The sequence below is a fragment of the Methylomonas sp. MED-D genome (assembly GCF_050276835.1).
GTDB classification, from domain to species: Bacteria; Pseudomonadota; Gammaproteobacteria; order Methylococcales; family Methylomonadaceae; genus Methylomonas; species Methylomonas koyamae_A.
In genome coordinates, this window is the sequence record NZ_CP189965.1 from 5,050,919 (window position 1) to 5,108,141 (window position 57,223).

57 protein-coding genes and 1 other RNA gene (1 of these 58 only partly in view) are annotated in these 57,223 nt (G+C 55.6%); 15 read left to right on the forward strand and 43 right to left on the reverse strand.

Annotated features, from left to right (window positions below; all coding sequences use genetic code 11):
* Positions 1–140 precede the first annotated feature (140 nt).
* A complete protein-coding gene (locus tag ACQE3E_RS22510) occupies positions 141–1,373 on the forward strand; it encodes a sialidase family protein (RefSeq protein WP_313731003.1) in 1,233 nt (410 codons plus the stop codon).
* Positions 1,374–1,383: 10 nt separating this feature from the next.
* Here ACQE3E_RS22510 and rimK read toward each other — a convergent pair whose 3' ends face one another.
* The 24 genes from rimK to mnmG form a co-directional block, all read right to left on the reverse strand.
* Complete coding sequence (gene rimK / locus ACQE3E_RS22515) at positions 1,384–2,271, reverse strand: 30S ribosomal protein S6--L-glutamate ligase (protein ID WP_064028416.1); 888 nt, start codon at positions 2,269–2,271, stop codon at positions 1,384–1,386.
* 15 nt (positions 2,272–2,286) lie between these two features.
* Positions 2,287–2,961 carry an acireductone synthase gene (gene mtnC, locus ACQE3E_RS22520; RefSeq protein ID WP_313731002.1) on the reverse strand — a complete coding sequence of 225 codons (675 nt, stop codon included), beginning with the start codon at positions 2,959–2,961 and terminating at the stop codon, positions 2,287–2,289.
* The gene (locus ACQE3E_RS22525) at positions 2,958–3,515 is read right to left on the reverse strand and encodes a 1,2-dihydroxy-3-keto-5-methylthiopentene dioxygenase (RefSeq protein ID WP_313731001.1); all 558 of its coding nucleotides are present in this window, start codon (positions 3,513–3,515) and stop codon (positions 2,958–2,960) included. Before ACQE3E_RS22525 ends, mtnC begins: the two co-directional genes overlap by 4 nt.
* Positions 3,512–4,135, reverse strand: coding sequence for a methylthioribulose 1-phosphate dehydratase (locus tag ACQE3E_RS22530; RefSeq protein ID WP_083386211.1), 624 nt, complete (start codon positions 4,133–4,135; stop codon positions 3,512–3,514). Before ACQE3E_RS22530 ends, ACQE3E_RS22525 begins: the two co-directional genes overlap by 4 nt.
* 27 nt (positions 4,136–4,162) lie before the next feature.
* Positions 4,163–4,513, reverse strand: an RNA gene (gene rnpB / locus ACQE3E_RS22535) — RNase P RNA component class A.
* A gap of 658 nt (positions 4,514–5,171) precedes the next feature.
* Complete coding sequence (locus ACQE3E_RS22540; protein WP_071160750.1) at positions 5,172–5,666, reverse strand: aspartate carbamoyltransferase; 495 nt, start codon at positions 5,664–5,666, stop codon at positions 5,172–5,174.
* A 789-nt stretch (positions 5,667–6,455) separates the two neighbouring features.
* Positions 6,456–6,926, reverse strand: coding sequence for a hypothetical protein (locus tag ACQE3E_RS22545; RefSeq protein WP_313730999.1), 471 nt, complete (start codon positions 6,924–6,926; stop codon positions 6,456–6,458).
* A 366-nt stretch (positions 6,927–7,292) separates the two neighbouring features.
* Entirely contained in the window at positions 7,293–7,889 is a 597-nt protein-coding gene (locus ACQE3E_RS22550; protein WP_427501098.1) for a DUF4276 family protein, read from the reverse strand.
* Positions 7,886–9,088 (reverse strand): AAA family ATPase, encoded by a 1,203-nt coding sequence (locus ACQE3E_RS22555; protein WP_313730997.1) that lies wholly within the window; start codon positions 9,086–9,088, stop codon positions 7,886–7,888. Before ACQE3E_RS22555 ends, ACQE3E_RS22550 begins: the two co-directional genes overlap by 4 nt.
* Before the next feature lie 360 nt (positions 9,089–9,448).
* Positions 9,449–11,284, reverse strand: a complete 1,836-nt coding sequence (gene glmS / locus ACQE3E_RS22560; protein ID WP_313730995.1) for a glutamine--fructose-6-phosphate transaminase (isomerizing) — start codon at positions 11,282–11,284, stop codon at positions 9,449–9,451.
* 1 nt (position 11,285) lies between these two features.
* A complete protein-coding gene (gene glmU, locus ACQE3E_RS22565) occupies positions 11,286–12,707 on the reverse strand; it encodes a bifunctional UDP-N-acetylglucosamine diphosphorylase/glucosamine-1-phosphate N-acetyltransferase GlmU (protein WP_313730993.1) in 1,422 nt (473 codons plus the stop codon).
* Between the two features lie 71 nt (positions 12,708–12,778).
* Positions 12,779–13,201 (reverse strand): F0F1 ATP synthase subunit epsilon, encoded by a 423-nt coding sequence (locus ACQE3E_RS22570; RefSeq protein WP_064028288.1) that lies wholly within the window; start codon positions 13,199–13,201, stop codon positions 12,779–12,781.
* A gap of 22 nt (positions 13,202–13,223) precedes the next feature.
* Positions 13,224–14,597 carry a F0F1 ATP synthase subunit beta gene (atpD, locus tag ACQE3E_RS22575; RefSeq protein WP_064028291.1) on the reverse strand — a complete coding sequence of 458 codons (1,374 nt, stop codon included), beginning with the start codon at positions 14,595–14,597 and terminating at the stop codon, positions 13,224–13,226.
* Between the two features lie 45 nt (positions 14,598–14,642).
* Complete coding sequence (gene atpG / locus ACQE3E_RS22580) at positions 14,643–15,506, reverse strand: F0F1 ATP synthase subunit gamma (protein ID WP_427501099.1); 864 nt, start codon at positions 15,504–15,506, stop codon at positions 14,643–14,645.
* Between the two features lie 11 nt (positions 15,507–15,517).
* On the reverse strand, positions 15,518–17,059 hold the full coding sequence (atpA, locus tag ACQE3E_RS22585) for a F0F1 ATP synthase subunit alpha (RefSeq protein ID WP_064028295.1): 1,542 nt from the start codon (positions 17,057–17,059) through the stop codon (positions 15,518–15,520).
* 21 nt (positions 17,060–17,080) lie between these two features.
* Positions 17,081–17,611, reverse strand: a complete 531-nt coding sequence (locus tag ACQE3E_RS22590) for a F0F1 ATP synthase subunit delta (protein ID WP_064028297.1) — start codon at positions 17,609–17,611, stop codon at positions 17,081–17,083.
* A 3-nt stretch (positions 17,612–17,614) separates the two neighbouring features.
* The gene (locus tag ACQE3E_RS22595; protein ID WP_064028299.1) at positions 17,615–18,088 is read right to left on the reverse strand and encodes a F0F1 ATP synthase subunit B; all 474 of its coding nucleotides are present in this window, start codon (positions 18,086–18,088) and stop codon (positions 17,615–17,617) included.
* 78 nt (positions 18,089–18,166) lie between these two features.
* Entirely contained in the window at positions 18,167–18,451 is a 285-nt protein-coding gene (gene atpE, locus ACQE3E_RS22600; RefSeq protein ID WP_064028301.1) for a F0F1 ATP synthase subunit C, read from the reverse strand.
* Between the two features lie 42 nt (positions 18,452–18,493).
* Positions 18,494–19,261: a F0F1 ATP synthase subunit A gene (atpB, locus tag ACQE3E_RS22605; RefSeq protein ID WP_064028303.1), complete on the reverse strand. Its 768-nt coding sequence runs from the start codon at positions 19,259–19,261 to the stop codon at positions 18,494–18,496.
* Between the two features lie 16 nt (positions 19,262–19,277).
* Positions 19,278–19,646 (reverse strand): ATP synthase subunit I, encoded by a 369-nt coding sequence (locus ACQE3E_RS22610; RefSeq protein ID WP_071160758.1) that lies wholly within the window; start codon positions 19,644–19,646, stop codon positions 19,278–19,280.
* Positions 19,647–20,018: 372 nt separating this feature from the next.
* Positions 20,019–20,873, reverse strand: a complete 855-nt coding sequence (locus ACQE3E_RS22615) for a ParB/RepB/Spo0J family partition protein (protein ID WP_168028551.1) — start codon at positions 20,871–20,873, stop codon at positions 20,019–20,021.
* A complete protein-coding gene (locus tag ACQE3E_RS22620) occupies positions 20,870–21,646 on the reverse strand; it encodes a ParA family protein (RefSeq protein ID WP_168028552.1) in 777 nt (258 codons plus the stop codon). The genes ACQE3E_RS22615 and ACQE3E_RS22620 overlap by 4 nt, the downstream gene beginning before the upstream one ends.
* On the reverse strand, positions 21,639–22,265 hold the full coding sequence (gene rsmG, locus ACQE3E_RS22625) for a 16S rRNA (guanine(527)-N(7))-methyltransferase RsmG (RefSeq protein WP_064028311.1): 627 nt from the start codon (positions 22,263–22,265) through the stop codon (positions 21,639–21,641). The genes ACQE3E_RS22620 and rsmG overlap by 8 nt, the downstream gene beginning before the upstream one ends.
* Complete coding sequence (gene mnmG, locus ACQE3E_RS22630) at positions 22,265–24,133, reverse strand: tRNA uridine-5-carboxymethylaminomethyl(34) synthesis enzyme MnmG (protein ID WP_427501661.1); 1,869 nt, start codon at positions 24,131–24,133, stop codon at positions 22,265–22,267. Before mnmG ends, rsmG begins: the two co-directional genes overlap by 1 nt.
* Positions 24,134–24,198: 65 nt before the next feature.
* Between mnmG and ACQE3E_RS22635 the strand changes: the two genes are divergently transcribed.
* From ACQE3E_RS22635 to ACQE3E_RS22660, 6 genes are all read left to right on the forward strand, one after another.
* A complete protein-coding gene (locus ACQE3E_RS22635) occupies positions 24,199–24,447 on the forward strand; it encodes a DUF7230 family protein (RefSeq protein ID WP_427501100.1) in 249 nt (82 codons plus the stop codon).
* Between the two features lie 58 nt (positions 24,448–24,505).
* Positions 24,506–25,114 carry a GTP cyclohydrolase II gene (gene ribA, locus ACQE3E_RS22640; protein ID WP_064028315.1) on the forward strand — a complete coding sequence of 203 codons (609 nt, stop codon included), beginning with the start codon at positions 24,506–24,508 and terminating at the stop codon, positions 25,112–25,114.
* Positions 25,115–25,118: 4 nt separating this feature from the next.
* Complete coding sequence (locus tag ACQE3E_RS22645) at positions 25,119–27,503, forward strand: Lon protease family protein (protein ID WP_071160764.1); 2,385 nt, start codon at positions 25,119–25,121, stop codon at positions 27,501–27,503.
* 33 nt (positions 27,504–27,536) lie between these two features.
* Entirely contained in the window at positions 27,537–30,944 is a 3,408-nt protein-coding gene (gene hsdR / locus ACQE3E_RS22650) for a type I restriction-modification system endonuclease (RefSeq protein WP_427501101.1), read from the forward strand.
* A gap of 136 nt (positions 30,945–31,080) precedes the next feature.
* Complete coding sequence (locus tag ACQE3E_RS22655; RefSeq protein ID WP_427501102.1) at positions 31,081–32,583, forward strand: N-6 DNA methylase; 1,503 nt, start codon at positions 31,081–31,083, stop codon at positions 32,581–32,583.
* Positions 32,580–34,091 (forward strand): restriction endonuclease subunit S, encoded by a 1,512-nt coding sequence (locus tag ACQE3E_RS22660; protein ID WP_427501103.1) that lies wholly within the window; start codon positions 32,580–32,582, stop codon positions 34,089–34,091. Before ACQE3E_RS22655 ends, ACQE3E_RS22660 begins: the two co-directional genes overlap by 4 nt.
* A 132-nt stretch (positions 34,092–34,223) precedes the next feature.
* Here ACQE3E_RS22660 and ACQE3E_RS22665 read toward each other — a convergent pair whose 3' ends face one another.
* Both ACQE3E_RS22665 and ACQE3E_RS22670 read right to left on the reverse strand, forming a co-directional pair.
* A complete protein-coding gene (locus ACQE3E_RS22665; RefSeq protein ID WP_427501104.1) occupies positions 34,224–34,907 on the reverse strand; it encodes a hypothetical protein in 684 nt (227 codons plus the stop codon).
* A gap of 295 nt (positions 34,908–35,202) precedes the next feature.
* On the reverse strand, positions 35,203–36,039 hold the full coding sequence (locus tag ACQE3E_RS22670; RefSeq protein WP_082885510.1) for a matrixin family metalloprotease: 837 nt from the start codon (positions 36,037–36,039) through the stop codon (positions 35,203–35,205).
* Positions 36,040–36,065: 26 nt separating this feature from the next.
* Between ACQE3E_RS22670 and ACQE3E_RS22675 the strand changes: the two genes are divergently transcribed.
* Positions 36,066–36,251: a hypothetical protein gene (locus ACQE3E_RS22675; RefSeq protein ID WP_071160771.1), complete on the forward strand. Its 186-nt coding sequence runs from the start codon at positions 36,066–36,068 to the stop codon at positions 36,249–36,251.
* Positions 36,252–36,270: 19 nt separating this feature from the next.
* Here the strand turns inward: ACQE3E_RS22675 and ACQE3E_RS22680 are convergent, their stop codons facing one another.
* A complete protein-coding gene (locus ACQE3E_RS22680; RefSeq protein WP_313730980.1) occupies positions 36,271–36,792 on the reverse strand; it encodes a GNAT family N-acetyltransferase in 522 nt (173 codons plus the stop codon).
* A 232-nt stretch (positions 36,793–37,024) separates the two neighbouring features.
* On the opposite strand from ACQE3E_RS22680, the gene ACQE3E_RS22685 reads away from it, so the two are divergent.
* Positions 37,025–37,645, forward strand: a complete 621-nt coding sequence (locus ACQE3E_RS22685; protein WP_427501105.1) for a zinc ribbon domain-containing protein — start codon at positions 37,025–37,027, stop codon at positions 37,643–37,645.
* A 13-nt stretch (positions 37,646–37,658) separates the two neighbouring features.
* On the opposite strand, the gene ACQE3E_RS22690 is transcribed toward ACQE3E_RS22685, so the two are convergent.
* Complete coding sequence (locus tag ACQE3E_RS22690) at positions 37,659–38,132, reverse strand: hypothetical protein (RefSeq protein ID WP_175463773.1); 474 nt, start codon at positions 38,130–38,132, stop codon at positions 37,659–37,661.
* Between the two features lie 142 nt (positions 38,133–38,274).
* Between ACQE3E_RS22690 and ACQE3E_RS22695 the strand changes: the two genes are divergently transcribed.
* The 3 genes from ACQE3E_RS22695 (at position 38,275) to ACQE3E_RS22705 (ending at position 41,737) form a co-directional block, all read left to right on the forward strand.
* On the forward strand, positions 38,275–39,126 hold the full coding sequence (locus tag ACQE3E_RS22695; RefSeq protein ID WP_427501106.1) for an aldo/keto reductase family protein: 852 nt from the start codon (positions 38,275–38,277) through the stop codon (positions 39,124–39,126).
* Positions 39,127–39,290: 164 nt separating this feature from the next.
* On the forward strand, positions 39,291–39,803 hold the full coding sequence (locus tag ACQE3E_RS22700; RefSeq protein WP_082885511.1) for a YfiR family protein: 513 nt from the start codon (positions 39,291–39,293) through the stop codon (positions 39,801–39,803).
* Positions 39,800–41,737: an ATP-binding protein gene (locus ACQE3E_RS22705; RefSeq protein ID WP_071160775.1), complete on the forward strand. Its 1,938-nt coding sequence runs from the start codon at positions 39,800–39,802 to the stop codon at positions 41,735–41,737. Before ACQE3E_RS22700 ends, ACQE3E_RS22705 begins: the two co-directional genes overlap by 4 nt.
* A 7-nt stretch (positions 41,738–41,744) precedes the next feature.
* On the opposite strand, the gene ACQE3E_RS22710 is transcribed toward ACQE3E_RS22705, so the two are convergent.
* Positions 41,745–42,215 (reverse strand): CreA family protein, encoded by a 471-nt coding sequence (locus tag ACQE3E_RS22710; protein ID WP_168028570.1) that lies wholly within the window; start codon positions 42,213–42,215, stop codon positions 41,745–41,747.
* An 83-nt stretch (positions 42,216–42,298) separates the two neighbouring features.
* Positions 42,299–44,173 (reverse strand): alpha-amylase family glycosyl hydrolase, encoded by a 1,875-nt coding sequence (locus ACQE3E_RS22715; RefSeq protein WP_427501107.1) that lies wholly within the window; start codon positions 44,171–44,173, stop codon positions 42,299–42,301.
* A gap of 335 nt (positions 44,174–44,508) precedes the next feature.
* On the opposite strand from ACQE3E_RS22715, the gene ACQE3E_RS22720 reads away from it, so the two are divergent.
* The 3 genes from ACQE3E_RS22720 to ACQE3E_RS22730 all read left to right on the forward strand — a co-directional run bounded on the left by ACQE3E_RS22720 (position 44,509) and on the right by ACQE3E_RS22730 (position 45,982).
* Positions 44,509–45,069 carry a Uma2 family endonuclease gene (locus ACQE3E_RS22720; protein ID WP_313730975.1) on the forward strand — a complete coding sequence of 187 codons (561 nt, stop codon included), beginning with the start codon at positions 44,509–44,511 and terminating at the stop codon, positions 45,067–45,069.
* Between the two features lie 66 nt (positions 45,070–45,135).
* Entirely contained in the window at positions 45,136–45,588 is a 453-nt protein-coding gene (locus ACQE3E_RS22725) for a TerB family tellurite resistance protein (RefSeq protein ID WP_168028576.1), read from the forward strand.
* A 37-nt stretch (positions 45,589–45,625) separates the two neighbouring features.
* A complete protein-coding gene (locus ACQE3E_RS22730; protein ID WP_427501108.1) occupies positions 45,626–45,982 on the forward strand; it encodes a hypothetical protein in 357 nt (118 codons plus the stop codon).
* Positions 45,983–46,575: 593 nt separating this feature from the next.
* Here ACQE3E_RS22730 and ACQE3E_RS22735 read toward each other — a convergent pair.
* The 13 genes from ACQE3E_RS22735 to ACQE3E_RS22795 all read right to left on the reverse strand — a co-directional run.
* The gene (locus ACQE3E_RS22735; RefSeq protein ID WP_427501109.1) at positions 46,576–48,741 is read right to left on the reverse strand and encodes a zeta toxin family protein; all 2,166 of its coding nucleotides are present in this window, start codon (positions 48,739–48,741) and stop codon (positions 46,576–46,578) included.
* Between the two features lie 179 nt (positions 48,742–48,920).
* A complete protein-coding gene (locus ACQE3E_RS22740) occupies positions 48,921–49,739 on the reverse strand; it encodes a hypothetical protein (protein WP_426991813.1) in 819 nt (272 codons plus the stop codon).
* Between the two features lie 506 nt (positions 49,740–50,245).
* Entirely contained in the window at positions 50,246–50,497 is a 252-nt protein-coding gene (locus tag ACQE3E_RS22745) for a Sec-independent protein translocase subunit TatA (protein WP_427501111.1), read from the reverse strand.
* A gap of 17 nt (positions 50,498–50,514) precedes the next feature.
* Positions 50,515–51,411, reverse strand: a complete 897-nt coding sequence (locus ACQE3E_RS22750) for a hypothetical protein (RefSeq protein WP_427501112.1) — start codon at positions 51,409–51,411, stop codon at positions 50,515–50,517.
* A gap of 14 nt (positions 51,412–51,425) precedes the next feature.
* On the reverse strand, positions 51,426–52,046 hold the full coding sequence (locus tag ACQE3E_RS22755; protein WP_427501113.1) for a choice-of-anchor R domain-containing protein: 621 nt from the start codon (positions 52,044–52,046) through the stop codon (positions 51,426–51,428).
* A 168-nt stretch (positions 52,047–52,214) separates the two neighbouring features.
* A complete protein-coding gene (locus ACQE3E_RS22760; protein WP_427501114.1) occupies positions 52,215–52,688 on the reverse strand; it encodes an MEKHLA domain-containing protein in 474 nt (157 codons plus the stop codon).
* 2 nt (positions 52,689–52,690) lie between these two features.
* Positions 52,691–53,416, reverse strand: coding sequence for an RES family NAD+ phosphorylase (locus ACQE3E_RS22765; protein WP_427501115.1), 726 nt, complete (start codon positions 53,414–53,416; stop codon positions 52,691–52,693).
* A gap of 2 nt (positions 53,417–53,418) precedes the next feature.
* Complete coding sequence (locus ACQE3E_RS22770; RefSeq protein WP_427501116.1) at positions 53,419–53,817, reverse strand: MbcA/ParS/Xre antitoxin family protein; 399 nt, start codon at positions 53,815–53,817, stop codon at positions 53,419–53,421.
* A gap of 344 nt (positions 53,818–54,161) precedes the next feature.
* On the reverse strand, positions 54,162–54,431 hold the full coding sequence (locus tag ACQE3E_RS22775; protein ID WP_427501117.1) for a DUF2442 domain-containing protein: 270 nt from the start codon (positions 54,429–54,431) through the stop codon (positions 54,162–54,164).
* Positions 54,391–54,630, reverse strand: a complete 240-nt coding sequence (locus ACQE3E_RS22780; protein ID WP_427501118.1) for a DUF4160 domain-containing protein — start codon at positions 54,628–54,630, stop codon at positions 54,391–54,393. Before ACQE3E_RS22780 ends, ACQE3E_RS22775 begins: the two co-directional genes overlap by 41 nt.
* A gap of 66 nt (positions 54,631–54,696) precedes the next feature.
* Positions 54,697–54,927, reverse strand: a complete 231-nt coding sequence (locus ACQE3E_RS22785; RefSeq protein ID WP_427501119.1) for a hypothetical protein — start codon at positions 54,925–54,927, stop codon at positions 54,697–54,699.
* A 135-nt stretch (positions 54,928–55,062) separates the two neighbouring features.
* Positions 55,063–56,349: a hypothetical protein gene (locus ACQE3E_RS22790; RefSeq protein ID WP_427501120.1), complete on the reverse strand. Its 1,287-nt coding sequence runs from the start codon at positions 56,347–56,349 to the stop codon at positions 55,063–55,065.
* A 520-nt stretch (positions 56,350–56,869) separates the two neighbouring features.
* On the reverse strand, positions 56,870–57,223 hold the end of the coding sequence (locus ACQE3E_RS22795) for an L-serine ammonia-lyase (RefSeq protein WP_427501121.1). Its footprint extends 1,026 nt past the window's final position; 354 of the gene's 1,380 nt are visible here — the last part of the coding sequence; its start codon lies off the right edge, out of view; the stop codon is at positions 56,870–56,872.

Here is a 57,223-nt window from a genome sequence, read left to right on the forward strand (position 1 = left end):
CAAACCCGCCACCGAACAGCCGATGTCCGCTACCCAGCGGCCCGGACCCGAAACAGCGGGGCTATTGGAAACAGCCCCGCCCGACAACCGCCGCCGACTTCCGGAAGCACGACCGGAGCGCCGGCTAAACACTTCACCTCATGAAAAAAACCTTTGTTTTTGCAATCGCGGCGCTTTGGCTATTTAATGGCTGCGCCGAACAACCGCTGTCGACCGAATCGCCAACCTTGGCCGAAGCATCGCCCGCCGATCAGGCGCCGGCTTGCCCGGCACCGACACCCCATCGCGCTTGCTCGGATACCGTCACACCGACCTTCGACGCCGACGGCACGCTTTGGATCGTCTGGGCCAACGACAAGCACGTTTATTTACAATCCTCGACCGACAAAGGCCAGCACTTCTCCGAGCCATCGCGGGTCAATGCCGAACCGGAAGCCGTCGCCTCGCACGGCGAATATCGGCCTAAAATCAAAGCCGATCGACAAGGCAATTTATTCGTGACTTGGACTCAAAATCTGGAAAAACGCCATAGCGGGCACATTCGATTTTCTCGTTCCAACGATGGCGGGCGAAGTTTTAGCAAACCGGTCACGATCAACGACGATCCCAATATCACCGGCCACCGCTTCGACAGCCTTGCGGTTGGACAAAATGGCGAAGTCTTCATCGCATGGCTGGACGCTCGCGATAAGGACAAGGCCAAAGCCGAAAATCGGCCCTTCGACGGCTCGGCGGTCTATTTCACGTGGTCGCGGGACGGCGGACAAAGCTTTCAACCCAACCGGATACTGGCCCCTCACAGTTGCGAATGCTGCCGTCTGGGTACCGAGATCGACAGCGACAATCTGCCGGTAGTCCTTTGGCGGCATGTTTTCGACGGCGGCATCCGCGATCACGCCATCGACAAATTCGTAGACTGGGACACGCCTGGCCCCGTCAAGCGCGTCGAAAACGCAAACTGGAAAATCGACGCCTGTCCTCACCACGGCCCGGCGCTGTCCATCGACGACGGCGCCTATCATGTGGTCTGGTTTAGCGGCACCGAATCCCGGCCGGGCCTGTTTTATACCCGCTCGATCAATCAGGGCCGAGACTTTTCCCCGCCGTATCCATTTGGCGGCGCCGGCGCCAAACACCCCCACGTGCTAGCCAAAGACCGACAAGTTTGGGTGGTTTGGTCCGAATTCGACGGCAATCGGAATATAGTGAGGCACCTGCACTCGGGCGATTCCGGCGAAAGCTGGTCGCCGGCAGAAACCTTGGCAACCACGACAGGCAAGGCCGATGACGCCTTTCTGATCGGAGACGACCGGGACGTGTATTTGTCCTGGCAAACGGATCGCGGCTACCGCTTCGTTCCGCTGACCCAGTAAACAGCCGAACTTATGCCGGCTTTTTTTTGGCGTTTTTTTCGATATATTCGATCATCAAGCCGGCGATGTCCTTACCACAGGTTTTTTCGATACCTTCCAGCCCCGGCGAGGAATTGACTTCCATCACCAACGGTCCGCGCTTGGAACGCAGCAAATCCACGCCGCAGACATCCAAACCCATCACTTTCGCGGCGCCGACTGCGGTGGCGCGTTCTTGCGGCGTCAGCCGGACCACGCTGGCGCTGCCGCCGCGATGCAGATTGGAGCGGAACTCGCCTTCGCGGCCTTGGCGTTTCATCGCCGCCACCACCTTTTCGCCGATGACAAAACAGCGAATGTCGCTGCCGGCCGCTTCCTGGATAAATTCCTGCACCATTATGTTGGCGTTCAAACCCATAAAGGCCTGAATCACGCTATGCGCGGCGTTATGCGTTTCGGCCAGCACCACGCCGATGCCTTGCGAGCCTTCCACCAATTTAATCACCAGCGGCGCGCCGCCGACTTCGGCGATCAGGTCTTCGATGTTGTCGGGATTGTGCGCGAACGCGGTAATCGGCAGATCGATACCTTTGCGGGCCAATAATTGGCTGGATGCCAGTTTGTCGCGGGAACGGCTGATCGCCGCCGAGTTATTCAACGTGAACGTGTTCATCACCTCGAACTGGCGCAATACCGCCGTGCCGTAAAAGGTGATCGACGCGCCGATGCGCGGAATCACCGCATCGTAACTCAACAAATCCTCACCCATATAATGGATAGACGGCTTCATCGAGGTGATGTTCATATAGCAATGGGTCGGGTCGAACACCCTGGCCTGATGTCCGCGCGCCGTGGCGGCCTCGACCAGACGCACACTGGAATACAGAGTGGCGTCGCGGGACAGAATCGCAATTTTCATGGCCGCCGGCCGTGGTTAGGGTTGAACCGCGTCGAAATCGGCGACTTGCGGATGCTCCGCATCGAGATTGGGTACTTGCTCGCGCACCAGCCAGCGCGTCGCCATGCCGGCTTCGCGAGCCGCATCCAGTTCTTCGCGTATGTCCGACAGGAATAAAATCCGATCGGCCGGGAAACCCAGCGCGGCGGCGATACGCCGGTAGGAATCGGCTTCGCGCTTGCCGCCGATATGAGTGTCGAAGTAGCCGGAAAACAGCGGCGTCAAATCGCCGAAATCGCTATGGCCGAACAACAATTTTTGCGCCTGCACCGAGCCGGACGAGTACACGTACAGCTGATAGCCCTGGGCATGCCAAGCCTTAAGATTGCGTACCGCATCCTCATAAATGTGACCGGTGAAATCGCCGTTGCGGTAGCCGTCCAGCCAGATCAGGCCCTGCAAGGATTTCAAAGGCGTAATCTTTTGATCGGCGTCTATCCAGGCTCTCAATTGTTCGACAATCGCGGCCCGATCCGCCGTCCCGCCCATCAATTGAGCGGCATCGTCCAACAACGTCCGGACTTGCGGCTCGTCGGCGTGGCTGGCGACATAATCGGCCAAATGCGTCCGCGCGTAAGGAAACAACACCTCCTTGACGAAGGACAGTGACGACGTAGTGCCTTCGATGTCGGTGACGATGGCTTCGATCATAGCGTCGCCAGGTATTGATCCAGAGTCGGAAAGCGCTCGGCAATCTTGTCGCCGGTAAACTCGGCCACCCAGCCGTCCTCGGTCGTGAACAGGCGGATGCATTTGAAATGGGGATGCTCGCCCATATCGAACCAATGCCGGGTGTTGGCCGGTACGCTGATCAAATCGCCTTGCTCGCACAACACCGCGTGGACTTGGTCCTCGACATGCAGATAAAACAAACCCTTACCCTCGACGAAAAACCGCACCTCGAAATCGCTGTGGGTGTGCTCGGATAAAAACTTCTGCCGCAAAGCCTCCTTGTTCGGATGCTCGGCGTTCAGACTGATCACGTCCACCGACTGAAAACCGTATTGCCGTTTCAGTTGGTTGATCGAAGCTTGGTAAGCGCTTAAAACCGTGTCGCTATCGGCATCGGCGCCGAACGCTTGCTCGGCTTGCCAGCGCTCGAATTGCACGCCTAAATCGCGCAAACGATCGGCGATGTCGGCAAACTCGCGGAAGGTGCGGCCTTGATCGGGTTGGCCGGCGGGAAAAATCGTTAAAGCGCTCATAAGCGTGTTACTCCATGTAGGCGAATTTCAATATCGAATAAAAACTCCAGGGCTTCCAAATGGCGCAAGGCATCGTCCACCGACGCGCCCCACGTGTAAAACCCGTGGCCGGCGATGATGTAGCCGTGGACATCGCCGTGGGCATCCATATAGGCCTCGACCCTGGCCGCCAAGCGCGGAATATCCTGATCGTTGGCGAAAATCGGCACGACGATCCGGGTTTCGTGGGTGGCGATGCCGGGCAAGGCCTTCAACAATTCGTAGTCTTCCAGCACGATTTCGTGTTGAAACAGGCGCGCCGTCAGCGTGGCGTTGACCGAATGCGGATGCAACACCGCTTGCACTTGCGGAAAACGTTGGTAAATCGAGGTATGCAGCAAGGTCTCCGCTGACGGCTTCTTACCGTCCAGCGACTGGCCGCGACTGTCGATCAACATAATGTCGTCCGGTTCCAGCCGGCCCTTGTGGCGGCCGGAGACGGTAATCGCGATATTGCCGTCGGAAAGTCTGGCCGAAAAATTGCCGCTGGTCGCCGGCACCCAGCCCTTGCTGTCGATGAAACGGCCGGCGGCAATCAATTGCTCCGCCTTCCGGAAAAATTCGTCGGTCTTGGATGTCATGGAATATTTTGCGGATTGCAAAAGAAGGGAAAGAGTTGGCCTGTAAGCCGGGTTCTGTCGTGAACAGCCATTCATCTAGGCGCTTGATCACCCAAGCGCTCAAGCAATCTACCCAGGAACAGCGCGGGCCACGCCAATGCTCCTCTATTTGATCTTGCTCCGGGTGGGGTTTACCCTGCCACACCTGTTACCAGTTGCGCGGTGCGCTCTTACCGCACCATTTCACCCTTACCGGGTTCGATTCGAACCAGGCGGTATATTTTCTGCGGCACTTTCCGTAGGCTCGCGCCTCCCAGGCATTACCTGGCACCCTGCCCTATGGAGCCCGGACTTTCCTCCCTCCCGCTTGCGCGGAACGGCGACTGTTCGGCCAACTCTGGCGGCGATTATACAGACAAAGCCAAAAAATTGGGCGGGACGAACGCGAAAGGCCGCCAAAACTCAAGCGACCCACTCGGCAATCCGCACGGCGGCGGCGCTGTCGCCCTTTAGATTCGAACGGACGCCGGCTTCCGAGCACCCACGACGGAGAAACTTGCACGCATGGCTTTTTGCGTTACTGGCAAAACGATCAGAATCTAGCGCTTGCCACTCGAATCCCTTCGGCTCCGCTCAGGGAACGCGGGGCGTGTTCCTGGAGCACCTCAGCGCCGCACGTGCCCGAAAGCCGGAGTCCAGCAGAGCCGAAGGGAACAACGGCTAATTTCCCCCGAGCAGCTCACGCGTTCCCAACCATCCGAAACATTCCCCGCTCAGCTGGAGTGCGCTCCCTGAGCGGAGCCGAAGGGAACAACGGCTAATTTCCCCCCGAGCAGCTCACGCGTTCCCAACCATCCGAAACATTCCTCGCGCAGCCGGAGCCCGTTCCCTGAGCAGAGCCGAAGGGAACAACGGCTAATTTCCCCCCAAGCGGCTCACGCGTTCCCAATCACCCGGAACATTCCCCGCTCAGCTGGAGTCCGCTCCCTGAGCGGAGCCGAAGGGAACATCAGTAACGAGCCCCCAAGCGCCAGCAACAAAGCCGGCAAATCGCGGTCTATTCGGTCGGTGTGGCGTGGTGCTGGCTGTGCTCCGGCAACGCCGCGCTACCGTGCTCGGCGATCTGCGCGTCGAACCAATGGTGTAGGGCCGTCAGCAGCGGCGCGTATTCGGTCGAGAAATGGATTTGGCCGCCGTCGGGCAATCGCTTAAAGTCGTAACGAATCTCGCCGGGCTGGGCCGCTTTCATCTGCGCCAAACCGGGCATGTCCGGGCCGTGATAGCGTTCCGTCGACGAAAAGTCGCCTTTCTGGAATTCGGCGGCGGTTTGCCGCAAATAGTCTTGTATCCGCCGAACCTGCTCGGCGTTGCTCGCCGATTTCGCCACGATATGCAGGATGCCGCCGTGGACGGTTTTCGAGAAGGACTCCAAGGCCTGAGCCCTGTCATAAGGCACCGATGGACTATGCGCCGCCGACGGCGGCTCGGCCGTTGGTTTCGCTGCCGCCCCGCCCGCGAACAGGGCAACGATCAATAATAGGATGGTTTTCATGGCCTCCCCCTTGTCGATTCGACATTGCGAACGTTTAAAACAAGAAGACCCGGACTGGCGGCGGTAGTTCAGCCGAACACCAGGGTATCGCCGGCATCCTCGCTTTCATCGAGACTTACGCTTAAAGCCATTTGCTGGCGGCGAGGACCGTTTCGGTTCAATCGAGCAGCACACAGGTCCAAGCTTGCGGCGACTTGGCTTGACCGAGTAGCAAATCGGCCCAAGCACGCGCTTATCCAGCCCTACTTTTGAACCACGTTGGTGCAACGGATGCCCTATTTGGCTTGCGCGAGAACCGCTATCGGTTGACGATTAAAGCGATGTGCCGCAATCGAGCACCGGATTGGCCGGCGCCTCGGCCGATTCGGCTTGGCCTTGCAGCTATTTGGCTTAAGCGACCGCCGATTCGGTCATCGAGCTGGCTTTTCCGCCGGGACATTTGCGCCAATAGGTTGACCGGGATCGCGAATGACAGAGCGCGACCGGCGCTTAGGTTTAGCGGGTTTCCGGAAAGCGGGGCGGTTACGCTAAACAGGCCGACGCTTGCTGCCAAACGCCCACCCCGAATAGCGTTTATTATCGGCGGCTGAAAATGGCGGCCAGCCCGTCACCCGTGGCTCAATACCGTTAAGTTAATCCGGTCGCAGAGCAAAGCCGAAACGAAATGACGGGCTTCGACTCCGTTCGCTGGCTGAGCGGAGTCGAAGCCCCTCGAGCGGCTTACATGGGCTGTCACCGCTTCACTTAACGGCATGGTCCCGAGTCCGGCCGCGGATTCCACCGCGATCCTTAGCGGGCGGGTGGTTCGACTTTAGCCTTGGCGCCGCGATTGATGCGCGCCGCCATTGCCTGGCGCAGCGTTTCCAATGCCGCACCCTTACCGGCAATTTTCAGCGAGGCATAGGCATCCAGACAAAATCTGTAGATGTCGCTGCCCAAGGCCATATCGGTATCGTCGCCCCGCGCCAGCAAATCCCGCAGCCGATGCAAGCGGGGCCGGATTTGATCCAGGCAGTTGAAATCGGCTTGGGCTTCGGACATATTCAGACTGGGCGGCAACGCCTGACTATTCTGCGCGGCCAGCAGCATGGTCTGCCGACAAAAGGCTTCGGTCTTATCGCCCATTTTCAAAATATTGCGGCGCTGCTCGGGCGACAACGACGATAAGTCGGCGAAGTGGCGCTCCAAGGTACTCAAAGCCGCGTCGATCTCCGCCAACGCCACGTCGCTGAAAGTTAACGAAACCAAATTTTGATTCATCTCGATCTCCTACAAAGTTGCCGAATACGCGCACCGACCGCGCCGGTCCGCACAGCAAAAGCGCAGGCTATTTTTCTAAAAGCAAATGGTTTTATATGTTAGATATTGGCGTTTTTTGGGTAAGTCGCGTGGGCTAAGCGAACCTAACCCAATATTGGGAATTAAACTCCCAATGATTACCTTATGGCTTAAAGCGGACATTTGCCGATCACCGCGCTTCGGCTTTAGTAACCGCTATCGAATGGAGAACCGGCTGGTAGCGTATAGGATTGCAATCGGGGCGTGTCTTGTGCGTCGATAAAGAGTTAGCGGAACGAGGAGGTTGGCCCTTGCTGAATCTGAAATTGACGATCTACTGAAGACAAGCTACCCGCTAGCAGCCTGCGCCCGTTTGCTCCATTCGCTACAAAGCTTTCTAAACGAGCGACTACGGTCAAACGCTAGCTGCAAGTCTATTTGCGCGGAAAATGCCGGTTGATCGGTAGTTTCGCCATACGAACGTTTGGTCATGCAAGCCTTAATCCACCCCTTGGCATCGCGCGGCTGTTCAGGATCGACAAGCTTTGCCGAATCATAAGTAAAGCCTCGATATCCCTGCAGCGATTCGGCGGCTGCGATAAACCAGGCCTCGTACTCTCTGTTTGCCAACACCACGGAAATTTTCCGGTGCGGGACGATACTTTCAGCGCGGTGTAAAATCTCTTGACCCAGTTCTGCGGGGCAGTCATCATCCGCGTCGAAAAGAATCAATATCCAGCCCTCGTCCCCGCATTTGTTAGCGGCAAGACTTAAGTGGCGGCGAAATTCGTCCTCTCTGTTTAAAAAGCGGTCGCGACGAACTCGAATCGGATACCCCACATTGACGTATATGTCCGGGGTTAACCACTGGTTGAGTCGCCGTAACAGAATGGGTAAAGCGATGACTTCGCCATCGCCTTCCACAATCGTGGTTACATTGATCACGGCCGACTATCTCCAAATAAATCAGTTTGCTTTTGTTCTTCCAATTCCAGTTGTTTGCGGTCGGGAACCAGTTGATTGAGGCGCAGCAATTCGCCGGCAGAGAACAGCGAGTCTCGAATCATTTGCCGAGAGGCTTCGTCGATGGGACCTATCCGGGTTTCGCCTTTTTCGGAAACCACCGACAATACTGAATCGGCGCTTAACTGCAAATCGTCGAGCAGGTCTGGACTATGGCTGGTAACAATGATCTGAGTTTCTTGCGACGCCCGATTCAGCGCTTCTCGCAAAGCCGAACTTGCCGCCGGATGCAAAGCCGTTTCCGGCTCTTCGATACCAATCAAGGTGGGGGCATAATCCCGGTTACCCTGAAATAGCGCAGCCAATATTCCCAGTGCCCTTAACGTGCCGTCCGACATGTTTTGCGCCAGGAAACGCCAGGGATGCTTAGCGCCGGCCATGTCCTGCCGAAATTCCAAAGTCTCCATCGGGCCAATGGACTTACGCTCCACGCCATGAACCATAGGTACGACGGTTTGCAAATAGTCCTGGATGATGGTCATGCGTTCCGGAGAAACTCTTTCTAAATGACCTATGACACTAGCGATGTTTTCTCCAACCGGCTTTAATAACCTGCCCTCTTGCGGTTTTTGCAGCTCGCGCATTAGCTTGGGATTCAAATTGTAAAATCCCATGGTGGAGAGCAAATCGAAAACCGGACGAAATTCGGTCAAGCCGGAAGCAGCGACCAAGGCCAAGCGGTCGGAGGTCACAGAGGGGAACGTCGACTCGCTAGTGTTGCGCAGTTTACCTTTATCGATCTGGAAAAAAGGGCCTCTACCGATACTTTCCAATACGCATTCCTCGGTCTGCACTTTGTAGCCTTGGCCGGAAAGCGCGCCAACATTGAATGCATAATGTCCTTTTTGCCCGTTAGCAAGCGAGAATTCCAGACGAATGCCGAAATGGTTTGGGTGGCCGCTCGAATATCTGCGCACTTCCGACAGGCCGCCGCGTTCGTTTAAGGCGTTGTCCAACGAACTGGTTAAGGCATCTCGCACCAAGTGTAAGGCGTCGAGGAAATTGCTTTTACCGGAACCGTTTGCCCCAACCAAATAAGTCAGCTGGTCCAATTTTACGTTGCAATAACCGATGCTTTTGTAGTTCCGTAATACGACGCGAGTGATATGGGCATGGGCCATGGGGCTAGGCTCTCTAGAGTGGATATACAACAACAGCGGTCAAACAATTCCGTCATTACGCATATAGCTTTTGGTTGCCGCACAATTGGAGTAACGTTGATTTCAACCTGAAATGCGCAATCTAATCTCAACACTTATTCGAATAACAACTAAATTGTTCTTTCTTGTCCTTGGAAATTATTATACGGACGGGAATTGGATGTGCATCAAGCTTCACTTGATCCCATAAACACACACGATTACGAGTCTGCACATAAATAACAGGCCGAGAATCAATGCAAAGGGCTTGCCGAACATTGATTCGACAAGCCCTTAACTTACAATCGCAACCCCTCGGAATCCGTTCCGTCTAAATCGCCGCTATTCCACCGTCACCGACTTGGCCAGGTTTCTGGGTTGATCGACGTCGGTGCCTTTCAGCACGGCGACGTGGTAGGACAGCAGTTGCAGCGGTATCGTGTAGATGATCGGCGAGATGGCGTTGGCGACGCTGGGCATTTTGACGATTTGCACGTTCTCGTCGGCGGCGTCGCTTTCGGCCAAGTCCTCGTCCATGAACACGATCAACTGCCCGCCGCGAGCGCTGACTTCCTGGATGTTGGATTTGAGCTTTTCCAGCAGGTTGTTGTTGGGCGCGACCGTGACCACCGGCATTTCGGCGTCGATCAAGGCCAGCGGGCCGTGCTTCAATTCGCCGGCCGGATAGGCCTCGGCATGGATGTAGGAAATCTCCTTCAGCTTCAACGCGCCTTCCATCGCGATCGGGTAATGGGTACCGCGACCGAGGAATAGCGCGTTGTGCTTGTCGGCGAAACGCTGCGACAACAGTTCGATGGCGTTATCCAGCTTCAGCACTTTTTCGATGTTGCCGGGCAGGGCGAACAGTTGCGAGACGATGTGTTCCTCTTTCTCGGCACTGAGTTCGAAACGGCGGCCGACCGCGATAATCAGCATCAACAAGGCCACCAACTGGGTGGTGAAGGCCTTGGTCGAAGCGACGCCGATTTCCGGGCCGGCGCGGGTCATCAACACCAATTCGGATTCGCGCACCAGCGAGCTTTCCGGCGCGTTGCAGATCACCAGCGAGTGCTTGACGCCGAGCTTTTTGGCTTCCTGTAACGCGGCCAGCGTGTCGGCGGTTTCGCCGGACTGGGAAATGGTCACGACCAAGGTATCCGGCGCCACGACCGGATTGCGGTAGCGGAATTCGCTGGCGATTTCAATAGCGCAGGGCACGCGGGCGTATTTTTCGAACCAGTAGCGGGCAACCAAGCCGGAATGGTAGCTTGTGCCGCACGCCAGAATCAGCACCGATTTAATTTGGTCGAACACGTCGGCGGCATTGTGGCCGAAAGCGTTATCCTGCAGGCGGTTGTCGATAAAGCGGCCTTCCAGGGTTTCGGAAACCGCCCAAGCTTGCTCGTAGATTTCCTTGAGCATGTAGTGGCGGTATTTGCCTTTGTCGACCGAGTCGGCTTTCAGCTGGCTTTCGATGACCGGACGGACCACACGGCGGCCGGCTTCGTCGAATATCGTGACGCCGTTGATGGTCAATTCGGCCACGTCACCGTCTTCCAGAAAGATGAAGCGCTGAGTGACCGGCAGTAAGGCGGCGATGTCGGAGGCGATGAAGTATTCGCCGATGCCGATGCCGATCACCAATGGGCTGCCTTTGCGGCAGGCGACTAGCACGTCCGGTTGCTCGCAGTCGATCACGCCCAGCGCATAGGCGCCGCGCAGGCTTTTGACGGTTTTACCGACCGCGTCGAGCAAATTGCCGGCAGCTTTCAGCTCTTCGGCAACCTTGTGGACGATGACTTCGGTATCGGTCTCGGAAGTGAATACGTAGCCGTTTTCCTGCAACGCGGCGCGCAGGTGGTCGTGATTTTCGATGATGCCGTTATGTACCACCGCCACTCTGTCCTTGCTGACGTGCGGGTGAGCGTTGCGGGTACTCGGCTTGCCGTGGGTGGCCCAGCGAGTGTGAGCGATGCCGATTCGGCCTTCGATCGGGTCGGCGCCGATTAGCGCTTCCAGGCCCTTAACCTTGCCCAGTTCGCGCTTGCGGAAGATTTCGCCACCGTTAATGACGGCCAGGCCGGCCGAATCATAACCCCGGTACTCCAGACGCTTTAAACCTTCAATCAAAATCGGAACCACGTTGCGTTGGGCAACGCCCGCGACTATGCCGCACATATTATTTCTCCGGCCGACTGCTTTGTTGGGAGTGCGGAGCACTGTCTGTTTCAGGGCCCGCTTGTTTAACCGGTCTTTGCCAACCGGCGATACTGACTTGCTTGACGCGGCTTAGGGTCAATTGCTCGGCGGGGGTGTCCTTGGTAATCGTCGAACCCGCGCCTATCGTGGCGTTTTTGCCGATCCTGACCGGTGCCACCAATTGCGAGTCGGAGCCGATGAAGGCGCCGTCTTCGATGACGGTTTTGAATTTATTCACCCCGTCGTAATTACAGGTAATGGTGCCGGCGCCGACGTTGACCTTGCTGCCGATTTCGCTGTCGCCAATATAGCTCAAATGGTTAATCTTGCTGCCGACGCCGACGTCGGCTTTCTTGATTTCGACGAAATTGCCGATGTGGACCTGCTCGGCCAAGCGGGTTTGCGGTCGCAGACGGGCGAACGGGCCGATCCGGCTGCCGGCGCCGATTTCGGCATCCTCGATGACGCTGTTAGGCAGAATTTCCACGCCTTCGCCGATAGTGGCGTTCTTGATCATGCAATGGGCGCCGATCTTGACGTTGGAGGCGATGCGGTTCACGCCTTCGAAGATCACGTTGATGTCGATGTCGATGTCTTGACCAAGCTCGGCGAAAACGCCGCGCACGTCTAGGCGGGCCGGATCCCGCAAGGTCACACCCTTCTCCATCAGCGCCTGGGCTTGTTCGCGTTGGTAAACCCTTTCCAAATGGGCCAATTGCGCGCGATTATTGACACCCAGCACTTCGTCGGCACTGGCGGCCTGACTGGTTTCTATCGTCAAACCGTCGTCTACCGCCATTTCGATAATGTCGGTCAGATAGTATTCGTTCTGGGCGTTGTTGTTGGACAGCCGTGCCAGCCACTGCTTGAGCTGGCTGCCCTTGCAAGCCAGGATGCCGGTATTGCCTTCGTTGATTTGCGCCTCTGCCTCGTTGGCGTCTTTTTGTTCGACGATCTTGATGACCGCATGATCCTTGTCGCGGACGATGCGGCCGTAGCCGGTAGGATCGTCCAAAGTCACGGTCAGCAACGCCAATGAAGTCAGACTGGCTTTGCGCAACAGGGTTTGTATCGTCTGCGTTTTCAGCAACGGTACGTCGCCGTATAGGATCAAGACGGTATCGCCGTCTTCGACATGGTCGATGGCTTGCTGTACCGCGTGACCGGTGCCAAGTTGCTGCTTTTGCTCTATCCAGGTGGCGTCCAACGCACTCAGGGTTTGTTTAACCGCCTCGCCACCGTGGCCGTAGACGATAAAGATTTGATTGTCCTCTAGCCCGCGGCTAGTTTGGTATACGTGCTCCAGCAATGCCCGGTTGGCGATTTCATGTAGCACTTTGGGCCGAGCCGAACGCATCCGCGTACCTTGGCCGGCGGCGAGTATTATGGTTTTTATCGACATCGTGATTCCTAAAACAAAAAAGCCCGATGACGTCTAGCGCCATCGGGCTGTATTTTTACGCGATTCCGAGCTTACGCGCCACGTTTTCTTAATCTATCCAGAGTCCGTAGCTTCATAACCGCGTCGGCCAATTCGGCCTGCGCGAGGGCGTAGTCGATTTTACCGCTCTTGTCGGACAGCATTTCCTCGGCTTTGGCCTTGGCTTGCAAGGCGGCGGCTTCGTCAATGTCCTTGGCCCTAATCGCGGTGTCGGCCAATACCGTGGCGACATGCGGCTGCACTTCCAGGAAGCCGCCGGTAATGTAAAACGCGTGCTGCTCCTTGTCGCTGATCTTGACCCTGACTTCGCCAGGTTTCAATTTAGTGATCAGCGGTGCGTGCCGCGCCGCGATACCGACATCGCCCATTTCGGCCGGCGCGAACAACATTTCCGCCAAACCGGAATAGATTTCCTGCTCGGCGCTGACTATGTCAACATGGATGGTCATTACCATGATCGAACCCTCCTATGCCGAGTTACATGTTTTTGGCTTTTTCGATGGCTTCGTCGATTGTTCCCACCATATAAAAAGCTTGTTCGGGCAAGCTGTCGTACTCGCCGCTGATAATGCCTTTGAAGCCGGCGATGGTGTCTTTCAAGGACACGTATTTGCCGGGCGAACCGGTAAATACCTCGGCTACGAAGAACGGTTGCGACAAGAAGCGTTGCACTTTACGCGCGCGAGCCACCGTCAGTTTATCTTCTTCGGACAATTCGTCCATGCCCAAGATGGCGATGATATCGCGCAACTCTTTATAGCGTTGCAGGATACCTTGCACGGTTCGGGCGGTTTCGTAATGTTCTTGGCCGATGACCAAAGGATCCAACTGACGGCTGGTGGAATCCAGCGGATCGATCGCCGGGTAAATACCCAACTCGGCAATTTGACGGGACAATACCACGGTCGCGTCCAAGTGAGCGAAAGTAGTGGCTGGCGACGGGTCGGTCAAGTCGTCGGCCGGTACGTAAACCGCTTGGATAGACGTGATAGAACCGGTTTTGGTCGAGGTAATCCGTTCTTGCAGAACGCCCATCTCTTCGGCCAGGGTCGGTTGGTAACCTACCGCGGAAGGCATACGGCCCAACAACGCCGACACTTCGGTACCCGCCAGCGTGTAACGGTAAATGTTGTCGACGAAGAATAACACGTCACGGCCTTCATCACGGAAAAACTCCGCCATGGTCAGACCGGTCAACGCAACGCGCAAACGGTTTCCCGGCGGCTCGTTCATCTGTCCGTAAACCAACGATACTTTGTCGATAACGTTGGAATCGGTCATTTCGTGATAGAAGTCGTTACCTTCGCGGGTCCGCTCACCCACACCGGCGAATACCGAATAACCGCTGTGCTCGATCGCGATGTTACGGATCAATTCCATCATGTTGACGGTCTTGCCTACGCCCGCGCCGCCGAACAGGCCGACTTTACCGCCTTTGGCGAACGGGCAAACCAAGTCGATCACCTTGATGCCGGTTTCCAGCAACTCATTGGCTGGCGCTTGATCGGCGTAAGAGGGCGCGTCGCGGTGGATAACCCATTTTTCTTTCTCGCCGATAGGCCCTTTTTCGTCGATGGCGTCGCCGAGGACATTCATGATACGGCCCAGCGTGGCTTGGCCGACCGGTACCTTGATCGCTTCACCGGTGTTGCTGACGCCGGCGCCGCGTTTCAGACCGTCGGTAGAACCCATCGCAATCGTGCGAACCACGCCGTCGCCCAATTGTTGCTGGACTTCCAGAACCAGACCGCCGTCAACATTCAACGCGTCGTATACTTTCGGCAGGTTTTCGCGCGGAAATTCCACGTCGACGACCGCTCCGATGATCTGAACGATTTTACCCAAACTCATTATGTCGTCCTCTTTAAAAATCTATCTAAACTTGTCTTGAAAGGCCTAAACGGCGGATGCCCCGGCAACGATCTCGGAAATTTCCTGGGTGATGGCGGCCTGTCTGGCTTTGTTGTAAACCAGTTGCAATTCCTTGATGATGTTTCCGGCATTGTCGGAAGCACTCTTCATCGCCACCATCCGGGCGGCCTGCTCGCAAGCGTTGTTTTCCACCAAACCTTGAAACACCGTGGATTCGACGTAACGAATCAGCAAACTGTCCAGAACGTCCTTGGCATTGGGCTCGTACAAATAATCCCAATGGCCGGACAAAGCCGGTTCCAACTCGCCGACTTGCACCGGCAGCAGTTGTTGCAGCACCGGTTTCTGCGTCATTGTGTTAACGAAATCGTTGCTGATCAGAAACACTTGGTCGATCCGGCCGGCTTCGTAGGCATCCAGCATGATTTTCACGGTCCCGATGATGTCGGTTTGGTGCGGCGTGTCGCCGAGCTTGGTCGCCTGACCGAGCAGGTTGGCATTCAGCAGGTTGAAAAACACGGCCGCCTTGCCGCCGATCGCGCACACATCGATTTCGATGCCGTTAGCGCGCCATTGCTGCATTTCGACCAATATCTTCCTAAACAGGTTGGCGTTCAGGCCGCCGCACAAGCCGCGGTCGGAACTAACCACGATAATGCCCACCCGCTTAACCTCGCGTTCGATCAGGAACGGATGTTTATATTCCGGATTGGCATAGGCCAGATGCCGAATGATCTGACCTATTTTTTTTGCGTAAGGCCGGGTTGCTTGCATGCGGTCCTTGGTTTTCCGCATCTTGCTCGCCGCCACCATTTCCATGGCTCGGGTGATCTTCTGAGTATTTTTGATACTCGCGATCTTGGTACGTATCTCTTTGCCAACAGCCATGTGCGGACCCTTTACCAGCTACCGGTCTTGACGAAACGCTCGATGGCGCTGTGAATGCCTTTTTGAATTTCGTCGTTGTAGTCGCCTTTCTCGTTGATTTTAGCCATCAGCGCGGATTCTTCGTTGCGCATGAAATCCAGCAGCGCCGCTTCGAACGCACGGACTTGCTTGACTTCCAAGCTATCCAGGAAACCGGAGTTCGCCGCGTATAACGAAACACCCATTTCGGCAACCGACATCGGCGCGTATTGGTTTTGCTTCATCAACTCGGTCACGCGTTGTCCGCGTTCGATTTGCTTGCGGGTGCTTTCGTCCAAATCGGATGCGAACTGGGCGAAAGCCGCCAACTCGCGGAACTGCGCCAAGTCCAGACGAATACCGCCACCCAGTTTTTTGATGATCTTGGTTTGCGCCGCGCCGCCAACCCGCGATACCGACAGACCGGCGTTGACCGCCGGACGAATACCTGAGTTGAACAGACCGGTCTCCAGGAAGATCTGGCCGTCGGTGATCGAAATCACGTTGGTTGGAACGAAGGCTGAAACGTCGCCGCCTTGGGTTTCGATGATCGGCAGAGCGGTCAACGAACCGGTTTTGCCTTGTACCTTGCCGCCGGTTAGCTTCTCGACTTCAGCCGCATTGATGCGGGCCGCGCGCTCCAACAGGCGCGAGTGAATGTAGAATACGTCGCCAGGGTAAGCTTCGCGTCCTGGCGGACGGCGCAGCAACAGGGAGATTTGACGGTAGGCCCAAGCTTGCTTGGTCAAGTCGTCGTAAATGATCAGCGCGTCTTCGCCTTTATCGCGGAAGTATTCGCCCATCGAGCAGCCGGTGTACGGCGCGATGAATTGTAGCGCGGCGGATTCCGAGGCTGACGCCACGACGATAATGGTGTGATCCATCGCGCCGTGTTCTTCCAATTTACGTACCACGTTGGCGATAGACGAGCGTTTTTGCCCGATCGCAACGTAGATGCATTTAATACCGGTACCTTTTTGATTGATGATCGCATCAACCGCAATTGCTGTCTTACCGGTTTGACGGTCACCGATGATCAGCTCCCGTTGGCCGCGGCCGACCGGAATCATCGAGTCGATCGCTTTCAAGCCGATTTGGACCGGTTGATCAACCGATTGACGGGCAATAACGCCCGGCGCGATTTTTTCGATCGGCGAGCTCAAGGCGGTATCGATCGGACCCTTGCCGTCGATCGGATTACCCAACGCGTCGACCACGCGACCCAACAGGGCGTCCCCAACCGGCACTTCCAAAATCCGGCCGGTGCATTTGACGGTGTCGCCTTCGGTGATGTCTTGATAACCGCCCAACATGACCACACCGACCGAATCGCGTTCCAAGTTCAATGCCATGCCATAAGAGCCGCCGGGAAACTCCAGCATTTCGCCCTGCATTACTTCCGACAATCCGTGAACCCTAACGATACCGTCGGTCACACTGACCACGGTACCTTCCGTATGGGCTTCGAGGTGGGCGTCGAAATTTTCGATCTTCTTCTTGATCAGATCACTGATTTCTGATGGATTTAATTGCATGTTATTTTCCCGCTCTAACTCTTAAAGTCTTTTGGCTAATTGATGAAGCTGGCCTCTGACGGAACCGTCGATGACTTTATCGCCGGCTCTGGCGAGTATGCCCCCAATTAACGATTTATCGACAGAAACGGCAGCGTTGACTTTTTTGTTCAAGACTTTTTCAAGCATGGCGACATATTTGCCTTGCTCGGCCTTGCTCAACGCGTATGCACTGTACAAGTCGACATTGACATAGCCTTCGTCGTCGGCTTTGTGCTGTTCGAACATTGTCGCAATTTGCGGCAACAGCGACAGCTTGTCGTTGTCTATCAGTATCTTGATCAGATTTTTCGCTTCATCCAGAACATGGTCTCCGCAAATGTCGAAAACCAAGTTCGTAATGTTCTGTTTACCCACTCTAGGGTTATTCAAAATGTCGGACAGGGCCGGTTCCCGCAGCGCCAAAGACAAAAAAGCCAACGAATCGGACCATGCGGCGACAGCGTCGCCCTCCTTGGCACGCTTGAACACAGCTTCGGCATAAGGTCTTGCTAGTGTCGCTAACTCAGCCATGGCCTAACCCAATTGGTCCGCTGCTTTGCTGAGAATATCCTGATGCTTGGCCTTGTCGATTTCTTCTTTCAATATCTGTTCGGCCGCGCGCAACGCCAACGAGGAAACTTCCTTACGCAGACTTTCCCTGGCTTGCAGCAATTCTTGCTCGATTTGGGCCTTGGCCGCTTCCAATAACCGTTCGCCTTCTTTTTTGGCTTGGTCCTTGGCATCCTCGACTAACAGGTTGGCGCGCTTTTGAGCGGCACCGACAATCTCGGAAGATTGCTCCTTGGCTTCCTTCAAGATGGATTTGGCTTTTTTCTCGGCCAATTTGATTTCTTCTTGGCCTCTCTCGGCCGCCGCCAATCCTTCGGCGATCTTTTTTCTGCGCTCTTCCAAAACGCCCAATAGGTATGACCAGACGTACTTCTCGGTGAACCACACCAGAAGCGCGAAGGTAATCATCTGCCCGATTAGGGTTAGATTGATACTCATGAATGTTCCTCGTTATACCGTTGCCCGATTGATTATTGAGGTAAGGCTATGCCGTAACCCCGATCGACAATCTTGCAATTAGCCAGCAACCGCTTGAACAGCCGCCAGGAACGGGTTTGCAAACGCCAACATCAACGCCAGACCCACACCGATCATCGCTACCGCGTCCAACAGACCGGCGATCAAAAACATTTTGCCTTGCAGCATCGGCACCAATTCAGGTTGGCGAGCGGCGGCTTCCAGGAATTTACCGCCCAACAGACCGAAACCAATCGCGGTGCCAATGGCGGCCAAGCCGAGGATAATGCCCACTGCGATTGCGGTAGAGGCTTGAACATTGGCAATTAATGATGCGATTTCCATAGTGTCTCCTAATAAAAGGTAAGTAGTTATAAAGTGAATGAATTAGTGGTCTTCGTGGGCCAGACTCAAATAAACGATAGTCAGGACCATGAAGATGAAGGCTTGCAGCGTGATAACCAGAATGTGAAATATCGCCCAAGGAAAACCCAAGATCGGTTGTATCGCCGGCGGCAGCAACGCGATCAGAATAAAGATCAATTCGCCGGCATACAAGTTACCGAACAACCGCAAACCCAGAGAAATTGGCTTGGCCAGCTCTTCCACGGTTTTCAGGATCAGGTTGAACGGAATCATGACCGGATGATGGAAAGGCGTCAGCGTGAATTCCTTGATGAAACCCAATACGCCCTTAATCTTGATGCTGTAAAAGAAGATCAGCACGAATACGCTCAGCGACAACGCGAAAGTCCCGTTCAAATCGGTACTCGGTACCACGCGCAAATAGGGGATTCCCATCCAGCCGCCCAACATTGGCAACAAATCGACTGGCAACATGTCCATGGCATTCCACAGGAATACCCAACAGAAAATCGTCAACGCCAGTGGAGCAATCAATTTGCTACGGCCGTGAAACGTGTCCTTCACCTGGGTATCGACGAACTCGATCAACAGCTCGGCGAAATTCTGCGCCAAGCCCGGCACTCCGGTGGTTGCCTTGCCGACGACGGTCTTAAAAAAGCCCAGAAATAAACCACCCAATACGGCCGAAAAAAACAGAGTATCCAGATGTAGAGCCCAAAAACCCTCGCCAACCGACAGCGGAGTCAAGTGATGGACTATATAACCCGTCGCGCCACCTTCACTAGCCATTTTTCCTCGCAAAAATCTAAATACGCCACGTCAGCAGCGCAAACCAAAATACCGATAATACTGCAATGTAACCCAACAGCAGCATCAAAAAATCGATGACGGGAATCTGTAACGCCAAGATGAACAGCGCCGCTGTCAAAGCCAATTTGATCGTTTCACCCGAATAAAAGGCATTCACAACTTTTCTGGCGCCGGCATGTCTGACGAGATGCAACCGGTAGGCAAAATACAGATTCGGTATCAATGCCACCAGACCGCCCAGCAAAGCCGACAGCGCGGATTTCCAAGCGCCCATCAATAAAAATCCCGATGCCACCAATGTGGCCATCAGGACCTGTCCAAGCAAGACTTTTCCGACAGTAGAAAACGCATTTCCAACTGCCATCCGTTTCCCCTTTTCTTTTAAGCCGAGGGATTATATCCAGCCCTACCCGCTAAAGCAAGGTAAGGGCTTGGGAAGCCCCGCTCCAACCGGCCCCCAGAAACCACAACAATCATCTGTGATTTTAGGTTTTCGGAGTATAAGCAACTGTCATGCCAGCACAACTAAGCCGGTTTTCCTGACCATTCCAACGCATTCCTTGTTGCGAACCCTACAATTTCACCAGCCCGATGGCGTAAGCCCGACACTGAAAGCTTCTCGTCCAAGACATCTGCCGAATGAAGACAACCAATCCTCTCAGACCCACTCCTGGACCGCCAAGCCGATCCCCACGCTGCCCGCGCGGCTCTCGAATCGGTCCGATAGAGCTCGTTGTTAGCCTATCCGGCCGATAATCCCCTCCAGCTCTTCCAAACTACTGTAATTGATCACCAGCTTACCCTTGCCGTTGCTTTGGTGATTGATCTCGACCTTCGCTCCGGTTCGCTCGGACAATTCGCGTTGCAATCTCAAGGTGTCCGGGTCGACCTTCTTGGCGACGGCCGGCTTTTCGTCGTGCAGTTCGCGCACCAGTTTCTCGACGGCGCGCACGGTCAGATGCTGTTTCACAGCCTTGTTGGCGATTTCGACCTGCTTGGCTTCGTCCAAGCCCAACAGGGCGCGGGCATGACCCATTTCCAATTGTCCGCGCGCCAGCATGGTTTTAACCTCGCCGGCGAGATCCAGCAAACGCAGCAAATTGGTCACCGTGGTCCGAGATTTGCCGACCGATTCGGCGATCTGCTGATGCGTCAATTCGAATTCGTCGAGCAAACGATGCAAGGCCTCGGCTTCTTCCAGCGCATTCAAATCCTCGCGCTGGATGTTCTCGATCAAAGCCACTGCCATCACCGAGCGATCATCGATGTCCTTGACGATGACCGGCACCTCGGCGAGTTCCGCCAACTGAGCGGCGCGCCAACGACGCTCGCCGGCAATAATCTCGTATTTATCGCCATCGGTCTTGCGCACGACGATCGGCTGAATGATGCCCTGCGCGGCAATCGAATCCGACAGTTCCTTCAGTTTTTCCGGGTCCATGTCTCGGCGCGGCTGGTATTTGCCGCGCTGCAGAAATTCGATGGGGAGTTTTTGCACGTCTTGCGGCTTCTCGGCGCCGGCTGGCGGCGATACCACGTCGCCGAGCAGCTCGCTCAATCCCCGGCCTAATCCGCGTTTTTTTTGCATCATGATTTGGCAGCCTTGTGTTTTCGTATCAGTTCGCCGGCCAACGCGATATAGGCCACCGCGCCGCGCGAAGCCTTATCGTAGGTCAGCACCGGTACGCCGTGACTCGGCGCTTCGGCCAGCCGAATGTTTCGGGGTATCGTGGTCCTGAACACCTTGTCACCGAAATACTCGATCAATTGGTCGGACACATCCTTGCCCAATCGACTGCGATTGTCGACCATGGTGCGCAGGATGCCTTCCAGATGCAGGCCGGGGTTGACGCTGTCGCGGATGTTACGCAACGTGGACATCAGCGACGACAAGCCTTCCAGCGAGTAATACTCGCACTGCATCGGAATCAGTACGCTGTGGGCGGCCACCATGGCGTTCAGCGTCAACATGTTCAAGGACGGCGGGCAGTCGATCAGAATGTAATCGTATTGCTCCCTGACCGGCAGCAATGCGTCGGCCAGCCGCCGCTCGCGGTGCTGGGCCCCCATCAATTTGACTTCGGCGGCGGTCAGATCGGCGTTGCCGGGAATCAGGTCGAAACCCAACTCGCGATTTTTCAGAATGATGCCGGAGACCGGCACCTCTTCCAGCAGCAATTCGCAACTGGAATATTCCAGCTCATCCTTGTTCACGCCGCAGCCCATCGCCGCGTTGCCTTGCGGATCGAGGTCGATCAATAACACCTTACGCTTGGTGGCGGCCAAGGCCGCCGCCAGATTGACGCTGGTCGTGGTTTTGCCGACCCCGCCCTTTTGATTGGTAATCGCGATAATCTTAGCCATGCTTGATTCCTTGTACCCGAATCAGACAACGCTCGGCGTCTATGCCGGGCACCGTCAGCGGTATCAGTTGAGTTTCGGCGTCGATTCCCGCCAGTTCGTCGCGCGGATTTTGGCCCTTCATCGCCAGCAGGATACCGTCTTCGGCCAGTAAATGGCCGGTCAGCGCGACGATGTCGGGCAACGAAGCGAAAGCGCGAGTCAACACCGCATCGAATCCGGCATCCGGCGCCCATTGTTCGACTCGCGCATGCACGACGTCGACATTGCCCAGCTTTAGTTCCAGCGCGGCCTGTCGCACGAAACGAGTTTTCTTGGAATTGGAGTCGACCAGCGTAAAACGGCAATCCGGCCGGCAAATCGCCAGAGGAATACCCGGCAAACCGGCACCAGTACCGATGTCGGCGATTCGGGTCGGTTTCAAATGCGGCAGAATCGCCAAACTGTCGAGCAAATGCAGACTGACCATCTCCAACGGATCGCGCACGGCGGTCAGATTATAAGCCTTGTTCCACTTAACCATCAGTTGGATGAAGCGCAGCAGTGCGTCGATCTCACTGTCGCTGGTCGGCAAAGCCAAGGCTGTCAAGCCTTGCAGCAGTTTTTCCCGGCAAGCATCCATCAGGCGCTTTTCTTTTTAAGATGCACCAATAACAGCGAAATTGCCGCCGGGGTGATGCCGGGAATCCGCGACGCCTGGCCCAGGGTTTCCGGCCTTTGTTTTTTCAGCTTCTCGCTGACTTCGTTGGACAGTCCAGATACCAGACTGTAATCGACGTTTTCCGGTAGCTTCAAATGCTCGTAGCGCTGAGTTCGGTTGATCTCGGTTTGTTGGCGGTCGATGTAGCCGGCGTATTTGGCTTGAATCGCCACCTGTTCGGCCACTTGCTCATCGATTTCGGCTTCATCGCTGAAACGCAGCAGATTCTCGACATCCACTTCCGGCCGGCGCAGCATCTCCATCAGGCTGGCTTCCTTCAACAGCTTTTTGCCCCACAACTCTTCGGCTAACGCCGCTTCGTCGGATTCGGTGCGTATCCACTTTTTAGCCAGCTTGCCTTGCAGATTGGCTATGGCTTCGCGCTTTTCTTCAAAGCATTGCCAGCGCTCGTCATCCACCAAGCCGAGCTCCCGGCCTTGTTCGGTCAAGCGCAAATCGGCGTTGTCCTCGCGCAACTGCAGGCGGTATTCGGCGCGACTGGTGAACATCCGGTAGGGTTCGGCGGTGCCGCGCGTGATCAGATCGTCTATCATCACGCCGATGTAGGCTTCCTCGCGGCCGGGGCACCAACTTTCCAAACCTTTCGCCAATCTTGCCGCGTTCAAACCGGCGATCAAGCCTTGGGCCGCGGCTTCTTCGTAGCCGGTGGTGCCGTTGATCTGGCCGGCGAAGAACAGCGCGTTCATGTGTTTGGTTTCCAGCGAGGTTTTCAGATCGCGCGGATCGAAAAAATCGTATTCGATGGCATAACCGGGGCGGACGATCTCGGCATTCTCGAAACCCAACATGGTCCTGATAAACCGATACTGAATGTCGAACGGTAAACTGGTCGAGATGCCGTTCGGATAGACTTCGTTGGTGGTCAAACCTTCCGGCTCGACGAAAATCTGGTGCGAATCGCGCTCGGCGAAGCGCACGACTTTATCCTCAATCGACGGGCAATAACGCGGACCGACGCCTTCGATAATGCCGGAATACATCGGCGATCTATCCAGGCCGGAACGAATGATGTCGTGAGTTTCTTGGTTGGTGCGGGTGATATGGCAGCAAATTTGCCGTGGATGCTGGTCGCGGCTACCCATGAAGGAAAATACCGGCAGCGGCGTGTCGCCGTGCTGTTCCTGCAATTTGCTGTAGTCGATGGTGCGGCCATCAATGCGGGCCGGAGTGCCGGTTTTCAGACGGCCAATCCGGAACGGCAATTCCCGCAAACGCTCGGCCAACGCAATCGATGCCGCATCGCCGGCGCGGCCGCCGCTGTAATTTTCCAGACCGATATGGATGCGACCGGCCAGAAAGGTACCGGCGGTCAACACCACGGCTTTGGCGGTAAATTCCAAGCCCATCTGGGTTTTAACGCCGGTCACCCGGTCGCCCCGCACGATCAAATCCGAAACCGTTTGTTGAAACAGCGCCAAATTCGGCTGATTTTCCAACGCGGAACGCACCGCCTGTTTATACAGCATCCGATCCGCCTGCGCGCGGGTCGCGCGCACCGCCGGACCCTTGCTGGCGTTCAGAATCCGAAACTGGATGCCGCCTTTATCGATGGCTTTGGCCATGATGCCGCCAAGCGCATCGACCTCTTTCACCAAATGGCCCTTGCCGATGCCGCCGATGGCTGGATTGCAGCTCATTTGCCCCAAGGTTTCGATGTTTTGGGTCAACAGCAGGGTTTGCGCGCCGGTGCGAGCCGCCGCCAGCGCCGCCTCGGTGCCAGCATGGCCGCCGCCGACCACGATCACATCAAAGTCTTTCTGGAATTTCACAGGCAATTCACGCTCGAATAGGGTTAAAATAACACGCTATTTTAATGGCTTACGGAGAAAAAAGCATGAAAAAACAAAAGCAGGGCAAGGGTTTGCATGAACCGCCCGCCCATAACCCGGTCGCGAAATTCGCCCACCGTTACAACAAACACCAAATTTTCGCCGATAAACGCGCCTACCAACGCAAAGGCAAACACCGCGGGCAGGAGCCCTTTGCCATCGTTTCGGCCGAGCCGATGGCAAAGGGCTTAGCCGAACTAAACCAGCGTGTTCCGACCCGCCTCGGGCCGGTCGGTTCCACCAGACTACGCTAACCGCCCATCGAGACGATTCCGGCCGCCCCCTGGCCGTACTTTGAGGATTTCCCACGCAGTGAAAGCAAGCATAGAAGACAAAGTTCAAACCCGAATTCCCACCAAACACGGCGAATTCATCCTGCACTACTACAGCAACAGTCTGGACGACAAGGAACACGTCGCCTTCGTCAAGGGCGAGGTCGCCGGCAAGGACGAGGTACCGGTACGCATACACTCCGAATGCTTCACCGGCGACGTATTGGGTTCGCGGCGTTGCGACTGCGGCGCTCAACTGGACATGGCGCTGGGCTTGATCGAGCAGGCCGGCTGCGGCGTGTTGATTTACCTGCGCCAGGAAGGCCGTGGCATCGGCCTGCTGAAAAAGCTGCAAGCTTACAATTTGCAGGATCAGGGGCTGGACACCGTCGATGCTAATATCAAACTGGGACATCTGGCCGACGAGCGGCAATACGACATCGCCGCGCTGATTCTCAGCGCCTTACAGGTACGCTCGATCAATTTGATCACCAACAATCCGCAAAAAATCGACGAACTGACCAAACTGGGCGTAAAGGTTCACGACAGGATCGCCATCGAAACCCGGGTTCACGACGACAACGTCGATTATCTGAAAACCAAGGCTGAACGCATGCGCCACATGCTGAACATGCCCGACAGCGAATAAATCTATGCTGGACCATCTGAAACTACCCGCGTCCGCGCTGAAGCTGACGTTAGACCTGCCGCACCCAACGCCCCCACACCCGGCGTCCGGCATCCTCGGCCAACAACGCGCCCAGTCGGCGCTGGCCTTCGGCATCGCGATGAAGGCGCCGGGCTACAATATTTTCGTGATGGGCGAACCCGGCACCGGCCGACTGTCGATGGTCAGTCAATATCTCGGCGAACAGGCCGAACGCCAGGAATCGCCGCTGTCCTACGCCTATGTCGAGAATTTCGACAACCCGCGCGAACCGGTCGCCATCGAGCTACCGTCCGGCGAAGGCCATAACTTCGCCAAGGACATCGAAAAATTGATAGACGGCGTCCTGGCCACCTTTCCGGCCTCGTTCGAAAGTCCCAGTTACCAGCAAAAAAAAACCGCGATCGAGCGCCGTTTCAGCCAACGCTATAACAGCGCGATCGATCTGGTCGACAAAAAGGCCCGCGAGATGGATGTCGCGCTGTACCGCGACAACGACGCCATCACCTTTTTGCCGATCCAAAACAACAAAGCGCTGGACGAGGAACAATTCACACTGCTGCCGCAAGCAGAGCGCGACGCCTTCCATCAACACACCGAGGAACTGGAAGAATATCTGAGCGAAGTGTTGCTGGAGCTGCCGCAGTGGCGGCGGGCGCTGGTCGAGGAAATGCGCCAGCTCGACAACGACACCATCAAGCTGGCCTTGGAGCCGCTGTTGGCCGAATTGACAGGCACCTATCAGAACGTCGACGACGTCATCACCTATCTGGCCGAAGTCGAGAAAAACCTGAGCCTGACCATCGGCGACCTACTGATGCCCAGCCGCAGCGGCGAAGGCCGCGAATTCGTCAGCAAACGCCAAATCCTGATCGAGCAATATCTGCCGAATATTCTGGTCGATTGCAAACACGACGGCGTCGGCGCGCCGGTAATTTACGAACCGCATCCGATTTACCAAAATCTGTTCGGCCGCATCGAGTACGTCAGCGACCAAGGCACATTAGTCACCAACTATCGACGCATCTGTCCCGGTTCGCTGCACCGCGCCAACGGCGGCTATCTGATCCTCGACGCCGAAAAAGTGTTGACCTACCCCTTTGTCTGGGAAGGCCTGAAACGGGCGCTGAAAGCGGGCAAAATCGAAATCGAATCGCCGTACTCGGAATTGGGCATCAACACCATCACGTTAAAACCGGAAGTGATTCCGCTCAACGTCAAGGTCGTTCTGGTCGGCGATCGCGACATCTACTACCTGCTGGAAGAGCTGGATAGCGAATTCAACGAGATGTTCCGGGTGCTGGCCGATTTCGACGACCACATCAAACGCACGCCCGACAACGTCGGCCAGTTCGTGCAACTGCTGGTCCGCCACGCCGCCGACTCCGGCGCCAAGGCCTTGACCGACCAGGCCTTGCTGCGGCTAATCGAACACAGTTGCCGCTTGGCGGAGGACCAAGGCCGCTTGTCGGCCCACGTCAATCAATGCCTGGAAATCATCGCCGAGGCCAATTTACTCGCCGGACAATCCGGCGCCGACGACATCGGCAAACCGGAAATCGAACTGGCGCTGAGCGCCCGCGAGCAGCGCAACGGCCGTATCGCCGAGGCGATACTCGAGGAAATGCTGGACGGCACGATTTTGATCGATACCGACGGCCAAGCCATCGGCAAGGTGAACGGCCTGACCGTAATGGACATCGGCGGCAGCAGCTTCGGCGCGCCGGCCCGAATCACCGCGACGGTACATCCCGGCTCGCGCGGCATCGTCGACATCGAACGCGAAGTCGAACTCGGCCAGCCCATCCATTCTAAGGGCGTGATGATCTTGACCGGCTATCTGGGCCATTGTTACGCCCAACAATTTCCGCTGGCGATCTCGGCCAGCATCGCGATGGAACAATCCTACGGCCACATCGACGGCGACAGCGCCTCGCTGGCCGAGTTGTGCTGCTTGATCTCCGCGCTGACCCGCACCCCGATCCGACAAGATTTGGCGATGACCGGCTCGATCAATCAATACGGGGAAGTGCAGGCCATCGGCGGCGTCAACGAAAAAATCGAAGGTTTCTTCGCGCTGTGCCAGGCGCGCGGCCTGACCGGTACCCAGGGCGTGATCATACCAACCTCCAATAAACGCCATTTGATGTTGAAACAGGACGTCATCGACGCGGTGGAAAAAGGCCTGTTCGAAATTTACGCGGTATCCAAGGCCGACGAAGCACTCAGTCTGTTAACCGGCCAAGACGCCGGCGCGATGAACGAAACAGGGCAATATCCGGAAGGCAGCGTGAATTTCAAGGCCGTGGCCCGCTTGAAGGAAATTTCCGATCTGGCTTCCGACGACGACAAGGAAACTGAAACCGGTTAGCGCATGGGCTACATACTAAAGGGAAAGTTGAAAATGGAGCTGAGTAATTTTGACTTTCTAAAGTACCACGACGAGTTGCTAGTGCGTCTGGCACAAACCGCCGAGGCCTGTTTCGTCCCCGATCCGAACACCACGCTTATCAAGATGCGTCAACTGGGCGAGGAACTGGCTAAAACCATCGCCTCTCGCGTAGGAGTGGAATCCGGCAGCGAGATTAAACAGGTCGATCTGTTAAAAGAGCTGGATTACACCCTCAAGCTAGACAAGCAGGTCAAAGATGCCTTCCACTCCTTGAGAAAGTTAGGGAACCCCGCAACCCACGACATCACCTCGTCTTCTCACCGTGATGCGCTTAAGGCCTTGCAGATTGGCCATGCACTCAGCGCCTGGTTTCATGTGCAATTCGGTGGCGACAAAGCCAAAGGCTTCAAGCTAGAGCCTTTCCTAAAGCCGCAAGACCCTTCTGAAAAAGTTCGCCAGCTCGAACAAGCCTTGCTTGAATTGCAAAAACAAAGCAAATTCGCAGAAGACCGCTTAACACTCGCCGAACAACAAAAAGCCATCGAAGTCCAAAAAGCCGCCGCCGAGCAGCAGCGCGCCGAGCAAATGGCCAGCGAAAGCAAAGTCTGGGAACAAATCGCCACCGAACACGAGACTAAACTGGCGGAATACCGCGCCAAAATGGACGCGGCCAATATCAAATACTTGGAACACTTTGCTCAACTGGAAAAGCCGCAGCAAGCCGAGCAAATCCGCCGCGTCGAAAAATCCACATTACAACTTAACGAAGCCGAAACCCGGGTATTGATCGATCAGCAACTGATCGAAGCGGGCTGGGAAGCCGATACCGTCAATCTCAGGTTTTCCAAAGGCGCTCGGCCGATACCCAACGCTAACCGCGCCATTGCCGAATGGCCCACCGATTCCGGCCCCGCCGACTATGTGCTGTTCATGGGCTTAACCCCGGTTGCCGTGGTAGAAGCCAAAAAGTCCGCCAAAAATGTCTACGACGACATCGGCCAGGCCAAGCGTTACGCCAAAGGCTTGCAAGCCCAAGGCGCGCTCAGCATCGAAAGCCAATACGGCGAATTCAAAGTACCGCTGACATTCGCCACCAATGGCCGCCCCTATTTGCAGCAACTGGAACATGAAAGCGGCATCTGGTTTCTGGACGTGCGCGACAACAGCAACCGCCGCAAAGTGCTCAAAGGGTGGTACACACCACAGGAAATCAAAACCTATCTCAGGCAAACGCCGCAGCAGGCGGAAGCCGAGTTGGACGACATGGCGTTTGATTACCACCTGAAATTGCGCGACTACCAAGTTAGCGCTATTAAAGCCGTCGAAAACAGCATCAAACAGGGCAAAGATACCGCGCTGATTGCCATGGCCACTGGCACCGGCAAAACCAAAACCGCCATTGCCTTGATCTATCGCTTGCTCAAGTCCGAACGCTTTCGCCGCGTCCTGTTTCTAGTCGACCGTGCCGCGCTGGGCATACAAACCACCGGCGACTTCAGCGAAGTCCGCCTGGAACATCTCAACACCTTTGCCGATACTTTCGATGTGATGGGTATGGAGCCAAACAAGCCCGTCAAACCCAATCCCAACGATGACACCAAAGTGCATGTCGCCACTGTGCAGGGCTTGGTGCAGCGCATTCTGTATCCCGGCGATAACGACAATAAACCCGGCGTCGGCCAGTACGACTGCATCATCGTCGACGAATGCCACCGGGGTTATTTGCTCGACCGCACCCTCAGCGACACGGAAATCCTGTTCCGCGACCAGCAGGATTACCAATCTAAATACCGCGCGGCCATCGAATACTTCGACGCCTTCAAAATCGGCCTCACTGCCACCCCGGCACTACACACCACCGAAATTTTCGGACCGCCGGCATTCACTTACAGCTACACCGAAGCGGTGTTGGATGGTTATTTGAACGATCACCTCCCGCCGATCCGCATTCACACCAAGCTTGCGGAGCAAGGCATCAAATACGCCGTCAATGAAGAAGTGAAGGTCTACGATGCCGAAAATAACAGCGTCGAAACCTACAACACCCCGGACGAACTCAACTTCGAGGTCGCCGACTTCAACCGCAAAGTCATCGCCCCGGAGTTCACAAAAGTCGTCACCCAATGGCTGATCGAAAGTGATGCTATTAATCCCTATTCACCTGCGAAAACCCTGGTGTTCTGCGTCACCGACAAACACGCCGACGACGTGGTGGAAGCCTTCAAAACCGCCATCGAAAACTACCACGGCGAAGTGGAAGACGACGCCGTACAAAAAATCACCGGCGCCAGCGACAAGCCCTTGGACAAAATCCGCAGCTACAAAAACGACCGCCTGCCTAACATCGCCGTCACCGTTGACTTGCTGACTACCGGCGTCGATGTGCCTAAAATTTGCAATCTGGTGTTTTTGCGCCGGGTCAATAGCCGCATTTTGTTCGAACAAATGCTCGGACGCGCCACCCGCTTGTGCCCTGAGATCGGCAAAGGTCCGTTTCGGATTTACGATGCGGTGGACATTTACAAACAACTGGAAAAAGTCAGCACCATGAAACCGGTGGTGACTAATGTCGATATCCGCTTCAGCGACCTGGAAGCGGAAATGCGCCAAACCAGCGCGCCCGATTTGCAAGACTTGGCCAGAAAGCAATTCATTGCCAAATTGCAGGTCAAAAAACAGTTCCTGACCGACGAGCAAGCCGACCAATTCGAAACCATCGTCGGCCAGTCGCCCGCCGAATTCGCCAAGCAACTGAAAACCATGCCGTTGCAACAGGTGGCGCAATGGTTTACACGGCACCCTGGCCTGGGGGAATTACTGGACGCTAAAATCACCGGCAACGGCGGCTTCATGCCACCCGTGGTGATTCATGAGGGCGACGACCATGTCACCAAAACTACCACCGGTTACGGCGAAGGCCAAAAACCGCAAGACTACCTGAATGCCTTTAAAGACTTCATCAACGCCAACAGCAACCGCTTAGCGGCTATCCAGACCGTCATCAACAAACCCTGGGGCTTGAGTCGGCAAAGCCTGAAAGAACTGGCCGTGGAATTAGACCGCAACCGTTTCCGCGAGCAAGACCTGCAAGCCGCCTGGCGCGACGTCAAGCAAGAAGAAATCGCCGCCCGCATCATCGGCTTTATCCGACAGGCCGCGCTGGGCGAAGCGCTGATTCCTTGGGAACAACGGGTCGATCAGGCGTTGGAAAAAATCCTCAGCAGCCAACCCTGGAAAACCCCACAACGCGAGTGGCTGCAACTGATTGCCCAGCAAATGAAGGCCACCACTATCGTCGATGAAGCGGCGCTCAACCAAGGCATCTTTAAGCATCAGGGCGGCATCAAACGCGGCGACAAATTGTTCGAGCAGCCGGTGGCGGAGGTATTGGAGCGATTTAATAAGGCCTTGTGGCAATGAGTTTTCTACGTTGCACGGCAATTAAACGTAGGGCGGATAAGCGTAGCGTCATCCGCCGAATCCAGCCGTCTGGTGGATGGCGCTGCGCTTATCCACCCTACAAACCTTTTTAAACATCAATCGATAAAACAAGCTTATGAGCACCCAAGACCTGGTCGCCAAACTCTGGAATCTGTGTAACCTGCTGCGCGACGATGGCGTGACTTACCACGAATACATCACTGAACTGACTTTTCTGGTGTTCCTGAAAATGGTCGAAGAAACCGGCCAGGAAGAACATATTCCGCATGGCTACCGCTGGGCTGATCTGGAAGCCTGCAACGCCGCCACCCGCCTGGAACACTACAAAAAACTGCTGCTGCACTTGGGCACTAACGGCTCCACCATTACCCAGGCCATCTACAACAACGCCAACACCGTGATTCGCAAACCGGCCACACTCAACAAGCTGGTCACCGAAATCGACAAGTTGGACTGGTACAGCGCCAAAACCGAAGGCCTGGGCGATATGTACGAAGGGCTATTGGAAATCAACGCCACCGAGAAAAAATCCGGCGCCGGCCAATACTTCACGCCGCGGGTATTGATCAACACCATGGTCGAGCTGATGAAACCGAGCCTGGACGACGTGATCGTCGATCCCACCGCCGGCACCGGCGGCTTCTTGATCAGCGCCCACCATTACATCAAGCAGCATCACGACATCAGCGCTCTCAACGAATTCGACTACGACCAATACCAGCACAAGACCTTTTACGGCATGGAGTTCGTGCCGGATACCCGCCGGCTGGCGTTGATGAATTTGATGCTGCACGACCTAGCCATCGACGACCGGCATGCCGGTATTCTGTTTGGCGATACCCTCAGCAACGAAGGCAAGCAACTACCGCCAGCCAGCCTGATTCTGGCCAACCCGCCGTTCGGCACAAAGCAGGGCGGTGGCATCCCTACCCGCGATGATCTGGTGCATTACACCAGCAACAAACAACTGGCGTTTCTGCATTTGATGTATCACGTCCTACTTAAACCCGGTGGCCGGGCCGCCATCGTCTTGCCGGACAACGTGCTGTTCGAGGCCGGCACCGGCAAAACCATTCGCCAGGATTTGATGGAAAAATGCAATCTGCACACCATCCTGCGCCTGCCCACCGGGATTTTTTACGCGGCCGGCGTCAAAACCAACGTGCTGTTTTTCAGCAAACCCAAGGACGCCAACAAGGACAAAGGCAACACCCAAAGCCTCTGGGTCTACGACCTGCGCGCCAACATGCCGCAATTCGGCAAACGCACCCCGTTTACCGCCCAGCATTTGCAGGAGTTTTGTGCAGCGGTCGGTAACGATCTGACCCTGGTGGACGAAGCCGCCCGCCAAGCGTTTATTGATCGTCACGCCCGCGAAACCGGCAATCCGGAAACCTGCCGCCTGCGCTGCTTCAGCCGCGAACAAATCCGCCAGAAAGACGATTCGCTGGACCTGGCCTGGATTCGCGACGATAGCGCCGAAGACAGTGCCAGCCTACCGGAGCCGGATGTGTTGATTACCGAAGCGTTGGAAGAAATGGCTGGAGCGATGCAGGGGTTGCAGGCGATATTGGTGGAGTTGGGGGCGGCGGAAGAAGGTGTGGAGATTCTGGGATGAGCGAACATCCAAATGGTTGGATTGTGGTTGCGCTAGGTGATTTGTGCTCGAAGCCTCAATATGGCTTTACTACCAAAAGCACCGTAGAGGGAACGGTTAAGTATCTTCGTACGACTGACTTGACTTCGGGAAAGATAAATTGGGATAAGGTTCCGTTTTGCATTACTGAACCCGACGATGAACGGTATCAGTTGGAAGATAACGACATTGTTATTTCCCGTGCTGGTTCTGTTGGGTTTCATTGTTTGGTAAAGCAACCGCCCGCTCAAACCGTATTTGCTTCATATTTGATTCGGTTCAAACCTGATAAAGCTATTTTTCCAGAATATCTTTCTTTATTCCTAAGAAGCCGAGATTATTGGGAGCAATTGAAATCAAAGGCAGTAGGTGTTGCTGTTCAAAATGTAAATGCCACTAGCCTATCTGAATTAGTAGTCCCTGTTGCGCCCCTAAACGAACAAATCCGCATTGCCGACAAACTCGACAGCGTGCTTGCCAAAGTCGATGCGGCGCAGGCGCGGCTGGAAAAAATCCCCGCCCTGCTCAAACGCTTCCGCCAATCTGTTCTCGCAGCAGCTACTTCGGGGGAGTTGACGAGAGAGTGGCGGGAACAAAGTCGATTATATGAGGAAAAGAATTCCGCACATGAAGTGATTAACCTGATTCAGACTAGAAAACTTGCCTGGATAAATGAAAATAATCAACACAACGAAGTTTCGCGAGTCAAAAAGCGAGTACACGCGTTTTTAGCAAATGGCGACATTGAAACAACCGACTTGCCGGATAACTGGGCTTGGGCAAAGCTTGAAGATGTCGTTTTAATGGTAGTGGACTGCCACAATAAAACTGCTCCGTATGTAGATAATGGAATTGCGCTTGTAAGAACAACTAATATTAGGGATGGGCGTTTTATCTGGGAAGACCTTCGTTATGTCAGTGAGGAAACCTATCAATATTGGTCAAAACGTTGTTTACCTGAACCCGGCGATGTGGTTTTTACACGTGAAGCGCCAATGGGGGAGGCGGCAATTATTCCTGAGGGTGCAAAGATTTGTCTTGGTCAGAGGACAATGCTGTTTAGATCAATTGAAGATCAATTTTCTGCAAAGTTTCTGTTAATAGCTCTTATGGATCCACGTTTCAGAGAGCGTTCTGAAAATATTGCTGTAGGTACAGGAGTTAAGCATTACCGTGTAGGTGATGTTAGCGAGTTAAACGTTCCAGTCCCACCCGTGGAAGAACAAACCGAAATCGTCCGCCGCGTAGAATCCCTCTTCGCCCAAGCCGACGCCGTCGAAAAACAATACCGCGCCGCCAAACAACGCCTGGACCGCCTGAGCCAATCCCTGCTGGTCAAAGCCTTTCGCGGCGAACTGGTGCCGCAAGACCCGAGCGACGAACCCGCCGCCGAATTGCTCAAACGCATCCAGGCCGAGCGCCACCCGCACGCTGCCGATAAACCAAAACGCAAAACCGCCAAACGCAGTCACCAAAACAACGCCTTTTAGTTAACACTATTCGGACGACGACAATGAAATCGAAACCGGTTAACCCCGCCAAGGCGGCCGCCCAAACTTAGCTTAGGGCGGCAAACCCCTTCCCCGGCTCGACTTGCGCGGCGACGGGGAAGGCTCCAATAGCTAGGCCGGACGTCTCCCGCCGAGCAAGCGCAAGATCGCGATACCGGACAGCATCAATGGTAACGCGGCGGGTACCGGGACCGTCGCGATACCTTCCCGGAACCACAGATCGAACGGCGCCTCGCTGCCTGCGTAAACGGCGCCCTCGAAGTAGGGCTCGCCTTGCGCATAGGCATCGATTTTAAACCCGGTACCGAAGATGCCCAGGTCCGAGGACTCGGCACCGTTGCGGAAAACTTCCCACACGTAAGTATTGCCGGCCGTCAAACCGACCGGCGCGGCGAAATTGAAACGCACCAATTCCGGCGCATGAAAAGGCCGCGACTCCGGTTGATCGGCAAAAAACACCGTCTCGCTGACGCCCAGAATCGTGCCGCTAATGTCGGCTTCGCGAATTCTGAGCGCAATGTCGTCGCCGGCTCCGAAATCCGGATTTTGGTCGTTGATCATCAACTCGACGAAATCCAGCGACGCCAGACCGGGCCGGAAGCTTTGCCCGATCGGGCCGGCGTTGAGGGTAAAACCGCCGGAAACGATGCTGTCGTTGGCTTGATCGACAATATCGGCCAACGCCGCCCGACTCGACAAACCCAGCGTTAATGCCAATCCCAGCGTAAACAAACCGGCCTTGCAAGCCGGCGCTATCCAGCGCCCCGCGCCGGTGTCGGAATAGAGGTAATCCATGATGTTTCTCCCGTCAATTCTAAGAACCGGCCGTCGCGGCCGACATGAGTTCACGCCAACGCGACCATCACCGAAACGGGCTTAGGCGAGACACCGGCGAACCACGTAAACCGTGTATTCCATCGTCTCGAATCGTTAGCGCTGGGAAGTGTAAAAAAGACGGGGGCCGGTTGGCGGTGAACTATTTCACCGCCAACCGGCGAATACTGCACTTTGCCGCCGCCGAGCAAATACCGGGCGCCAAAGTCATCGGAAAGAGAAGGTCGCCCGACCGGTGGCCGGTGGCCTTCAGGGATTAAACCATCCGGCGTTTTCGGCGACTTGCCAAAACCCCGAACAAACCGCTTGCAAACAACCCGGCCGCCGCCGGCAACGGTACCGCGGCCGGCGCGCCGTACAAGTATTGCGCGCCAGCGATGTCGTCGGCGTCCAATTCGCGATTGATTCGGAACCAGCAGGCCGAATCGACGACCTGCATCACCGGACAACCGCCGCCGACCGGCGGGTGTGCCAAGCCGAGCGCATGCCCCATTTCATGCAGCAACAAACTCTCGAAATCGTTAGGCGCGGTGGAGGCGCTGGGGAACAAATCGCCATCGTTACCCGGTTGGAAAGCATAAAACGAGTTAGCCGCGAAGATGATGTCGCCGCTACCGGTGCCGCCGTTGGGCGGTGGCGCGTAGCCGACCGCGCCGCCGCCGGAACTGAAATCGAAGGCGCCGATGCGAATGTCCGGCACACCCGCGCCGGCATGATTGATCGGCAAACCGGAATCGGACAGCGGCCCGACAAAGCTGATGTTGGCAACGCCGGCCCATTTGTCGAACGCCGCCTGGATGTAGCCCACCAAATCGGTCAACGGTGTCAGCGTATAACCGGTGCCGGGTGAATTTTCAATCCAGATCGACGTTTTCGCGGTACCGGAGCAGGCGCTATCGCAATAAGCCGAACCGGCCGTGCCTTCCGGAATGAAACCCCAAGTCACGCTGCCGCCGGGGGTACCGGGCGTATTGTCGCCACCCCATTTCAAAACGCCGCCGTTGCCATCGGGAAATGTCGCGTAAGCCTGAGCGGCCCCGGACAATACCGCCAAACCCAAACCGACCACCATTGCATACGATCGATAACCCATAAATACCCCCTCCAAAACAAAAACTCATGAAAGCGCCGGCAAAACCGACACCGAAACTGAGCCGGGCGCGGGCCGCTCGGCACCAGATACTCCGGTTCCAGGCCGGCATCGACGCGGGCCAGACCGGTTTTTACTTGACGCACATCACAAAATTTGCCGCGCCAGTGCGCTCTATAGCACGTTTTTTAAAAAAATCAAAAATTTTTGCTTGACCGTGCCTAGCGTTTGGCGTCAGACCGGCTTTTCCAGTCGCTCCAAGCTCAAGTCGGTCACCTTAGGCTGCCAAAGCATTGGATTTTCCGGGAATGGGAGCAGAACGCCCGTGCGCCGATAACCGCGGCGCTGGTAATACGCTAGCAATTCGGCGCGGCGTGGAATCACGAACATCGCGAAACGTTCGATCGGCCAAGTTCGCGCCGCCAAGTCTTCGGCGGCGCCCAACAAGCGCCGGCCCACGCCCCGGTTCTGCCGCGCCGGATCGACCGTAAGCATGCCTATCTGGGCTTCGCGATCGGCCAGGCGCACTTGCACGCAAGCCACCAGCCGGTCGGCTTCGAAACCGGCAACCATTAATACAGCGGGGTCCGTCAGCGCGGCCGTCAGCTCCTCGGCATCGGTGCGCTTGCCGTCCAGCAAATCGGCCTCGGTGGTCCAACCCAAACGGCTGGCTTCGCCGCGATAGGCTGAATTGACTAAATCCGCCAAGGCTGGGGCATCGTGAAGTTGAGCACGGAGGAAGGTCAGTGGGAACATACGGTGATCTGGCGTTGAGAAATTGCCGGCACTCGGGCCGGGTCGGGAATTGCTGCTAGGCTAGACGATAACCAGACCGCGCTCAAGCGCATGTTTTCGGGAGCCCGCCGTGGACACCTGCCCTAAATGCCAACACGCCCTAGCACAACCCGCCCCGACCATCTGCCCCCACTGCGGCGTGGTGTTCGAAAAGTATTTGCGCTATCACGCGGATCCAAACCGGCCAGCCCCGATGCCAACCACTCGGGTCGAATTTGCGCCAACGCCCTCGGCCGATTGGGTCTCGGATACCTATGCCGACAGCGAGTTCGCCTTCTGGGGCCGAGCGCTATTGCTCGCGTTGTTCGCGCTATGGAGTTGGATATTGATCGTTCCGCCGATCGCCGCTAACGCCGCCGGCTCGTCGTTTTTGCATTTGGTCAATCTGCCTTTCCACGAAGCCGGCCATCTCATTTTCCGACCCTTCGGCGCCTTTGTCACATCGCTGGGCGGCACATTGGGCCAGTTACTGATGCCGACGATTTGCATGGCAACCCTGTTCATAAAAACCCGCGACCCGTTTGGTGCCGCGCTGTGTTTGTGGTGGCTGGGCGAAAATTTTTTGGACATCGCCCCCTACATCGACGACGCTCGGGCCGGGCAACTACCGTTGCTGGGCGGCAACTTCGGCCATTCCGCACCTTACGGTTTTCACGACTGGGAATATTTGCTGACCGAATCCGGCCTGCTGGCCCACGATCACGCCATCGCCAAATTTTCCAAATTCGTCGGGTCGCTGACGATGCTGGCGGCACTGGCCGGCGGAAGCGCTATTCTGGTTCGGCAGCGCGCCATCCTGGCGGCGCGGCGCTAACCGAGCCGGACTGTTAACGCTTCAGCCAGGTTTTCACCCGGTCCTTAACTCGCTGTTTGGCGAGTCTGGACCAACGGTACAAGGCCGTCTCGGCGATTTTGGCGTGCGCCCAGCGTAACCAGCCGGTAATCGTGCCGTACAGCCAGGCCAATACCGCAAAACTCAGCAATTGCGGCTTGGTCAGAGTGAACACGCGCGCCACCAACAACGTACCCAACAATTTGGCGACGATTTCCAGTACCAAACCTTGCAGCAACAAACCGTGCAGCAGCAACCACAGCGCCGCCAGATTCAACGGTGTAACCAGTAAAATCGGTACGGTAATGGCTATTAGCGCGACACCCGGCGAGCAGCGGCTTAGCCAGCGTTCGATGCGTTCCAGGCCCAGCGCCAGCGCCAGATAGTGGCCGCAAGCGGATAGAAAATCCCACAGCCATTCCTCGACGATCAGCGCGACGGCCAACAAGGTCAGCAATAATCTGTTCATGATTTCCTCGGGATGCAGGTATCGCCGACCACTATAACCGATCGCGGCCCAAGCCGTCCGCAGTCTGCAATCTTACCGGGCGGTAGCCGTGGCGGCTCAACTATGCGAGGATAACGCCGCCTCTTTAGCGCAGGAACCACCGATGATTGAAAACGCCTATTTGGAATCCGCGTCCGGCGTGCGCATGCCGCCACTCATTTACGGCACCGCCTGGAAACAGGAACGCACCGCCGAGTGGGTCGAGCTCGCTCTCACCCAAGGATTTCGCGGTATAGATACCGCCTGTCAACCCAAACATTACCATGAGGCCGGCGTCGGGGCCGGTCTGGCGACCGCGCTGACTCGCTTGAACCTGGATCGCGCCGCGATTTATCTACAAACCAAATTCACGCCGCTCAACGGCCACGATCCGCTACGCATTCCTTACGACCCGAACGCCAGCCTGGAACAGCAAGTCGCCCAGTCGTTCGCGGTGTCGCTACAAAATCTGCGCACCGACTATTTGGACTGCTTGGTATTGCACTCGCCGCTAGCCGACCGCCAGCAGCTGTTAACCGTGTGGCAAGCCATGCAGACCATTCAGCGCAACGGCGGCACCCGGCAACTGGGCATCAGCAATTGCTACGATCCGGAGCTCTTCGAATTCCTGTACCAACAAGCCGAGGTCAAACCCGCCGTGCTGCAAAACCGGTTTTACGCCGACACCGGTTACGACAAGGCGCTACGGGCGTTCTGCCGGACTAACCGCGTGATTTACCAAAGTTTCTGGACCTTGACGGCCAACCCCAAAATATTGACCGGCAGCGTCGTCGCCAATCTGGCCGAGCGCTTGGGCCGCCGCCCGGCACAAGTGTTTTTCCGATTTTTGACCCAAATCGGCATCGTACCGTTGACCGGCACCACCTCGGCCGATCACATGCGCGAGGATTTGGCGATTTTCGATTTCGAACTCAGCGAAGCCGAATGCGCCGAGTTGGCGGCACTATTGGACTAGCGCCAACCGCCGCCGTCCCGCGCCGGCTAAGCTACAATAGTTCATTGGTTTGTTGTTAATCCGGCCACCACGTATTCGAACCGCCGAATTCTCCACCGTTTCGGCCTTTTATTCCGGAACCGCCCGGCGCAAGCCTGGCGGGTTTAATCGTATCCCGACTATTCGTGCTTACCCGCCTGCTTAAATCCGCGCTGCTCAGCGCCAGCGTTTGGCTGAGCGAGCCGGCTTTTGCCCTGGATAACCCCAGCCGGGAATTCCAACTGAAATCCGCCTATCTGTTTCATTTCGCCGAATTAACGCAATGGCCGGCCATGGGCCCGATCACGATTTGTCTGAGGGGCGACAGTCCGATACGGCATTTTCTACCGGCGCTGGAAGGTCAAAAAATCGAAGGCAATATAGTCCATGTTTTGCTGGAGCCGCCGGCCACGCTGGAAGCTTGCAACATCCTGTTTGTCGGCGATATCGACGAACTGAAGCCCCGCCTGTTCGAACAAGCCCGCGCCGCCCACATCCTGTTGGTCGGCGACGTGGACGGTTTCGCCGCCCAAGGCGGCATGGTGCAATTCACATTGCGCGACAACAAGTTGAAACTAGTGGTAAATTTAGGTTCGGTAAAATCGGCGGATTTAAAATTGAGCTCCAAATTGCTGCGGATGGCGGAGATTATCGAATGACATCGTCACCCCCCCCACGTATTTCGATCAGCCGCAAGTTGGGCAACAATCTGCGGCTGATGGTGGTACTGAGTCTGGCCGTCGCGACCTTCTCACTGTCGATCCGCGAATATTCCGCGTTGCAAGACGCCATCGACAACAAGTTGAAGCTGACCGCCAACCTGATCGGCCAAAACAGCAGCGTGGCCCTGGTATTCGACGACACCCAAACCGCCCAGGAAATTCTGGACGCTCTGGTCTACGATCCGGACATCATCGCCGGCTCAATCCGGCTACCGACCGGCCAGGCTCTGGTCAGCCACCAAAAGGAAGCGCCGCGCTGGCCGGCGTGGTGGCCGGACTGGTTACCGAAAACCCAACAATACACGCAACCGATCTTGCACAAAAACCAACGCATCGTCGGTCATATTTCGCTGATCGCCAGCATGGTCCAACCGTATCGGACGATGCTTTGGAATGCGTCGATCAACGCCGGCATCGTGATGATTGCATTGAGTCTGGCAGCCTTGTATGTGCGCCGCTTGCAACGCATTTTCCTGCGGCCGCTGCTGAATTTGGCCGACACCGCCCATCAAATTGAAAAAGATCACGACTACAGCCGGCGTTCGCGCTACGACGGCAACGACGAAATCAGCGATTTGGCCGAAGCCTTCAACAACATGCTGGCACAGATCGAGGCCAACGAAGCGGATCTGGAAACCCAGGTGCAAACCCGCACCCGCGAGCTGGAAATCGCCACCCGCGACGCGGAATCCGCCAATCGCGCCAAAAGTCAGTTCCTGGCCAACATGAGCCACGAAATCCGCACGCCGATGAACGCCATCGTCGGTCTGGTGGAACTGAGTCTGAATACCCAGTTGACCTACAAACAACGCGAATATCTGCAACGCGTGGAATCCTCGGCCCATTCGTTGATGACCTTGATCGACGACATTCTGGACTTTTCCAAAATGGAAGCCGGCAAGATGCAGATCGAGACCATTCCCTTCCTGCTCGAGGAAATGTTGGAGCACGTGTTTTCGACGATGTCGCAACTCAGCGCCGACAAAGGCATCCGCCTGATTCTCCCCGACTGCGGCCCGCAATATCACGCGGTGGTCGGCGACCCGCAGCGTTTGCGGCAAGTGCTGATCAACCTGATCGGAAACGCGATCAAATTTACCGAGCGCGGCCACGTCGCCATCGCTTTCAACGAACTCAGCCGCGACGATAACCGCATCGTGTTGCAATTTTCGATTCAAGACACCGGCATCGGTATCAAACCCGAACAGCAACCCAAGTTGTTTCAAGCCTTTAGTCAGGGAGACAGTAGCGTGACCCGCAATTACGGCGGCACCGGCCTGGGTTTGATTATCTCCAAGCAATTGGTCGAGCAAATGGGCGGCAGCATCGGCGTGACCAGCCAAGCCAATATCGGCTCGACCTTTACCTTCAGTGTCGCGCTGGGTTTGAGCGACTTGGCGACGATACGCCACTTCCAACTCCGCCGACACCGTGCCAGCATGGATTCGTTGCGCTTGGAGCCCTTGCACGACAGCCGGGTCCTACTGGTCGAGGATAACGAGATTAACCGGATGGTCGCGATCGAATTACTGGAACAAGCCCGCATCCGGGTCGATGTCGCCGAGAACGGCGAAATCGCGCTGGCCAAATTGCGGGAAAATCGATACCAATGCGTGCTGATGGACGTGCAAATGCCGGTCATGGACGGCTACCAAGCCACCCGCGAACTGCGCAAGCTGCCCGCCTGTCAAGCGCTACCGGTAATTGCGATGACCGCCAACGTGATGAGTGCCGACCACCAGCTATGTCTGGACGCCGGCATGAACGACTTTATCGGCAAACCCATTCTGCCCGCCAAGCTTTATGAGGTGTTGTTGAAATGGATCAACGCCGAACAGACTCTGGAAAACCGCACGCAACTGGGCGTCTAAGCCCGGATCATTTGCCCCAGGGCATCACCGGCACGGTCGAGACGCTGTTGGCCGGCGCGCCTTCGATGACTTTCCGGCTGATTGCCAGATACACCAGTGTATTGTGCTTGGCATCCCATAGCCGGGTGATATTGGTGGATTTGAACAACAACGACGTGCCTTCGCTGAACACCAGTTCCTCTTCCGGCAATTTGGCCGGCAAATTGATCGGGCCGATCTGCCGACAAGCCAGCGAAAACTGCGACGGATCTTCCGCCAAACCCAACCCGCCGGCGATGCCGCCGGTCCGGGCCTGACTGATGTGACAGATCACGTTGGGAATCTTCGGATCCTCGAAGGCATCGACGCAGACCTTATGATTGGCGCCGATCAATTTCCACGCCGTGGTCACGCAACCCACTTCCTCGGCGCGGACCGCGCCGGCCAACAAGCCCAAACCGCACAACAGCCAAGCCGATCTCTTCGAAAACGCGTACATCGCATACTCCCAACCCTGATTGAACACAGACCGTCAGCCTAACAAGCTTGCGGGATTCTCGCAAACCCGCCCGCATCGTCGCTTCACCGGTAAATTACCAAGCCGGCCGCCGGCGCCGTTAGCCGCACAGCCAAACCGTTTTTCGGTTGTATGTCGGCGGTCGTGCCGATCTGGGCCGAATCGGTGGAGTACAAACAGGTCAGTTTTTCGCCCGGCCTATGCAACGCCGCATCTATCGTCACCCAGGCCGTTTTGGCGGCATTGGGGTCGGTATTGATCGCCACGACGACTTCATGGTCGGCCAGAATCCGCGACCACGGCACCAGCGACAACAACTTGCCGCCCAACATCGTCGGCAAACCGAAATTTTGGCCGTCGCCGGAAATCGGCCGCAAATACTGCCGCCCCCGCCGCAAGGCCGGTTGAGCCGCGCGGATCGCCATCAGTTTGGCGAACTCGCTATACACCGGATGGTTCTCGTCGAAATAATGCACGCCCCTGGACTCGAATGCGCCGAATTCGCCGCCGAACATCGCTTCGCGAATGTAGCGGTCCGAATCGCCGCCGTGGCCGTCGAAACTCTGCTCGGTGCCGTAATACACGCAAGGTATTCCCAAGGTCAGCGCGTTCACCGCCAGCGCGTTCAGCACCAATTCGGCTTTATCGGCATCGGCGCAAAACCGCGCCTTGGCCCGGCCGACTTGATCGTGGTCGTTGAACATCGTCACCACCTTGTTGCGAAACCAAGTGTGGCTATCCTTGCCGATCCACAGCGAATTGCGGAACAAACTAAAGTAGTCGTTGGGATTCCCGCTCCCCTTGACCATGGCTTCAAGTTTGCTCGGAATATCGTCGATGCCCAACGCCGCGTCCAAACCGGTCGCTTCCAGCGTATCGAAAGCCCGGTAACGGCCGCCGGTGATTTCGCCGACCAACAAGAAATTATCCTTGCCGATGCTTTGAGCGAATTCGTGGATCGCCGAACCGAAAATCCGGGTCGCGCCGTCCTGCATGTGTTTGACGGTATCGATCCGAAAACCGTCCAGATCGGCATAAGCAATCCAATATTTATAGACTTCGATCAGCGCCAACAAGCCGGGCGCCGGCGCAAAATCGTCGGTGCCGCCGAAGCCGTGGTGCAAATCCTTGAGATCGAAAAAATCGCCTTCGCGAAACTCGGGGTCGTAATCGAAGCTGGCAATACGGCCCTTCTGGGTAAAGTATTCCGGATTCTGAAATTCGACCGGCCAGATCGCGGCGTCCTTGGCCGGCCAGCTCGCCGGCGCCGCCGGATTGGCTGTGACGAACGGAATATTGGCGTGGCCGGCCGCGTCGTTAAAGCCGGTCACCGGATAGTGGCCGCCATCCCAGCGCGGGTCGAAATGGCCGCTACCGTCTTTATAGTTGGGCTGGCGGTTGGGATCGTAACTAAACACGTTGCCGGAATGATTCAAGATGATGTCCAGGATCACCAAAATCCCCTGCTGGTGTGCGGCGGCCACCAAGTCCTTCAATGCCTGATTGGTGCCGAAGCGCGGATTGACCTGCAAAAAATCCTGGATGCCGTAGCCGTGGTAAGTTTCCTGAAACGCCACCTGCTTGAAGATCGGGCTGATCCAGATCGCGGTCACGCCCAGACGCTTCAAATAACCCAGCTTGCTTTTCAAGCCGGCCAGGGTACCGCCGACGTACTTGCCGCCGGCGTCGCTCCATTTCGCGGCGGCGGCCGGGGTTTGAATCGCGTTGCGCTTGTCGGCGGCCTGGCCCAAGGGCGTGGCGCCACCGGCGACCGGCTTGCCGTCGATATCGCGGAATCCGCCGCTTTCGTTACCGTCGGAAAACCGGTCCAGCATCAAAAAGTACAATACCTTATCCTCCCACGCGGTAGGGGAAGGGGTGTAGGAAACGTTGGAAGTAAGTTGACTCAAATCGACATCGGCTAAACGGGATTCGGACATGGCGGCACTCCGGCAGGAAATGGGAAGGCGATAGACAGCGGCGAACGCGGCCATGGGTAAGCCGCATCGCTGTTAGACTTTCTAACAAAGACATTCCGCGAAAGCAAGTGAAGTTAGGCGCTCAGGCAAGCGGCAATCCGAGTGCGCCATCGAGCGGTTTACGTGAAATTTCTTAGCGGCACGGCTGCTGGAAGATTGATCTTCGACTCTTGGCCTTGAAAGAATCGCGGTGGATTTTAACAGCGCGGGTGGCGGCGGGTTTGCAATAGCCGTTTGTTGAAGTGATCAGGGGCGGGATACAATCGGAACAGTTAACCTCAGGACAGGACGGCGATATGGCATTGGCGGAAAAATTAAACCTCAGCGTGGCGGATTACCTGCAAGGCGAACTGATCAGCGAAGTTAAATACGAATATATCAATGGTGAAGTGTATGCGATGGTGGGCGTAAAACGTGCTCACGATACCGTGACCACCAATTTGATTGCGTTTTTGCACGCTCATTTACGTGGCACATCCTGCCGAGTCCACTCCGGCGAAATGAAAGTCCGCGTGCAAACCGCCGCCACCGACTGCTTTTTCTACCCCGACCTGCATGTCACCTGCTCGGCCAGCGATACCGAAGAGCTGTTCAACAGCCAGCCCAAGTTGATCGTCGAAGTGCTGTCCGATGCCACCGAACGCTACGACAGAGCCGAAAAATTCCACCATTACCGCAAACTGGCCAGTCTGGAAGAATACGTGTTAATTGCCCAAGACACTCCCCGTGTTGAATGCTACCGGCGCGGCGATGCTTGGGATCTTCAGATTTATCAACAAGGCGAGCAGGCGGTTTTCCAATCGTTAGGTTTTGAACTGGCGGTAGCGGATATCTATGAAGGGGTATTCGCGGGATAATCCGAGGTTTTTCCGGTTCCCAAACTCCGGTTTGGGAACCGGCGCAACGAATACCGGACAGCCAATATGCTTGAGCAAATTAAATTATTTTTTGAAAAACACCTGTCCTTACCGTCACCCGAGGTTGCAACAGAAACGCAGCTTCAAGAGGCGTTGACGGCCTTAATGACGGAAATGATGACCATGGACGATGTCTGTCAGGATGTCGAACGAACCAAGATTCTGTCCTTGGTCAAACAGTGTTTTTCGCTCTCCACCGAACAGGCTGAGACCTTGATGGCCAATGCCGAACAAAAGCGTCGGCAGGCGGTTGATTATTACGAATTCACGTCGACGATCAACCAATGTTTTAGCCCTGAGGACAAGACAAAGTTTGTTAAATCTCTCTGGCAAATCGCCTATGCCGACGGCAATATCGACCCGCAAGAGGAGTATATGGTGCGGAAGATTGCCGACCTTCTTGGCGTCTCGCACACCGATTTTATTCTGGCCAAATTGCGCGCGAATCCCAATCCCTGAATATCGCCGGACCAACACCGTTTAAAACGAATCGCTGATGAAAAAAATCAAGAAAAATAAAAATCTGTGGCTAAAAGAAGCTGAAATCGAGGTCGGTGATTTGTACTTCACCACCGCCCGGCAATACCGTGCGGTCCTGGCGATCAACGGCGATTTCTTGATTTACGCACCCAGCTCCGAAGGCATGGCGCCGTTAACGGCCGATAGCCAAACGCCGTTTGCAAATTCGCCCGCTAAAAAATGTCAGATCGCCACATTTGCGCAAAAAGAATATCAAGCATTCGATTGGCACGGTACGGCAGCCGTTAAACATAAACTCACTCAGTCGCAGCGGGACGAGGCTATTAGCCAATGTAATGCCAAGGCCCAAATCGCGGGGTTGATGGCTGAATAATTCTAGTTTGTCGGATTGGTTCAAGACTGTCACACATAAGGCCTTATTCAAGTTTTCACCTTTTAAAAAGCTGCTTGAGGATGCTGGCTGCGAAAATGCTGGTCAGAAAATTCATTTTTCAAATATACCGCTTCGTTAAATCATCAATTTGATTTATAGCTTCGACCGCACTCACTTCAAAAGATCTGCATTTGATGACCTCACCCAAAAAATAGACCCCTCCAAAATTCGCAGCTTCATCCGTCGCCAGGGTCGCGCCACCGCCGGCCAGAAGCTGGCGCTAGAAAGCCATTGGGATAAGCCCGGTAGGGTACGCAGTGCGTACCCTAAATCTGATATGCAATTAGCATTTGACCGAACGTTATAGGCTCCGGACCAGATATACAGAAAGGAAGCCCAACAGTTCACTTCTAGCTTCTTACCTTTGATCGGCCGGTCGGTTTGGCGGCGGCAAACGCAAAGGCTTTCGCCTTGTGCGCAACTCTAAATGCCTTGCGAGGCAACCTGGGGGCGATAGTAAGCCTCAGGTAAAAGACCTCACTTAGGGCATTCTGCTCCGCGCCCCGTCCCGCGACCGCCCGGCCGGGTCCGGCTTATTCCACGCTGCCCTGCAAACGGGTGATCCAGGACTCCCTGGCCGCCGGATCGACGTGGAAGGCCAGCGCCGCCGGTTTGTGCAGCAGGCCGTCCTCGCCGGAAGCGTTGGGGTTGAGTTGGCGCTTTTGCACGAAATCGACCAGGCGGCGCAGGTGGTAGATCGCCAGCACTCGGTTGGTCTCGCTGCCGGCGTAGATCAGATAACCGACGTTGTCCTCGCTCAGCGCCGGATTGCGAGCGATCAGCGCATCCAGCGCGGCGTGGTCGGTGGCCAGATTTTTCAATACCGAGTCCGGCCGCCGCCGAATCAGTTCCCGCCAATGCTGGGCCAGGCTACCGTTGAGCTGGTGGCGTTGCAGCGCGCGGACTTCGTCGTCGCCGCACACGAAACTTTCGGCGACCAGATAATGGCGATCGCGCTCGCCGTCGTTGGCGAACAGCGACAGTTTATCCAGCGCCAAATCGGCCAAGGCCAATAAAAAGGCCTGCGGCGAGCGGATGTGCTTGTCTATCGTCACCACCCAGGGCAAGGCCCGGCCGGTGGTTTCGAAGCGAGCCGTAACGCTGCCGATCACCCCGGCTCGCGACAACTCCTGCTCGCGGCCGGCCGGCTTGACCAAAAACGCATCGACCGCAGCGATTTGAGTGCTGAAGCCGGCGGCATGATAGTGTTGGACGATCGTCGAGTAACGCGGCTGATAGGGGATGGCGGTGCCGTCGTAGAGGATGTTGATGCGCCGCAGCCGGGCTTGTTCGGCGACCAGATCGCGCAAGCGGTTGGCGAACGGTTCGACATAGACGTAGTCGTCGCTGTGGTGGTCGGCGGCGGTCAACAAGCGGTACAAGTCGCTGAGTTTGCGAAATTCGTCGAGCGAGGCGATCACGAAATTGTCGCCGCATTGGGCCTTGGCGATTTCCTCGACCGCGGTTTTGCCGGCGCCGGCCCCACCCATGCACATGAACAACGTCGGCCGCTCGACCGGGGTTTTGCCGGCGAAAATCGCCTCGAGGATAGACGATAAAATCCCGTCGATTTTGGTCAAGCGCTGATAAGCGATCTCCACGGTGCGCATCAAGCGGTTTTCGCCGTGGCTGGCGGCCAGCATCTTGTTTTTCAACGGCTCGTTGCCGGCCAGCGTAAACAAACTGGCCTGCTCGCCGGCGCATTGCTTCAACAAGTCCAACAGCTCGGCGTGGCTGGGCGGCCTTAGCGATGTCAGGATGTTGATGTCCAGGCAAAACAGCGGCGCCACGCCGTCGGCGCGGATTGGAATCGCGTCGATCTCGGTCTTGCCGGGCTGGCGCAAGTCCTCGGTACCCGGCAAATAGCCGAGAATGTACTCGGACACGCCGAGCGGATTGTCGACGAAATGCTGACCGGTGATGAATTCCTCGGCCCGGATACTGTGCAAGGGCACCAGACCGCCGGTCACGGTCACCAGGCATTTGACGCCGTCCGCCGTGGTATAGGACAAAAACGGCAAGCCTTGCAGAAAATACTTGTTCTCCGGCCACTTACCGTAGCGGTTGGCCTGATTGCTCAGGCTTTGGGTGCGCGCCGGGTCCAGCGCGTGCTCGAAAGCCCGACGCAACGCGGCGTGATCGGCGGCAGGATCGTGCAGGGCGCGAGCGTCGTCGCAGCTCAGTCGGCGAAAATCGATGCCCTGTTCGTAGACCGCCTTGAAGGCCGGTAAATTGCCGAGCGCGGTGATGAAAAAATCCAGCGTGATCCGGTTGCCGTAGCCGTAGGGCCGAATGCCGCGCAAGGCTTGATACAGCTTGGCCAGCCGGTCGGCAATATCGGCGCTGCACACCACGAAACCGTTGTTGTCGAACAAGGCGGTTTCGAGATTGTCGTCGCCGTCGAGCACCAGGCTTTCAATCGCGATCCGAAACCGCGTGCGGCAATCGGCTTCCGGCATCGTGCCCGGCCGGTGGTGTACCGTCACCTGTTCCTTCCAGTCGCTGAACATTTCCCGGTGTATCCGGGTGAACAGGCTGGTTAGATAGGTCACCCGCTTGGTTTGATCGTGCGACACCGTGGCTTCCAGCTCCTGAGCCAATTTGGCCTGCAAGCGCACGCCCTGCGCCACCGCCAACGCGGTCCGCAAGCGCTTGAGCTGCCGATAGGCCGGGATGTTTCGGCCGGGATTTGAATTCATGCGCTCCCCCAGTGCACCGCTCGTTCCCCGGTCTTTCCGGTTGGGCGGCTTTATCGTTATTATTATTTCGAGCCGACTCGCGGCGGGGGCATGATAGCGCGAGATGGGGTCGGGTAGCGATATGACCGGCGCTGCCGGCGCGAAATGCGCCGGCGGTTCGGTATTGGAACGGCTAAGAATCAGGATTCGGCCAAAGCCGTCCGGCTCAACTCGGCCAGCGTTTCACCGCGAGCGATCACCAGATGGACCGATGCGCTGACGAAGCGGGCGCCGGGGGCTATTTTCAGCATAAAGCGGTCGGCCGGATGATTGGCGATTTCGTCGACAAGCGCCATGCCGGCGTGGTCGTCGACCATGTCTTCGATCGGCTCGCCGTTCTTGGTCAAACCTGCCGGAAAAAACTGCGAAATCACGGTATGGATTTTGTCGATCGAGTGTTCGTCGAATACCAGTCGAGTCGCCCGGTCGAAACTGAACCGGCCATGCACGTAGTCGCGAATCCTCACCTGGATATGAGCGGTCTCCGGGTCGTGCCAGCCGGGATAGACGCTGAAAAACTTGGCCTCGCCGCAATGATCGGTTGCCTGGTAACCCCGCAAGAAGTCCTCGTCGGCCAGATTCGCTCCGCCCGGATTGGTCATCCCGGAATAATGGCCGTCGCCATCGCTATGCCACAGATCGACGCAGGCGCCCGGTAGCGGGGCGATGTTGCCATCGCCGTCGAGCTCGGAAATCGTCAACTTCAGCACTAACGGAAAGCCAGTGGCAGCCGTACCGGTTGCGCTGCTGACCCGGATATCGGCGCGAGGTTGGTCGTGTGTAACGCTATCGAGGCGAAACGGCCAGGCCGCCACGGTCGGCGCCAGCGTATGCTTGGTCAACACCGCCCGGTTAAGTCTACCGGAGGTGGCGGCGTCGCAGATCGCCATCGATCCCTTGACGGTCATGATTAAACTCTCCGGATAACCCGGCATTTTGGGGGTTTGAATATTGTTCATGGCAAATGTTGTCGGCGTAGTTGAGTGTGATGAATATCAAGCCATCGAACACGTCATTCCGGCCTACCCTCTAAAGAGAAAACCGGCGCTTTCGGCGACAGTCGCGCAATCTCAAAACAGCAAAAGCGAATGCGAAACTCAGCCGAAAGTCCAATCCTATGGCTGCGAACACTAGCGTTTTGACTGCCGCGAGTGAAGGTGCTTCGAACAAGTCGTTTTCTTTCCGAATTCGCCAAGCGCGTTACGAACGGAAAAGCGCTTTCCGTACGTGACAGCCTGCCGAAACACTTATTCGTGGCACCCTTAGCCTGGTCGAAGCCGGAACCGTTCGCTACTCGCCGCCGCTCGGCAGACGATTCCATAACTTTCGAACCAACCATTCGGATTGGAGGATGACGCGTCATCCCTGCATGGCGGCTGTGTCCGGTGCAAAGCGTGGGTCGAATATCTTTGCTGACCGCGGACAGGGTATAGCCGCTCATACCGTTATGTTAGTACGTTTAGGATTAGTTTAGTTCCTCTATTTTGTCGGATTCTTTTACAGCCTTGCGGAAGCCCTTGATCGCTTCGCCCAAATCAGCGCCGACCCCTTGCAATCGTTTAGTGCCAAACACCAACATAACAATCGCCAGCACCACCAACAAATGCGGTACGCTTAAGCCCATACTGCCTCCAAAAATAGGTAATCGATATCGCGAACGCGTCTTTGCGCCGCTCTGGAAAAAACCGCCGCGCGCATCCGGCGCACGGCGAGTCACGCTGGCTCAAGGCCGGACTAACCGCCGGGGCGTGTTGGCGGTGTGCCGGTGGGAGGTGTACCGGTAGGTGGCGTGCCGCCACCCGACGTGCTGCCGGAGGTATCGGCAACCGTCGGACAACTCAAGCTGGCCACACCCTCGCTGGTCGCAATGACCAAATTGATCGACGCAGTCACATAGTTGCCGTTGTTGGCCAAAGTCAGCATCAGATGGTCGCCGGAATCGCTGGTGATGCCGTCGGTGGCCGATTGATTGGAACCGCCGGTGAATACCGAGTCGGTTGCGTTGGCGGTATCTTTCAAACCGTGGGAAAGGTATTGGCTGATCGTAGTGTAGATCTGTTCGGTTAGCGATTCGTCGAAAAAAAACTGAGTCGCCTGATCGTAGACAGCAGTGCTGCCCGAGAAAGTACGGATGCGGACGTGGATGTGTGTAGTGCGCGAGGTGTACCAACCGGGATAAATGCTGATGAACTTCACTGCTCCGCGCGCATTGGTGATTTGATAGCCACGCAAATAATCCTCGGCGGTCAGGTCGGCAGCGCCCATATTGGTCTCGCCCGAATAGTTACCGTCGGCGTCGCAGTGCCAAATGTCGACGTAAGCGCCGTTGATCGGCGAAATCGTGCCGTTGGCGTTCAGTTTGGATACCGTGACCGTCAGAACCAGCGGGAAGCCGGCCGCAATCTTACCGGTTACGCTGCTGATGCGAATATCGGAGCGCAGCAAGTTGTTGGCAACGCTGTCCAGGCAAAACGGCCCTTCGGTAACGGTGGGCGCCAAGGAGTAGGCTGCCAGTGCCGAACGGCTGACGCCGCCCAGCATGGTGGCGGCGACCAAGCCGGCGGCACCCTTGGCGGTCATCAGCAACATATCCCGGCGAGCCGGCATTGTTAAGTCTTTTGAATTTTCCATAACTATGTCCTTAATCAAGCGCCAATAACGCCGCGGCGTGGGCCGCGAGCGAATCCGACAATCCCAGCCAGACCGGTCAACATCAACGGTAGCGACATCGGCACGGGTACCGCGGCCGGCGTCACGCTGACGCTCATCTGAAAGGGATAGCTGGTGGAGGACGACCAATAGCTGCCGTCCCACTCGGCCCAAGCATTGGCGCTGCCGTCGTCGGTAGCCTGGAAAGACCAGTCGGTAGCGCCGGTGACATTGCTTAGTACCACCCAATAGGTGGTGTTGGCGGTAAGGGAGAAATCGCCCGCCAAAAACGTCGTGGCTGCCAGACTGGACGAATAGGCACCGCTCAGCGTTAAGGTCGCCAGCGCTTGAGACGGCGCCGAATAAGCGTCGGAATAGAGGCTGACCGAAGTTCCCTGATCGAGACTGGAAATCAGCAAACTTATCGAATCCAGCAAGTAAGCCTGATTGTCGGTGCTAAAACTTTGCGCTTCCCAAGTACTACCGCTGACGGTTATTGTTCCGCCGGAATCGGCTGCCAAATTTTCGCCGAATCCAGAGGCCTGCACCGGCACCGCACCCGAAATCCAGAACGCGGCCGCAACCAGCAACACCCATGTCGTATTTGTTCCAACCATTTGATTATCCTATTATTTAATATTAAAAAATCCGCTTTTCCTTTATTGCGGACTGATAATAGGCGTATCAAAGGTTAATAGACGTAAACCGGCGTAAAATATTGTAAATCTTTATAAAACGCCCAATTTCAGGCCGGAGTCGCCAGGCGCGAGCCAATAACTCTTGAATCACGCCAGCCAGTCCCAGTCGCTGAAACACGCCGCCTGTCCGTAAGGCCGGCCGTCGCCGTCCAGCACGTTCCAAACCACCGCGCCGCGTATCATGAAACGCCGGCCGGATTTGGCGATGCGCACGCCGGCATAATCGTCGATATAGCCTTGCCGGGCGACTTTGGCCAGCAAGCGCTCGCGTTCCTCGCGATTGACCGGTTCGGCGGAAAACCGCGACGGCATGCCGACCAGTTCTTGCCAGGTCAATTCGAACAATCCCAAGGCTTTGCGGTTGGCGTAGTTGAACAGCGGATCGGGATCGGTGTTGTGCGACAGCAAGGCGAAGTCGGCTTCGTAAACCACCCGTCCAAAATCGTCGCCGACCGCGTCCAGCAACGGCTTGCCGAGCACGCGCCGATAGCTGTCCAGCACCCATTCGATGTGGTTTTGGTGATAACGATTGTCGGGGCCGGGCGGATGCAAATCGAGCATGATTAACGTTCCGATACGCTGGGGTTATTGACAGAAACGAGTTCTTTTTTGTACACGGCCTTGATGCGCTCGCCATCCCATACGTAGCAAAAATGCGCGCCCTGTTTGACCGGCGCCAGTAGCCTGGGCTTGAACACCGCGACGCAGTCGCCGCCGGGATTGCGGACGCTGGCATAGGCGAGGCCATTGCCGCAGGCGTCCCGCACTTGTTTTGCCAACCGCTGGGCGGCGGCGTAAGCACTGGTATCGGCGGCGTAGATTTCCGGCCACTCGGCCTGACGGCCGCGAATGTCGTGTAAGTCCGCATCCAAATCCGAGGCATAGCTACGCATGTCGATTTCGATCGGCGGTTGCCGGGTCGCGCTCAGAAAGCGAGCCCGGTGGAAACAGGTTTCGGCGATCGCGGTGTCCAGGTCGTAGGCGGCATAGTAAACGCCGTAGCTGCCGTCGCTAAACCGGCTGCCTTCCGGATTCAGATGGGTGAAAGCCGCCATGATCGGCGTCGTGCCGGGGCCGGCGATCCTGTCCTCCGGCGCCACCAGCCGAATGTCGCCGGCTTGCTCGCGCAGGCGGTCGTTGGTCAGGGCTTCGATCGCGAACACGATATCCAGATCGGCCGGCGCGGCCACCCGATCGAACAAACCGTCCGGCGGAAACCGGCTGGGCACCAGCCGCCAGCACGGCAGCCACGTGATCCGATTAACCGCGATCGTCGCCAGATCGATCACGGCTAGCCGCGCTGGCCGTCCAGATATTGACGGACCACGTACAAATCGGCCACCCGCCCGGACAACATGCGCTGCAAGGCCGATTGGCCGGCGAACGGCGCGGCCTGATTGGCTTGGTGCAGCCACTGATCGGCCGCCTCGGCGCGCGGCAGTAAAATCTGCAGGGCCTTGTAAATGCCGAAAATGTAAGACAAACGCTCCAGCTTGTCGGCGTTCAAACTGGCCGACTCCGGCTGCTTCTTCCACTTGAAGTAAGTACTGCGCGAATCCAGTCCCAACAACACCATCGCCTGTTCGACATTGAGCCGCCAGGCCTCGGCGATACTGAAAAAGGTCCGCAACGCCGCGCCGGCCACGGCCGCGCTGTCGGCGGATAAGGGATTTTGCGCTGGGACCAACATCAGCCCTCCCGGTTTCGAATAAACTTGAAGTGAAAATAAGTCTATTAATGGACTTTGTCAAGCCGCCTAACGAAAAGAGCAAGCGAAAATACCGAAGGCAGAGGGATTCCGTGGCCCGAATCGGAAACCACGATACCGTTTCCAAATACGGAGGGATGATCAAAAAGCGGCCATGCCGCGCGCTTTAACCAACGGCGGCAAACAAACCCTATGCCGTCAATGATTGGGTATTTCTGATACCGGATGTAGGGTACGCATCGCGTACCAGCGGCGGGCCATCATTGCAACGAAAGCCCAAAGGTACGCGGTGCGTACTCTACCAGGCTCAGCAGCGGAGCGTTGGGTTAAGTATTGAGTTTACTTACCAGCGGAAATTTCTCAGGATAGCGAATCGATTCGACAGCCAAGTCCACATCTAACTCAGGCCAATATAAATGATTCGATGAAGGAAGCTCGACATTAAGAATACTCCCGACCGAAGCCTTTTGAAACCAAGGAAAGTCGGAGAACGGAAGAAACAATTCTTCGTCCTCTAGCAATAGCCAGAAACCATGTTTAGATATATTGGTTACTTCAACTCGGGAAGTGTTTAAGCCAGGCCTTGCGGATTTCATTTTCGTGCTCCTGAATTAAGCGAAGTGCTTCGTCGATTTCGTGCCGGGAAAGCCCAATGTGTTGTGCAAGTTCGATTTCGGGTATGAGCCAAAATTGTGCTTCTCCATTTTGGCTCTGGACATGGACGTGCATTCTCGGTTCCTCACGCGAGAAGAAATAAAACCGGAAGCCGCTTTCTCGAAAAACAGTTGGACTCATTTTCTAAACAATATCCTTGATATGTGCTGATCGCGAATGTATAACGCAAAACTCAGCAGCGGAGCGTTAGCGGAGTCCTCTGGAGCGTTGAGTTAGGCTGGCCGAATGCTTGGCTATTTCAATTAAATAACGCAGTGCTTCATTTACAGCATCGGCGTTGGGAAACGCTGCAATCACATCGGGTTCTAAACGAACCGTGTCGTAAAATTTTTTGCGGCCCGGCCCCAATTTTCTGACCTGTAAATTTTGCAAATTGTATTCAGGCCACAACTCATCTTCTATTTCATTCTTGCTCATAAGATTTCCGCTTCGATAGCCAAAAGGTACGCGGTGCGTACCCTAACAGGCTTGTTGGCTCCACAGTATCCACCAGACAATCCATCTTATGCATTAAACAGACGATTTCCAGGGATTTGCAAAACCCATCCGCCTTCACGTTTGAATATTGGGTTGCTGACGCCTAAATCTACTGTCTTTTTTCCACACCTTGGTTATAGGTGTCAAATTATTAGGAATTTCATGTGAAATTTGCTTTTCAGCAAAAAAAATCTGGCCTTCTTTACGAAAAAATGGGATTTGAACAACTATACATTCCCCTATTTCTGATACGCCAGAAATGAGTAATACTTCTCCTTTATTTGGAATAAGACTGGGATCACCATACCTAATTTTGTCATCTAAAGAATAAACCCATGCTTCACCAATCGATATCAATTCTTTAACACCTTTGCGCCGCACTTTTTTTGCAATTTTATGCCAAAATACGTATTTATCACCCTGATCTTGAAACTCCGTTGTAACTAATTCAATCGCCCCTGACCTGCAAAACAATACGACTAATTTTATGTGATATTTATCAATTTGAAGCATTTGTTTAGCAATGCCAGAAAAAGCATCTACTTTTTCTGAGAACGAAATTGATTTTGGTATCTTAGAAAAAAGTTGTTTAAATCCATTATGTTCATATCTTTCTTTTGCAACCTCAACATCACTTAAGTCGAATTCATTTGAATCTTCGTTAAAATCATATTGTTCAAGATTCGGCAATTTGAACCACGCAACTCGATAATCCTCAAACTGCTTCATACACTCTGGCGAATGTTCCTCTATTAAGCCTTTAATAGTTTCATGATCAATTTTATCTGATTTTTTATCAAATTCTGGATAAATAGAGCTAGCACCTTTACGTTCATCAACATCATTAATCAACATCGTTAATACAGTAGCAACGTGGGCTAAAGCACTAAGTAATTCAATTTCTAATCCTTCGACTTTCCATTGCCTTTCAAGCCGGATGAAACCATCGGTTTTATGTTGCTCAGGAACGACAGGTAACAGTGCGGTAGCAACCTGAGACATATCTGCCATTATATCTACGGAAATACCAAAAATTGGCTCCATTAGATAGTTATTATGTATTGAAGCATGAGCTACGCTATGAATAGCTAAGTCTTCCTGCTTCACAATAGTATTCCTTGCGTCAACGCACCAGCGCATGATGGGGTCTTTTTTCATAGCGGTTTGCCAACTATGAACATACCATGAATCAAAGTTTGAAATTTCTGACTTTTGGTTTTGTAAAACCCAAGTGACATTTCTACTTGCTTGTATGCAGGCATTTAAATTAATAACAAATTCATCTACATCCTGATATGAATTAGCAGCCTTGTGCCAAAAGGATAAAACTTCTTGAAGTCTTTTTTTCGCCTTGATGTCCATGTTTACATAAAGCCTAACTAGCTATTAGAAAGTTCGGTATATCCACCAAAAACTGATCTTCCAGGCGGTAATTTATTGATCTGAATTTCAGCTCGCAGGATGGGTAGAGGCGCTAGCCGAAACCCATCAAAAACACCATCGATTACGCCAAATCCAATTCAGGATATATGCCGCCTGCTCAATTTTCCGGGAGAATGCCGGGTTTGACGAAATCATGAAATCATGAATATCGCCAATCGGCAACAAAACTGACATAGCCGTGTTTTACTGGATTGTCATGAATATAGTCAACATGCTTGATAAAGTCGTCCTCGTTTCTAATTCGATGCTCCCAAAACCATCTTTGCCATTTGTCCCTTTGGGTAAGCCTCGATTGATGGGTTTCGCTTCGCTCTACCCATCCTACTGTCGACAATCGGCTCACTCCCGGTCATTGGATAAGCCCTATCGGTCGATTGCGAGCATTCACCACCCACTATTCCGACGCAAGAGGCCGTGAGTAATACCGCGCGCCTCCTCATCAGCACTCGATCAAATTCACCGCCAAGCCGCCGCGCGAGGTTTCCTTGTATTTGGTTTTCATGTCGGCGCCGGTTTCGCGCATGGTTTTGATGACCTTGTCCAGCGACACGAAATGTTTGCCGTCGCCGCGTAGCGCGATCCGCGCGGCGTTGATGGCCTTGACCGAGCCCATCGCGTTGCGTTCGATGCAAGGCACTTGCACCAGGCCGCCGACCGGATCGCAGGTTAGGCCCAGATTGTGTTCCATGCCGATTTCGGCGGCGTTTTCGACTTGCTCCGGCGTGCCGCCCAGTACCTCGGCCAAGGCGCCGGCCGCCATCGAACAGGCCACGCCGATCTCGCCCTGGCAACC

Bases quoted from the DNA above. Each gene is read 5' to 3' on its own strand.
- ACQE3E_RS22760 (WP_427501114.1), bottom strand. From the start codon at position 52,688: ATGCTCGATTTGCATCCGCCCGGCCCCGACAATCGTTATCACCAAAAC.
- atpB (WP_064028303.1), bottom strand. From the start codon at position 19,261: ATGGCTAGTGAAGGTGGCGCGACGGGTTATATAGTCCATCACTTGACT.
- ACQE3E_RS22570 (WP_064028288.1), bottom strand. From the start codon at position 13,201: ATGGTAATGACCATCCATGTTGACATAGTCAGCGCCGAGCAGGAAATC.
- ACQE3E_RS22545 (WP_313730999.1), bottom strand. From the start codon at position 6,926: ATGAATCAAAATTTGGTTTCGTTAACTTTCAGCGACGTGGCGTTGGCG.
- ACQE3E_RS22685 (WP_427501105.1), top strand. From the start codon at position 37,025: ATGCCAACCACTCGGGTCGAATTTGCGCCAACGCCCTCGGCCGATTGG.
- ACQE3E_RS22740 (WP_426991813.1), bottom strand. From the start codon at position 49,739: ATGAACAATATTCAAACCCCCAAAATGCCGGGTTATCCGGAGAGTTTA.
- atpA (WP_064028295.1), bottom strand. From the start codon at position 17,059: ATGCAATTAAATCCATCAGAAATCAGTGATCTGATCAAGAAGAAGATC.
- ACQE3E_RS22595 (WP_064028299.1), bottom strand. From the start codon at position 18,088: ATGAGTATCAATCTAACCCTAATCGGGCAGATGATTACCTTCGCGCTT.
- ACQE3E_RS22790 (WP_427501120.1), bottom strand. From the start codon at position 56,349: ATGGACATCAAGGCGAAAAAAAGACTTCAAGAAGTTTTATCCTTTTGG.
- ACQE3E_RS22510 (WP_313731003.1), top strand. From the start codon at position 141: ATGAAAAAAACCTTTGTTTTTGCAATCGCGGCGCTTTGGCTATTTAAT.
- ACQE3E_RS22610 (WP_071160758.1), bottom strand. From the start codon at position 19,646: ATGGCAGTTGGAAATGCGTTTTCTACTGTCGGAAAAGTCTTGCTTGGA.
- ACQE3E_RS22695 (WP_427501106.1), top strand. From the start codon at position 38,275: ATGATTGAAAACGCCTATTTGGAATCCGCGTCCGGCGTGCGCATGCCG.
- rimK (WP_064028416.1), bottom strand. From the start codon at position 2,271: ATGAAAATTGCGATTCTGTCCCGCGACGCCACTCTGTATTCCAGTGTG.
- ACQE3E_RS22655 (WP_427501102.1), top strand. From the start codon at position 31,081: ATGAGCACCCAAGACCTGGTCGCCAAACTCTGGAATCTGTGTAACCTG.
- ACQE3E_RS22665 (WP_427501104.1), bottom strand. From the start codon at position 34,907: ATGGATTACCTCTATTCCGACACCGGCGCGGGGCGCTGGATAGCGCCG.
- ACQE3E_RS22645 (WP_071160764.1), top strand. From the start codon at position 25,119: ATGCTGGACCATCTGAAACTACCCGCGTCCGCGCTGAAGCTGACGTTA.
- ACQE3E_RS22775 (WP_427501117.1), bottom strand. From the start codon at position 54,431: ATGAAATCCGCAAGGCCTGGCTTAAACACTTCCCGAGTTGAAGTAACC.
- ACQE3E_RS22755 (WP_427501113.1), bottom strand. From the start codon at position 52,046: ATGGTTGGAACAAATACGACATGGGTGTTGCTGGTTGCGGCCGCGTTC.
- ACQE3E_RS22615 (WP_168028551.1), bottom strand. From the start codon at position 20,873: ATGATGCAAAAAAAACGCGGATTAGGCCGGGGATTGAGCGAGCTGCTC.
- hsdR (WP_427501101.1), top strand. From the start codon at position 27,537: ATGGAGCTGAGTAATTTTGACTTTCTAAAGTACCACGACGAGTTGCTA.
- rsmG (WP_064028311.1), bottom strand. From the start codon at position 22,265: ATGGATGCTTGCCGGGAAAAACTGCTGCAAGGCTTGACAGCCTTGGCT.
- ACQE3E_RS22735 (WP_427501109.1), bottom strand. From the start codon at position 48,741: ATGAATTCAAATCCCGGCCGAAACATCCCGGCCTATCGGCAGCTCAAG.
- ACQE3E_RS22750 (WP_427501112.1), bottom strand. From the start codon at position 51,411: ATGGAAAATTCAAAAGACTTAACAATGCCGGCTCGCCGGGATATGTTG.
- glmU (WP_313730993.1), bottom strand. From the start codon at position 12,707: ATGTCGATAAAAACCATAATACTCGCCGCCGGCCAAGGTACGCGGATG.
- glmS (WP_313730995.1), bottom strand. From the start codon at position 11,284: ATGTGCGGCATAGTCGCGGGCGTTGCCCAACGCAACGTGGTTCCGATT.
- ACQE3E_RS22715 (WP_427501107.1), bottom strand. From the start codon at position 44,173: ATGTCCGAATCCCGTTTAGCCGATGTCGATTTGAGTCAACTTACTTCC.
- ACQE3E_RS22620 (WP_168028552.1), bottom strand. From the start codon at position 21,646: ATGGCTAAGATTATCGCGATTACCAATCAAAAGGGCGGGGTCGGCAAA.
- atpG (WP_427501099.1), bottom strand. From the start codon at position 15,506: ATGGCTGTTGGCAAAGAGATACGTACCAAGATCGCGAGTATCAAAAAT.
- atpD (WP_064028291.1), bottom strand. From the start codon at position 14,597: ATGAGTTTGGGTAAAATCGTTCAGATCATCGGAGCGGTCGTCGACGTG.
- ACQE3E_RS22590 (WP_064028297.1), bottom strand. From the start codon at position 17,611: ATGGCTGAGTTAGCGACACTAGCAAGACCTTATGCCGAAGCTGTGTTC.
- atpE (WP_064028301.1), bottom strand. From the start codon at position 18,451: ATGGAAATCGCATCATTAATTGCCAATGTTCAAGCCTCTACCGCAATC.
- ACQE3E_RS22710 (WP_168028570.1), bottom strand. From the start codon at position 42,215: ATGTACGCGTTTTCGAAGAGATCGGCTTGGCTGTTGTGCGGTTTGGGC.
- ACQE3E_RS22705 (WP_071160775.1), top strand. From the start codon at position 39,800: ATGACATCGTCACCCCCCCCACGTATTTCGATCAGCCGCAAGTTGGGC.
- ACQE3E_RS22555 (WP_313730997.1), bottom strand. From the start codon at position 9,088: ATGGCCCATGCCCATATCACTCGCGTCGTATTACGGAACTACAAAAGC.
- mtnC (WP_313731002.1), bottom strand. From the start codon at position 2,961: ATGATCGAAGCCATCGTCACCGACATCGAAGGCACTACGTCGTCACTG.
- ACQE3E_RS22635 (WP_427501100.1), top strand. From the start codon at position 24,199: ATGAAAAAACAAAAGCAGGGCAAGGGTTTGCATGAACCGCCCGCCCAT.
- ACQE3E_RS22770 (WP_427501116.1), bottom strand. From the start codon at position 53,817: ATGTTGGTCCCAGCGCAAAATCCCTTATCCGCCGACAGCGCGGCCGTG.
- ACQE3E_RS22540 (WP_071160750.1), bottom strand. From the start codon at position 5,666: ATGAAAACCATCCTATTATTGATCGTTGCCCTGTTCGCGGGCGGGGCG.
- ACQE3E_RS22730 (WP_427501108.1), top strand. From the start codon at position 45,626: ATGAAAAAAATCAAGAAAAATAAAAATCTGTGGCTAAAAGAAGCTGAA.
- ACQE3E_RS22780 (WP_427501118.1), bottom strand. From the start codon at position 54,630: ATGAGTCCAACTGTTTTTCGAGAAAGCGGCTTCCGGTTTTATTTCTTC.
- ACQE3E_RS22525 (WP_313731001.1), bottom strand. From the start codon at position 3,515: ATGAGCGCTTTAACGATTTTTCCCGCCGGCCAACCCGATCAAGGCCGC.
- ACQE3E_RS22680 (WP_313730980.1), bottom strand. From the start codon at position 36,792: ATGTTCCCACTGACCTTCCTCCGTGCTCAACTTCACGATGCCCCAGCC.
- ACQE3E_RS22675 (WP_071160771.1), top strand. From the start codon at position 36,066: ATGAAAGCGCCGGCAAAACCGACACCGAAACTGAGCCGGGCGCGGGCC.
- ACQE3E_RS22785 (WP_427501119.1), bottom strand. From the start codon at position 54,927: ATGAGCAAGAATGAAATAGAAGATGAGTTGTGGCCTGAATACAATTTG.
- ACQE3E_RS22670 (WP_082885510.1), bottom strand. From the start codon at position 36,039: ATGGGTTATCGATCGTATGCAATGGTGGTCGGTTTGGGTTTGGCGGTA.
- ACQE3E_RS22725 (WP_168028576.1), top strand. From the start codon at position 45,136: ATGCTTGAGCAAATTAAATTATTTTTTGAAAAACACCTGTCCTTACCG.
- ACQE3E_RS22660 (WP_427501103.1), top strand. From the start codon at position 32,580: ATGAGCGAACATCCAAATGGTTGGATTGTGGTTGCGCTAGGTGATTTG.
- ACQE3E_RS22690 (WP_175463773.1), bottom strand. From the start codon at position 38,132: ATGAACAGATTATTGCTGACCTTGTTGGCCGTCGCGCTGATCGTCGAG.
- ACQE3E_RS22720 (WP_313730975.1), top strand. From the start codon at position 44,509: ATGGCATTGGCGGAAAAATTAAACCTCAGCGTGGCGGATTACCTGCAA.
- ACQE3E_RS22530 (WP_083386211.1), bottom strand. From the start codon at position 4,135: ATGACATCCAAGACCGACGAATTTTTCCGGAAGGCGGAGCAATTGATT.